We start from the raw sequence: 57,671 nt of genomic DNA, 5'->3' as shown, positions 1-57,671 counted from the left end.
GAATCCGATATAGCCTAGCGAACCACAGTACGGTCCCCGGGCCGTTGGTTCGAGTTCCGAGATAATCTCCATCGCTCGAATTTTCGGTGCGCCGGTAATGGAACCACCAGGGAAGATGGCCTGCAGGATGTCGCGGACGTCGATCTCTTCCCGTAATCGTCCCACGATGATCGAAACCAGGTGCTGCACGGTTTGATAGGTTTCGAGCCCACACAAGCTGGTGACTTCAACGCTGTCGTCTTCGCAGATCCGCGCTAGATCGTTTCGTAATAGGTCGACGATCATCACGTTCTCAGCGCGGTCCTTCTCACTGCGGACTAATTCGTCTCCCCAGTACATATCGAGCGCCGGTCGGCCACTGCGGCGACGCGTTCCTTTAATCGGGCGCGATTCGATCTGACGATCCCGAACCTGGATAAATCGTTCCGGCGAGGCCGACACAATCTGTCCCATGCCAAAGTCGTAGAAGCCAGCGAATGGTGCCGGGTTCTTCTCGCGAAGTTTCAAATACAAGTCGGCCGATGATGAGCGAGCCTGCATGATCAATCGTTGCGAAAGGTTAACCTGAAAGATATCGCCTGCGTGGATGTAGTCGACCGACCTCTGAACCGCCTCCAGGTAATCATCCTTCGGAAAGTTGCTCATCACGCCTGGAAACTCCGGGCAGGCAAAGCATGGGGCAAGCTCTTCGGCTGGAATCACGCGACCAGGGCTGGGAGGGCAGACGTCCTTCTCACATCCGATCATCGTCAGGAAATGCTCGGCCCGCTGCTTGGCTCGTACCAACCGTCGGGTGTCATCCCGTTCCGGATAGCCCGTCGATACCAGCCAGCCTTCGCGACGCGCGTGATCCCAACTGAATACCACGTCGTAGATACCGAACGAAAGAAGCGGTAAGTGGAACTCGTTGAAGTTTGTCTCTGGGACGACCTCGAAGTGGCGATTCAAGTCATACGAGAAATAGCCTGCCGCGCCACCTTGAAACGGCGGCAATCCTTCCATGGTTAGCAACTTGAAGTCGTGCTGAAGACGAGCCAGCTTGTTCAGCGCCTCGTCGACTTGAAGCGGCCCGGCCTGAATCACTTCGCTCGGATCGGCCATCAAGAAGGAATAACGACCGAGCGTGTCATCTGCTCGCGCACTATCGAGCCAGAACCGATGCTCCTGACCGGCAAGCCTTTCAAAAACCACTTCCGGCGTCAAGGTTTCCTCTATCCGAACGACGTACGGCGCGTTGGACTTCACGTTACTCATCGTCCGCCTCCTTGTCAGGGGCACGGCGCGAACGATCTTTATGCAGATTAATCCGGTGCGACTGTTCGGCGTGAGTTAGATACCCCCAATCGAGCGCCTCGTCCTGTCGATACTGTTTTCCCAGGTGCAGCGCGGTCATTGCTTTGCACAGTTCGAAGCCGAGATAGAACGCATGCGACGGGCTCAGATTGGTCGGCTTGGTCGCTTCCAACTTTTCGAACAATGAGAATGGATCGACATCTTCCAAATGCAATCCACTGCTCACCAAGTGCAGCATCTGCCTAGCGACAAACAGGCGGTAATTTTGATCTTTCAACTCTTGCGGCAGGCGTTCAAGCTCCTCTTCGCTTGGCTCGCTGATACTGGGATCGCGCAGGGTCACTAAACGCGGCTCGATTCGTTTCGGGAGCGTCCGGTGCGCGAGCGCGTACCGCATCAATCGCCGAGCCAAGTCGCATTCGCGAACACTGGTTTGTGCCCAGTTGATGACCTGCGTAGTTAGAACACTCCGGATTCCCAGTTCCTGACACACTCCCAGCAGCATCACGTTGATCCCAGCAGAATCGGCGTCGGTCAACTCCGTCAGATTGCCGATGCCCATCATCATTTCCGCATCCGGGTATCGTCGCCGCGTTTCGTAATAGCGTACGATGCTTTCGGTAAAGCCGAATGAGATCGGCTCGAGAATTGGATCGAGCCGAAACGGAACGTTGTGCGCCACCAGGTAGTTAATCGTCTCGTCGAACCCTCGCAGCGATTTTGGATCGTCAGGAATCACGACCACTTCACAGCCCCATTCCGCCGCGTGCTCGCGATTGGTGGAGTTGACCGATAGCACCAACTCGGCCCCGGCCTCAACCGCTGATGCGATCTCGGCGGAGTTCAAACTATCGACGGAGACACGCAGCCCAACGTCGCGTAGCGCCTGCACGCAGTCGCCGACGCCATTCCATACGCTGCCAGGATTGCAACCGATATCAATCAGGTCGGCCCCTTCGGCCTTCAGTATCTTCGCCTCGGCGACGATCTGCGCAAGCGTGAAGCTAGGAGCATGATTGATCTCAGCGATAATTGCGACGTCGTATTCGCCGTAGTCATCCGCCAGCGTTGGTTGATTGAACCACTCAGGCAACTGCCTTAAATCTTTCGGACCGCGTTCCACGGGTACTTGCGCAACCGTTTCAATCTCCTTCAAATCACCCCGACAGTAACCCGTGACCATTACCTTGGACGTCCCAGGTGGCACTTCGATCCGTTTGGCAATCCACTCGGTCGTCATCAGCGCGGCGACCGTGATGTTGAGTACCTGCACGGTGTAGTCGAAGTTGGCCAAGTCGGATAACTTCAGCAAGATGCTGCGTAGCGAGGCCTCGGCCAGCTTTCCGGTGACAAAATGAATTTGCGGGCGTGCCATCGCTTCCTCAAGCTTCCTTGTCGGTACGCGCCGAGTGCCCGCCGTGGTTAAAGCCACCGTTCACGGCGATCGTCTGACCGTTCACGAATCGCGCAGCCGGAGAAACCAAAAAGCCGATCGTCGCGGCCACATCTTCGGGCGTTCCCCACGTGCCCACTAAAGATTCACGCGTCGCGCGCGACTGCCAATAGTCCGACGTTCCTTCGCCCCAGGCGGTTTGAATCCAACCCGGCGCGACACAGTTCACGCGAACTTCCGGCGCGAGCGAACGTGCCAGGCTTTTCGAGAACGCCATGATCGCTCCCTTCGACATCGCAAACATCTCGCCACTGTCACCTTCCATACCGTGGGCTGCTTGATCCCAACCGATGTTCACGATCGAGCTACCTGGCACACTGCGCATCCGCGCGCCGAGATTTCGCGAGATGCGGATCGTCGAGACGACATCCACCCGGTAAACTAATTCAAGCTTCTCTTCAAACGAGAGCTTTGCGGCGTCGCCCGTTAGCACATCGACCCCAGCGTTGTTCACCAAAATGTCCAGCCGATTGGCCCAATTCCAGGCCTCGTCGCAGAATCGATCTTGCTGGCTTGGGTCTGTGAAATCTTCCTGAACTAGTTTCACGTCGATCTGGGAATCCAACTCTTGTGCCAAGTTTGCCGTTTCCCGCAAACCGTGATCATTGCTGCGGGTATGCAGCACCAAAGAAGCACCCTGGCGGGCGAGATCTAAGGCAATTGCCCGGCCAATTCCGCTAGCGGCGCCGGTGACAACGGCGATTTTGCCGCGTAAAGCTGCTTCGTTTGTGGGGTGTGCGCGGCTGGTTTCCATGTTCATCCTGACAAGCAATACACCGAGTGGCTGCCTGCATTGTATATTGTCGATATGCAAAGCGGGATGCCGTGCTCGTTGGTTGGCACGGAACTTCATGGCAAGCATCCGAGAGAAGCAGCGAACTTCGCCCCCAACAACCACCCCAGGCAACCATGGCGGACCACATCTTCAGGCAACTCAAGACCACGGCATTCGTGTTTCGTGGTTACAACGTCACCAATTTGGGACGTTGCGGAGATCTATTGAATCATCCCAGATTCGGCAGCTACTTGCTGCGTCGACTGGAGCAATGTGGCGAGATCGCTTCCGACGTAATGCACCGGCCGATCGACCTGGTCCGACGCGTCAGCCGCCGCGAAGAGACCGACCTGGAAAGTTACTCCGACGCCATCGCGCTGATCGTCGCCGCTGAAATGGCTCAAGTCGATATCCTCCGTCAAGAGTACGGCGTGATCCTGACCAACGCTCAGTATCTGATGGGTTACAGCTTGGGCGAACTCACGGCCCTGGTCGCTGCCGACTGCTTAACGTTGGAAGACGCGCTCACCATTCCGCTGGCCTTGTCGGAAGACATCGCCAAGCTGGCGCCGACCTGCACGCTGGCAGTCGTCTTCTCGCGAAAGGCAACCCTGGGCGCCGCGCTGGTCAATCGTGTTTGCCAAGAGATCTGCGCCGAAGGCAACGGGCTGATTGGCATCTCGTCGATCCTTTCACCCAACTCGGTGATCGTGATCGGAGAAGGGGAGACCACATCACGTTTGCACACACGCTTATCGGAACTGACTTCCGACCGTGTGTACGTGAAGAAGAATCCACATAAATGGCCACCGATGCACACACCGATCGTCTGGCGCGAAAACATCAACTCCCGGGCTGCGCTGCTGATGAGCGCCATGAAGAGTGGCTTTAACGTCCCGATGCCACCCGTCCTGTCCTTGGTGACTGGCGCATGCAGCTACACCGATTGGAATGTCCGTGACCTGATCTGCCAATGGGTCGACAAACCACAAAACCTGTGGGGAGCCGTCTATCATACGCTGCGTACTGGTACCGAAACCATCGTCCACCTCGGCCCCGAACCGAACATCGTCCCCGCCACCTACAGCCGCCTGGCCGAAAACGTCGAAACCCAAATCCAAGCCAGCCTCAGCACCAGAACGCTATCGACACTGGTCTACCGCCCTTGGCTGGAAGCCCTGATCGGAGAGCGCGCCTACTTGCTGCGAGCACCATCGATTAAGCAACTGACGCTGGAAGATTGGCTGCTGGACGAAGCGACTTAGTAGCTTTGCGTAGATCATTTGCAGATACGGCTGGAATATCAGTTCGCCTATTTCCGTCTACGATACACTAAAAAGTCTGCTTACCTGACGCACTTGAAAGTCGAATCATTTACGAGTGGTCTGAAGGGAACGTTTGGTTCCACTCGGTCAGCAAAGAAGCTAATCGCCATGCTGACCGATGCCGCCTTTAAAGTCTTCGCCTACACCCTGCGGCGTCAGACGGAAGGAAATAACATTCACGAGTGTTTAAAAGAGCAGGTTGAATTCGTAGACCGAAGTGGAGGATGTAAAGTGAATGCTCGCGGAAGGATAGTCCCGAATCTCAGCGGGCATATTGAGATGGGGCTGTTTTTTCATTTGTTTGCAGAAAGCATGGATGAGATATCAATGGCCAAGGAAATGGGCGAACTTGGCTTCTTGGATAACATGTTGCTTGTGCCTCCTGTGTCGCGTAGTGAGTGCATTCAAACTGAACTACAACGTATTGTCGTTGACTCGGTGTCCCTGAACACTTGTCCGTTTCATCCGGAGAGAATTGATGTCAAACGAATTGTCGAAGCAACGGTTGACGTACAGGTTGGTACGAATTCAGTAGATAGCTGGTCTAAGGATAGTATCGCTGCATGTGGCATTTGGGGAAATCGGGGAGATGGATACTTGTACGTGAGCCCGCATGTCCAGGATGTTTTGAGCAGGGAAGGGTTATGCGGCACTCGTTTCGCCCCTTGCGAATTCCTGACGCAGGACGAATTGCCGTTCTTCATGAAGCATTCTAGAGTGCTGTGCTTCGATGGGCGATCTATCGAACGAGCTTATGCTGTGTTGCCGAACGCCGAAAATCACTGTTCAAGATGTGGTTTTTCTCCAATCCTTTGCCCAAACTGCCCTGAAGTGTTTTATGTTTGCCCCGTTTGTCAGAGACGCCTTATTGTGTCGCCTCGGGATAAAGCAGAACTAATCCTCAATCTGGGCGGACTTAACGTGGTGGATTTGACGCTTTGGGATGGAAGCGATTTCCTTGGTGGGAATTTCCCTATCGTTACCGGCCGTGTCCTAGATTTATTGATATCTTTGCATATTGCACCCTTCGGAGCGATCGCGCTTGGGTGTTATACCGCCCAGATAAAAGAATCTATGTATGCGTCTCTGAGAAGTACCCACTATAAGGATTGGCTGTTGGGGCCCCCGACAATCGAACCTTATTGAAGTCTGCCCCAGCAATCGAATAGGGGCGACCAACGGAAGCCCCGGATTCGTGGAAAATCGGCCCATTACCATGTTGGATTACGGGCGCAGACATCAATAAATCACTTTCCCAGCCAAACTCCCTCGCGTTAGTCACGGTTGTGTGATAGGACGCCTCGGACATTCTCGTGTCCGTTAAAACTTGCTTATCGTTTATTCGAGTGCAAGTCCCACATATCTTCTGGTAACGAAAGGCACATTTTAATTCCGTCGCGAACAGAATACGAAATGTATGTGGGAGTTTTCGCCAAATTGATGGCACATTTGCCATTGACGTTTCTAATCGCTCGCTGGCCGCAACTATCTTCATAACATCGATAAGTTGGACGGGTGCCATCACACACTTTGGGTTAGGTCGAACGCATTGTGCGGCAATGCGATTGCGCCGAAATATGCTCAAGCTCACGACCTACCAAATCAAAGCCGCAACATTCGCCATCATCGAACGAACGCGGACGGCCGACCACAGACCCAAGGTAACAAGCCATACCAAGACTGGCGTTGCCCGTAGATCGATGGTTCGTAGTAACATTCTTGACGCGTATTGCAGGTGTCGCCAGCGATAGAAGCGATAGAGCCGTGAAAGATACCAGTTTGCTTCCTTACGCCGCCTGATTTGGCCATCCGCTCGTCCCGCGACGACGCACGATGCGAGCATGATTTGGGCATCTTCAAGCTCAAGCATCCGCTGAAGGGCAAATCGAAATCTGCCTAAGACTCCGACCTTGGAATTCTCCTTGGCCTCGACGTTCAACATTTTCAGGAACATCCCGTAGTGCCGTGCTTCGTCCCGGGCGAGTGTCGCGTAGACGGAGCTCACTTCGCGATCATCCGACGAATCGGCGAGCACGCGGTAAAGCGTGCTGGCAAGTGCTTCGACCACGCACCGAGACACCAATTCTGCCGTGACCGAACCGCGGACTGACTCACCGGTCGGCTCGTGGTACGATACGAGCGATTCGTATTTTGACATTCTCGCATCGAAGTCGAAATCGTGATCGCCCCCTTCGCAGACAGCACGCAACGTCTCGCCATGTTGGCACTCTTCAAAGTTCCAGCGCTCGATCGCTGCCGTCCATGGTTCCGTCCGCTGCCGAAAGATTGCCAGCAGATATTCCGCGTAGTCGTCACATCGCGACTCCAGCAGACAAATGGTCTTCGTGATGTGCAGTAGCGGCTCAGGTAGCTTCACGCTCGCCAAGTCAAAGTCGTCAGGCTTCCAGTGATTCGACGACGATTTAATGAAAGTGGCAGTCACAGAATTCCTTCAAGGTTCCATCCAACAAGCGACACGGCAACCGGGCAGGAATGAGCATCACGGACTTCAACTTCCGCGCAATCCACCGCTCCGATGATCGCATAACGATGACCTGTTCTGGTCAGGCCCGCTGAGTATCGCACAGACTTCCCTCGTATGCGAACATTTTGGATCGTTTTCGAATACATGCTTCACCCGGGATGTTACCTTTGTACAACGAACGAATCCGTTCCTTCTTAAATACTTCACACCATTGACGGAGTCGCTGGCAATGAGTTCTGTACTTCCAACGATATACGCCGACTTTAACAATGCGGACAAGCCAGGGCGTGTACGACTCAATACAACGGGCACTCAGCAAGACCTAACTCGCTTACAATTGACGCTGACTGAAGGACTGCAAATTCGACTTTCAGACGACGAGCTATCGACGATCGGCCACGTTCAATACGATTCGGTCGAGGGCTGGGTAGCGGTCATCGACTGGTCGCGACTCTGACCAGAGAAACTGGAGCGATTTCAACATGGATCATTCACCTCTTTCCTCTGAAGCACTGCAGAAGATTGGACGGAATGTTGTTGTCCTGCAAAAAATGGAAGGCCTGCTCAAGGAACTTCTGGTCGTCATGGATATAGCTGGCGGAGTCGACGAACTGTCCGACCTGTTGAATGAGCGGCGTGAATCGATTTCGAAACGATCGTTGGGCCTGGTTGCGGGAGACTTGTTCGACAAGATCTTCTCGGAACCCATCGAGCCAATCTGTAATGCGGAGCCGAGCAGTTCATGGCTCTCTTTTCAATATCGAGAAGGTAGAAGTGAAGTGTTCATCGAGTCCATCAAGAAGTCTTTCCAGGAATTTATCGCAGGCAGAAACGAGCTAATTCATCAACGCCTGTTAGCGTTTGATGCAGCCTCGGACGATTCCTGTTGGGAATTGATTTCCTATTTGGATGCCCAGTACGAAAACGTTACTCCGCTGAGGGACTTTCTCATAGGCAGGCTTAGGTCAGCGTCCGAGATGCTCACCGCGATGCCTCACATTATCAAGCAAGTGATCGCCAAAGATGATCCGTCTGAGTAAAGTGCTATAGCGTTCGCCGAAGTTCTATTTCAGTGGCAAAACGAACTCTCCAGTGCCTACCGTATGCAAAAACACCTTTCCTCACTGCTGGCCGCCTTGCTGCTCATCCTTGGCATCACCACATCGCTCCCGGCTAGGGACGGAACACTCACGGTTCGCGTGCTGATTGATCCCAAGCTGTTACCACCAGATCATCGGCCAGAACAAAGCGTCGCAGACGGCAAACTGGCACCATACCCGATGGCGATTGTCTATCTCGCCCCTCAGGCCAAGCGAGGTCAGGCACAAGCTCCGCGACTATTGGAATGGTACGCCTCGCTTAGCAAACCGGACCAACGCCAAGAGCAAGTGGTGCAGATCAAGGATGGCCAGTTCGAGCCCCAGCTTTTGACGCTACGTACTGGCGACCTCCTTGTGCAGGGGGACTTCGTGAGCCCCTTGCATTTCGAGTTTCTCACGAACTCGCCCATCAGTAACATCGGCATGCCGGGCGACCGCTACCCAATTCATCGTGACGAACCGACCGCGATCAAGTTTGTTGCCACGCGGTGGCCTACCTGCCTCGGTTACCTGATGATCACAGATCACCCTTACGCCGCCGTCACGGATCCGCAAGGGGAAGTCGTGTTTCAGGAATTCCCGACCGAACGTAAAATCCCCCTGCGAGTCGCCTGTCCGCTGTTAGCGAATGATTCCTTCACGTTCACATCGCGCGATGGAAAGATCGAACGCAACGGTCGATTCGCAATCACGATTCCTAAGTCGGGCCACGCGACCTACGAGATTCATGTCGTGAAGGAGTCGCCCAGCGAGATTTCGGGACCCGAGTAATTGTTTGAGACGTCCCAATAATAGTTCACTTGTGGCCCGTGTTATCTGTACCGATAGCAAACAGGCGAGAAGATCTCTTCCATTTCTCAAGCTCTTCGATGGCTTTCACTTGAGAGAGCCAGGTCGCTATTTTCTGGGCGCCGCATATTCGTCCCAGTGTTTCTCGATCGTGTTCACGTCGGCTGCTTGGGAAGTTATCAGGTAGCGGTACCGTGAAACATATTTCTCGTCAGGCACAATCTTGAAAGGTCTTTCGACCATAGGGGCAAAACAGAAGTAGGGTTTATTCGGATGGATGCGTACGTGTTGTGGCGCACGAAAATTTTTCGGACTACCAAAGATGGCGGCTGAGACGGTCTGACCATCAATCGTGCCCGAGAGCGCGACCCAGTTAGCTCGGGTGTGATTGCCTTCCCAGCGGTCTTTGCCTTGGCTCGTTAAGAAGCGCAAATCTCCCGGGTTGATGCTGCGGTCGTTGTTCTCCTTCAGCCACTCACGGTTACCGCGGATTGCCATGCCGCCGTAGTGGTATTCGTCCACGATCAGCGGCTTGTCGGAGGCACATTCCTGAACGCTGACGATGTCGAACAGAAAATGGTCGGCCGGCGTTTGATGAACAGTGACGGTCCACACCTCGTAGATCGCATCAACCCACTGCTCACCCTCTTTCACCATGAACGCGTGCTTAACACGAAAAGAGACACGCTGCTCTTCTCGGCTCAAGTTCACCACTTCGCGGAATTCGATTCTGCCGAGTTTCTTTGCCTGATTCCAGAAGTCGACGTTCTTTCCGTCAAAAGTACCCTTCACCCAGGCAAAAAACACGGCATGTTGATGGGCATGATCCGCCGGGTAATCGCCGGTCAGTTCCTGTCCCGTCGGCGTGTAAACAGGATGAATGTAACCACTGCGCCGATAGTCCTGTGGCAATCCCTCCGGAACAGTTCGCGATTTCTTAACATATTCAAGAACCGGTTTTCCACGCAGGGTGATACGAATCGTATCCTCCGTCTCAGTAAGATTTAGCTCAGCACCAAGGGCCGAATGGGTGGTGATACAGAGCAAATAACACAGAACGAGCAGCGCTATTGGGAATTGCTTCATAAAACTTCTGAATTGCTGGATAAGAACAAGTGATGGGGGGAATTGTTTCTCGGAATGCACGTCCGCTATGACCAGAAGAACTCCTTGAGAAGAGACACTGGCATAGGTCACCTCAAGATATCCGGAAGAGTTCTCAAAACGTTGACTCTTAAGATGGCTCCACTCTAACGGATAACGTGCATCCAGACAAAACTTTAACAGTCTGTTGATTTTCTGCTTCGTCAACAATTACGTAGCCGATTTGAGAGATTCAACAGGCTGCTAAGCCACAATGACCAATCCGCTTCTAACGCGGTGGAACTGGCCCAACTGTCGGCAATAAGCCTTGCCGGCGCGCAATCAATAAGACAATCACCGCGATACCCCCACAGAACGCCGACACCAAGACTGCCAGCATACCGCCATAGATCGCTGCCGCGATTCCCGTTGCGAACCAAGCCCGATTCGGGCCCGGACTTTGTGCCGTGATCAGCACGCAGTAGATTGCCGTGATCGCGGTCGCTAAGACAACCGTTAGCAAGAAACTTAGAAAGATCGAGCCGACACTCTCCACTTCCAACTGACCGGAACGGGAAATGCGGATGCTTACGGCCAAACATAGCACGAACGTTCCGACCGCGACGCCTGTCAGGATGTTAGCACTCAACATCGCAATCGCCACGCCCAATCCGATCGATGCCAATATAAACAGAAGCTTTTGCAGGGCAAGGTTCATGGTAATAGTGTCCACCTGCACGAATCGTATCGCTGACACTCTCTCATGCAAACAGGAAATCATTGACCAATTCTTCGCCTGAACGGTCGCCCCGTGATAACCTAGACGTTGGCATTCCGCGCATTAGATTGAATTCTGCGCCAGCAATCAAATAGGGGCGACCAACGGAAGCCCCGGATTCGCGGCAAATCGGCCAATTACCATGTTGGACTACGGGCGCAGACATCAATAGGCGATCTCGCCGCAATTATACTGAAACCAAACCCCACACCGCGCACTCCGTTTCCCTCAACCTGGCACAACGAAGATGAAACCAACTCTCTCTTGGCTTTCTCAGGCCTTTGTTCTCGGAACGTTTTTCACCATGCTTTGCTTTTCTTCGTCGGCAGTCGCTCAGGACGAGGCAGTCGAAGTCAAGAAAGAACAACTACCGGTCATTCCAGATGAGCCTCGTGCGATCGATCCGGCGACGCTCGTGCCAGAACCGTTGGCCGTGAAGAAGACGGCCGAGCTGCAAGGTGCCACTCTCAGCGAGGTATCGAAGTGGCTCGAAGAGCAGTGCGGGGTTGAAGTCTTGATCGACAAGGGGGCCGTTGCTTCCATCGGTGTTCTACCAACCGATCCGGTTGGTGAGAATCTAACCAATACACCGGTTTACTTGTTTCTCGATCGGATGCGGCGGGTTGGTCTCTCGTGGTATTACGTCAACAAGGTTGTCCATTTCACGTCGATCGAAGAATTCGAAGGTCGCCTGACGATGGTCCCCTATAACGTCGGCGATCTACTTGATTCCGGTTATGAGATGGACCACGTAGTCGAAGCGATCACAACGACCATCGATCCCGATTCATGGGAAGAGCTTGGCGGAGCTGGCGTACTCGATACGATCGGCGACGTCCTGTTTGTCCGCCAGAACGACGACATCCACCGCAAGATCCGCGGGCTACTTCAGGCGCTTCGCCAACATGGACGTCGCACATTCATCTACGATCCGCCTGTCCATCAGCAGATCCGCGAACAACTTCGCCAGCCGATCTCAATCGACTTTTCAGAAATCGCCCTCTCGGAGGCCGTACAGCTAATTGCTGCGGAATCGAAGATCGACATCCGCCTGAACGCCACCGTCTTGCGTGCCCTCGGAATTCGCGAGCGGACGCCGGTGACCCTCTCGCTGAGTGATACGCCCGCCGCTACCGTGCTCGATGCGCTGCTGAAAGACCTGCAATTGACGTGGACCTTGCGCGATGGCGTTTTGGCGATCACTTCCGAAGAAGAAGCAGCCACCCACATGATTACTGCGGTGTTCGACGTACGCGACCTCAGCAGCGACGAAAACGAATCAGACGCGCTGATCGATGCGATTCAATCGCAGACGTTCGATGAGTGGGAAATCAGTGGAGGCGCCGGAAGCATGTCGCCCGCCAAGCCAGGGACACTGGTCATTCGGCATCGCGAGAAGATGCTCAACGACGTCCTAAATCTGCTCGAAGCGTACCGAACCGCCCTGAAGGGTTCTAAGCCGCGGGTCATGAAGGGGCAAGATCCCAACGAAGTCATCACGGTTTACTACCGAATGCAGCAAGACGTTGCTCGGGGGATGATGAGCTTGCTTCCCAAGTTGGTTCGTGCCGAGACTTGGAAGACAAACGAACGACCTGACGCACCGGGAACGATTTTGTTCGCTCCATCCGATGCCGAGCCAACGGTCGCCAAGAACGCTTCCGGCGAAAACGTAGAAGGAAGCGAAGTGCTGATTCCACACGCTATTCTGATCATCACTCAGACACGTGGCTGCCAGGACGAGATTTCGGCAATCATCCGCCGTATTGAACGGGGTGATTCGCATGGAAAACAGGGAATGGGCGACATAGGCGGTGGCGGAAGCTTTGGAGGCGGGTTCTTCTAAGCTACCGGTAGATTTCCTGCTTCAGAGAGGACATAAATGTCAGGACGATTTCCGCCTTGGCAACAGCCTGCCAGAGCAGACCCCAGATTCACCCCTCCGGCCATGCGGTAAACCAAACAGCAAGCCAGTAACGAACATTCGATCCTCACGCCTTTGTCTTGCACTTCGCCAAGGCTTACTCCTTACGCATGAGTTGAATTGGGTAGCGAGGAGATTGTGCCATCGCCTTTGCAAGCTGAAACCTAGGCGTTGGATTTGAATTGATGACAATGTTAATCGCCGCATAATTCCAATTAGATTCAATAAGCTCATCGAATTCCGCTTCTCCAAAGTGAAAGCTTTCACCGTAGAGACCAGAACCATCCACCTCCACGCTCGTAATTTCTGAAAGAAAGAACTTCGGCTCGCCAGTAACCTGAAGTGTTTCTAGTTTGTAATCAATAACTACTGGCACTTGTAATGTAATGACGTACCTGTCTCCGAAGTGCACTTCACTGTTCCATATAGTTGGAAGATTATTGTCAATGCCAAAGTGTGTTATGAAGTGATCAATGTCTGGATATTGCTTCTCCATTTCCACAGCCCATGGAATCTTCTTACTTCCGTCCCAATGGATTCGCTCATAGGACGCGAATCTAGGATCTTTTTTCATTCTTGGAAATTCATCGACAGTATATACTGTGTCCGATCTGGCTTCATCCTTTGTGTGCGGCGAATACTGTGACCTGTCGTTGTGATAAGACATCTCACATCCTGAAACAAATCCGCAGGCAAAGATAATGCCAAGTAATATAATGGAATGCATACATTATCCCTTCTACCGTACAAACCATGGCCAAGTCGCGTGAGCATCCCATAGGTCGGATAAGCTGCCTTGCCCTTCATTGACACCTGCGCCAGTAACCCAAGCCTTTTTTCTTCGACTGAGGCAGTCCGTTTCTCCTAGAATAGCATGTTGGCAAGGCTGTTGGCAAAGGAGTGGTTCATGCGACCTCATGGATTGGCGGCGGAGCTCGAAGCTCGGCGGATGAAAACGTTGGATTTGATTCGTCGGGGGTGGCGGGTAAAGAGTCGGTTTAAGGTGTCAATTTTCTTTGAAGGTCAGGGAAGTCAGGTCATGGATGGTGGCGGAAACTTTGGAGGCGGGTTCTTCTAAGCTATCGGTAGATCACGATGAAGCAACTTACGATTTCTCTGCTCACGCTTGTTATGCTGACCATGCTGGGCTCGGTTGCGGTGGCCCAGCATTCGGCAGGCGTGCCGACGCAGTGGAAGCCTGGCATTCAACGACCGGCGAAGGATTGGGACTTCGACGGCAAACGCATCCTAGGACACATCGACCACGATATCTGCCTTTGGGATGCCGCAACCGGCGAGCTAGTCCAGCGCATGAAAGGGCATCGCGAGCGGATTGAGAAGGTCCAGTTCAGTCCGGATGGCCAATTGGCCGTAAGCAGTTCCTGGATCAGCGACGGTCCGATGGTTCCGTATCACTCGAACGATACGCGCACCATCGTGTGGGACTTGCGAACTGGCACGAGTCGCTGGTCGTGGCCCGATCAGGTTGCCGGTGAGTTCAGTCCAGTTGGGAAGCGTCTGGTTACGTTTTCTCGACGTCCTAACCAAACAACCAGTTTCGATGCCTCCATCTGGAATATTGAATCCGGGCGTTTGGCCGTACGACTGAAACTGGCCGAAGGGAGCTCGCCCTATTGGGATTCGCTGCACTTTTCTCCGGACGGTAAGAGTCTCTTTCACGTCACGTCAAGCGGAGCAACGCTTTTCGATGCCAGTACCGGAAAGCGACAAGCTCGCGTCAAGCTGAATCACGGGCTTCAACATCTCACGTCAAGCGGCCGCATGGCCTGCTTTGAGCTCGGCCGGGATTCTGGGCAAATCACGGTCGTCGAAGTCGCGACTGGCAAAACACAAAGCCGCCTACCCCACGGCCAACAGGGTGTGTGGTACGGCGCGTGGCATCACAATGGAAGCAAGCTCGCTGCGTTCCCGATCGGTGGTCCGATTCACATTTGGGACGTCGCGACAGGCCGCTTCGTAACCGGCAGCCCCGTGGGACAATACCCTTACACGGCCGCCATCATTAGCCCTGACAATCGGTGGCTGGCGGTTACCTGGGGTGGCGCCAACGTCGAGAACGTGGACATCCCTGCGAAGTTCGGGTTGTACGATGCCAACTCAGGCCAAGAGATCCTCGTGGCCGACCGCCCCATCGATAGCCAGATGATCGGCTTCTCACCCGATAGCGAAACGGTTCTACTCGTGGGCTCTGAAGCAACAACCTATCGAGCCTTCGATGGCCGACGACTTCTTACGGTCGCTTTGACACGAACATCGAAGCGCGGAGGACACTAGTGTGAACTCAATCGCTTCTGAGTTGACATCCATCTGCCAGGTACTGCTCGACCTCTTACCGGCAGGCCCGAACCAGGTGGTCTGTGCCATGTCTGGCGTCAATGGTATTCCTGAGGAATACCCCGATGTACTCCAAAACGTTCTTGCGCACGTTAAACGAACATGTCCCGATATGGACGATCGTATCGTCGAACAATTTCTTCGCGTTAACGATCATAGTACGTCACTCGATGGAATTCTTGGCGCGATCGCAGGTATACGGCTATTGGACACAGAAGCGTTTCGTTCCATCGCCCACAGCGACAACTTTTGCGATGATAACAAGTCGCCAACGGGGTCGAACGGACTACTTGAATTGTCTTACCCTGCGATGAATATCAACCGTAACTGGTCACTGATTTACGTGATTCATTCGCACGGAATGCTAGCCAGCTCTGGCGAGTTCTATGCTTTTCACCGCGTTGATCGAAAGTGGGAACTAGCGAGCAAGTTCATCTGGTGGGAGACGTAATATCAATGACACCCTGACCCGATCATGCCCACAGACGGCCTCACGAAACCACATCCAACTCTTTAAACGCGTTCAGTCGATCTTTCCACGGGCTAGGAAAAGACGCGTACCCTTCCACCGTAAACTGGTCGCTTCCATAGTATTCAAACTGTCCCTCAAATTCTTCCGCGCTCATGGGATGTGCGAAGTAAAACCCTTGAGCCGACTGGCAGCCTAGCTCTTGGAGCACCGAGATCTGTTGCGGTATCTCGACGCCTTCGGCAACCATCTTCACGTTCAAGTTCCGCACGAGGATCGCCAACGAGTGGACAATCGCGGCCCGGTCAAACGAATTCACGATACGCGACACGAGCGACATATCGAGCTTGATTGTATCGATCGGGAAGCTTTCAATCGCCGAGAACGTCGAGGTACCGGTTCCAAAGTCATCGATTGCGATCTTGACGCCCAGATTCTTTAGTTCATGCATCCGCTCGATCACGATCGGCATATTCTGGTCGCCGATGTCTTCGGTGATTTCCAATTGAATGCGTTCAGCTGGGACGTCCGAAGCTTCAATGATCGTGCGAAACTTCTCGACCATGTGAAAGTCGGAAAACTGCTTCCGCGAGACGTTCACGCTGATCACCTCGGGCGCTGTGAGTGGATGCTTCTTGATCCACACCGACATCTGGTGCAAGCTCTCTTGCAGCACCCAGGTTCCCAACTCGAAGATCAGTTCCGAGTCCTCTGCGATCGGCACAAACTCGGCCGGGCTGATGGGGCCGAGTCTCGGATGATTCCATCTTAGAAGTGCCTCCGCACCTTCCAGTCGTCCTGTACTCAACGAGAAAATCGGATGGTAATGGATGTGCAATTGCTTGCTGCGGGTTGCATCGCGAAGATCCCCTCCCAGCTTGGCTCGTCGCGTCAGTCGCTCGCGCATGGTGGGCTCGAAGAACTTGATCCTCCCTCGTCCTTCCAGCTTCGCTTGGTACATCGCCGCGTCAGCGTCGGCCAGTAGTCGCTCGCTTCCATCCGCCAGATCGCTGCGCAGTGCCACGCCAATGCTGGCCGTAGTAGACACATTCGCACCCAGCAGGAAATAGGGCGCATTGAGCGATTCTCGCAGTTGATTAACGATTCCGCGGACTTTCTCAATCTCTTCGATGTCGCGAATGACCGCCACAAACTCGTCGCCTGCCAGTCGAACGACCGCGCGGGTCGACTCGTACGCCGGTAGTCCGCCGGCAATTCGCAGCACGTTGGTGGAACGCCGGCCGACCTCGCGCAGCAGTTCATCCCCCACATGATGCCCATGCAGATCATTCACTTGTTTGAAACGATCGACATCGAAGAACACCAGAATCACTTGTTGGCGGCTTAAAGCGATTCGTTCCAGATACTCCAAGAGCCACGCTCGATTAGGCAGCCCCGTCAAAAAATCGCTCAGTGCCGCATTCCGAAGATTGATCTTATCCACCTCAATGGTTTGGTGGGCCACCATCAGTTCCGCAAGCATTTCCCCTCGATCGCGCGCCAAGGCCACTGTTTCTCGGTAGCGACGCACGAAGAAGACCAGGGCGACGATGGCGCACACGTTGATGGCGATAATCAGCTCATCAACCTCCCAGCTTTCATGCTGGGCATTGAACTGCATGACGTATTCGAAGACATCAAGCTGACTGCACACGACGAGTAACACCGTGGCAATCACACCCAGGATCGCTGCGTCAATCCACATCATCCGGTGAATCTTCGTTAGTGGCCCCGCCTGATTGACACGGTCGGGATCGTTCGGATCGCCGGTGGATAGACTACGCATCAGATCCTCCTCGCCACGGCGAACAACGGAACGCGCCTGACTGCCGAGAAGCAGGCCAGAGAAACTGGAAGGTCAGCATTGCCAGGCAAGTCACCAGGGCAATGGGCAGTTTGTTGGATTTCATGGGGCCAAACAGAATGGTCAGCGGAGCGAGATAAAAGTCGATTCAACTCTGCGATAACAACCGCTTCGTAGCCGCCGCAATCCGCGCAGTGGTAGCGCACTCTGCGGTTAGCCGACGCAAACTCGCCAAGCACATCCGCTATGACCGGTCTGAAATACACGACGAATCGACTGGATATTGAATCGGCCGTTGCGAGGCCCTAACACCCTATATGTCGCGAGGTTTGGACGCTCTCTGCGACTCGGCTCGCCGCTTTCCTCTTCCCCAGCGGATCATCAGAATGCCCACGGCGCCCATCAACACCGCGGCCAACCCGCCGGCAATCGCGGGCCATATTCCTTCTTCCAGGCCAGTTCCCACCCCGACGATCAATAGAAAGGGTGAAGCCACAGTCAGAATCCAACCATTCCAAGTCGAGGTCGTCGCTGCGTTCTTCCGCTGCTTCTTTTCGAGACGGGCCATCATCTCCTTCGTCTTCTGCGGATCGCGACCAGGACGCATCAAGTAGAAGTTGAGATAGCCCAACGTAATCAACGGAAACACGGCGTAAAATATCCCCCCGTAAAAGTCCGAGGGATTGCCGGTAAAATAGGACAGAATTGCACAAGCCAGGAAGAGCAGCAACGAAGCACTTCCTAGGATCCATGCCGATATTCGCCTAGCCACGGACAGGGATGCCGCAAATTGTTCGTCCTCAGTTGGGGTCGTCATACGATTAGCATACCGGCTCTGCCGTACTCTTGCCGAATACATTCCACCGATTAAACCACAGATCGATCGCAGCGACTCGCCTCGTGAAATTCCTCGACAAGCTCCACATCTGGGAAACCAATTACGGCCGCGACGCCGGTTGGCTGATGTCCTACCGAGGCGAAGCCGTTGCGTTGCTGACCGATCCGCAGTGGGAGGATATGTTCTGGATAAGCTACCGACTCACTTATCTCCCGAATAAGACGGTCAACACGCAACAATTCTATCGCGATGACTTCTGGAATCATGAAGCCTGTCACGATGGCACTTGGCAGAATGCTTACTTCAACCTGGCCCCAACCCATCCACTCGCTGGTCGTCCGCCACAACGGCCCGGCGATCGCATCTCGATGCGTGGGCTCTATCTCAACATCCCCGCCCCTGGCTTCTTAGCTCGGCAAATTCTGAGATACCGGACCCACCGGGGACTCACCTGGCGTCCTCCCCCACGGCCCGATGTTCGATGGGAGCATGAGTCATCATAAGAAGCTAGATTTAACGTCTCAGAAAGCTTTCCCCCTTGGCAACAGCCCGCCAGCGGACCCCAGATTCGCCCCTCCGACCACGCGGTAAGCCAAACAACAAGCCCGTAACACACGTTGAGTCCTGATACTTTTTCCTCATTTTGGATACTTATCGGAAGTCTTAGGTAGGATAAAAATGGGAGATGCTCTAAAGAGATTGCTTAATCTCCTTGACGAGATTGGAAACGAACATGAAGAATTGTTTGATTCAGATGTTCGGCAGAATATGAGAAACGCCATCATGGAAGGATTTGTTCGTCACCGATTGCAATACGAGATTCCGCAAGATTTCGGAATGTTCTCTGAGGATGGCAATACGGCCGTTCGTAATGCCATTTCCGAATATGTTGCGACTGCGAACAAGAAAGCTGACGAATTGGAAATCAGAGCATTTCATGATCGACTGAATGTCATGCAGGACGACTCCGTATGCAGCGTCAATGGGAATGACTATGAGGAGTACCTCGGGCATTCAAGGGGTGAGTTCTTTGATGAAGTTGGCAACGTAATTCGCACGCAATGAACTACCGAGTCGGTTTAAGGTGTCAGGACTCTTTGTTTGTTAAGGAAGTCAGGGAATGGGTGGTGGCGGACGCTTTGGAGGCGGGCTCTTCTAAACCAAATCTTCTGCTTACGAGAGGACATAAACGTCAGGAAGATTTCCGCCTTGGCAACAGCCCGCCAGCGGACCGCAGATTCACTTCTCCGACCAAGCGGTAAAACAAACAGCAAGCCGGTGACAAACATTGGATGCTGACACCTCTTTCGCCCTCAGGGAATTCGCTTCATCTGGTACAGAAAAGGGTAGCGGTTCAGTCAAAATCATTGATCTGGTTGGTACTTAAAATGCAGACAGGATTTCTCAACAATACCAACTTGTCTCAATCGATCGGATACGAGTTTTTCAATCTCAGTGATCTCAGTCGCTTTGAATTGAAATTCCCTATGGTCTTCGACACCTATTTTCCCGATCAGCTTTCCAATAAACATTACGTATTCTTCGTCTGGCGAATCAAAATTTCCCCAATAATATTCAAGGCCAACTTCTTTTGCTGCCAAAATCTTCGGATGCGTCCTTGACTCCAGAGCGGTTATATCGTCTTCAGTAACCTCAAACCGAATCCCATAAAACACAATAGTTGTGGCAGCCATTAACGTTCTTACTATCTACAGACTTTTAGTTACAACATCAAACCCGAGCTTCCGAAGCTTTTCAAGCAATTCTGCAGAGAGCCCGATTTTGCCGGTGACATCGCTCCGGGTAAACTCCCAAACGCCCCACTGGTTTAAGGTGTCAAGCCGGCTCAACCGGCCAAGCTGCAACCGTTCCAACCGGCACAGCCTGTGAAGATCGTGATGCAGAAGCCGAAGGCAGATCGTAGGCGTAACTATTTGTACTGATCGCCTCAAGAATGGCACTCTATGCACTCAAGAACATCCCCAACAGCAAGTTCACATTCCGCATTTCGAGACTCAAGCCCGACAGGAAGCCGCTGCCTCCCAGAAGGCCCTGCCAAATCGTGGGGATGCGTTCCAATTGACGTAATCCTCCAAATATCCGACGACCCAACTCGAACGTAGTCGTCGCAACCTGAGACGAGATTTCCCTCCTCAAAATCCACAATTGCCATGACGCTTGCTCGTTTCGGGATCTTCGTCATTTCGACAATCTTTATCCTAGTAGCCATGTCCGTATCTTTCGGTTAGTTCCTGAAGCTTGTTGACCCACGCTGCTCGGTTTCTCGTGATCAAATCAACTTCTGCTTGAGTCCACCCCTTCCGGCGTGCGATGCGCAACAGCATGTCTTGAGCCTCGATCTCAAGCCTCACTCCAACAAATACGCCTTTTACGGAATCCAACTCCGGGAACCCAATGCGCCTGTATTGACCATGGTGGATCAACTCTTCGATAACTTGAAGACGAGTTGCATTTGGACCAATGACAAGTGTTCCGGGGCCACCGGCTCTTGGGAGATAAGCAGCCTGAGCACCAAGGTACTTGAGCACTCTCGCAGCTTCGTCACCCGTCACCAGCGATCCACCATTCTCCAAGTGGTTGGCGAGGATCTTTTCCAGCTTCTGCCCGTCAAATAACTCGCAGTCGGTTTAAGGTGTCAGGACTCTTTGTTTGAAGTCAGGGAATGGGTGGTGGCGGACGCTTTGGAGGCGGGCTCTTCTAAACCACCGGTAAATATTCTGCATCGGAGAGGACATAAACGTCAGGACGCTTTCCCCCTTGGCAACAGCCCGCCAGCGGACCCCCGATTCCCCCCTCCGACCACGTGGTAAACCAAACAGCAAGCACGTAACAAACATTGAGTCCGGCGCACCTTTTCCTTGCACTGCTCGACTGGCCAAGCACCAACCTTTCAAAACGGCACAGCCTGCGAAGATCGTGAAGCAGAAGTCAAATTCAGATCGTTGACTCAATTGCCTCTGCAATTTTGGCAAACCCAGAATCTCGACATTCTTGCACCAAGCCTGTAGTTACTTCCGATTCGGACAATTTTGCACCTTTCGCGATTAGTAAATCGACGGCCTCCCCTTGCCCTGAAAGTGCTGCCACGCCCAGAGGAGATGCTGACGTGTTCTGTGTCACAAGGTTTGGGTTGGCACCTTTGCTCAACAGCAATTCGATTGCCTCAAGATGCCCCTTGGCGGCAAGCTGATGCAAACAAGTGCTGCCATCGAAAACATCTTGAAACTCTGGGTTTGCTCCCGCATCAAGCAGCCGGGAAATCTCCTTAACATCCCCTCCGCCTGCAATTCTAAGCAACTCCGTGCTGATGACCGCTGTCGATCTCATGATGAACTCCTTAGTACAAGTCGTCGAGCGTTCGGGACAGGATTTCTTCAAAGCTCAAGCGTCCACCCTGACTCTGATAGGCACGAAAGAGGTCGTCTGAGTAGGGTTGCAACACATCCATGCCATCGTCGGGTTTACGGCGTCAGGACTCTTTGTTTGTATCCCGAGTCGCCTTCTTCGGCCTACCGCGTGGCCGAAGCGTCGAATCTAGGTTCAGGCGACAGGCGGTTGATTGGGTCCAGTCGGGGTCGCCGAAGGGGGAGCCTCGGCGGATGGCGAGACGGATCGCATCGACTTCTTTCTCGGCCATCGCCTGATTGACGCGGTCTTTCCAGCGGGCAGGCCGTTTGATGGGCCACGAGGTGAGAAGCTTGGGCGACCGTCGCGGCCCAGCCAACCAACTGGCGAGCGACCCCCATTTCCAATCTTCGGCAGCGGCCACCAGGCCTGCCTGCAGGGCGTTGCGTTCCACATAGCGGCAAACAGCCAGAAAGTGGCCGTCGTCCTGCACGGGAAAACTCTTGAACCGGCCTTGATAGATGTGCCCTTCGCCGGAAGTCTGCTGGTGAGCGTGTCGCCGCATGGTGTGTGTCAGGGTGATCCACCGCAGGAAATCACTCAAGCCCCCATCTGCCGTCGGGCGGAGCACCAGATGCCAATGATTGGGCATCAACTGATATGCCAATATTTGGCACGGATACCGCAACAGCCCCTCGGCTAAAATGCGTTCAAACGCATCGAAGTCGTCAGGCTTATCGAAGATCGCTCCCCGAGCGTTGCCCCGATTCAAGGCATGATAAATGCCACCTGCCTCATCTGCTCGCTTTGGTCTACCCATTTGGGTAACATATCACAGGTCAAGCGGAGAAACAAAGAGTCCTGACACCTTTTCGTGGTCCAAGCTGCAAACGTTCAAGGCGAACTAGACCGCACGAGTGAGTGGAGTGTCTCGATCCGCTCGGCATCGGCTTGCGTCTCGATCGCAAGCTGTTGAAATTGTAAAAACTCATCCGAAGTAATCGGCACATCGTATTCAAACAGTTGGTCACACAGCATCTCAACTGCCAGCTTGCATTCGGAGAAGTCAGCGTACTCAACCGCATCTGAGATGACCTGCGGATCAATCCGGTCAACAAATTGATTGCCAATGTGCTTGATTCTATCTGCGAGTTGCATGGTCACACCTCAGGGAATTGGAATGCCTTTGGATGGAGTTAAAGTGTCAGGACTCTTTGTGTGACTTCCGAGTCGTTTTCTTCGGCATACCGGGTAGCCGGCGGTTGTGAAGGAAGCCACATCCTAACACGGTATCGGATCATCTTCTCCCACATAACACAAAGTCGCGTAAGTCGCACGTCCGCACGCTACGTAACATTCATGGCAAAGTCCTTCCTTCCCGTTCGCGGGGCGGCTGCATGGACTACTCGGACATTCGTTGTATCGCGAAATACCACGGTCTTTAGCCGGTAAATCATCGAGGCGTCGTCGCTCACTCGGACGGTTTGGCAACGGGAGGTGATTCGTCTATGGTGTTGGTGATTTCCTCAACCGTCGATTCTTCCTTCGGCTTACTTTCCTCCGCGACAGGAATACAAGCGATCACTACCGCCAACAGAATGATCACAACGAACGCACCAACCGAGAGCACGCCAAACAAGACCCACGGAATGGCGTGCGTATTCGCGCCTGAGCGGAGAACAAAGAGTCCTGATACCGTTTCTAGGGCCGGCGTTACCTGGGGCTCAAGCGTCATCTAATCTTGTCCAGTATCAGCTACCTGTTCTTGGCTCGGATGCGAACCAAACTGCAGGGGAAAAAATCCGAAACTGACCATCTATCAAGTGCACGAGGCGGTCTCGACCTTGGTGCAGAGTTGGTGGCTTAACGGCCGGGCCTCGGCAGCCTTGCTGGACCACGTCGCGGCCACGATCCAATACTGCCAACAACGCAACGCCCAGGCTCGGCGAAGCCACGCCAAGCGAACCCGCAGGAAACTGCGAGAAAAAGGCGTTAAACTAACGGAAATCGAACGTTGCCGCTGGGGGCCTACCTAGCGCTGTAGTACTAGTATCCCTAATTCCTGGAGTAAAGATCATGCAGACTTGTATAAGCTTGGTAGCTGGTGCATGTTTCGTTGCAATCTTAATTGCTGGATGCGCAGAATCGGACCGTGCACTTAGGATTCGGCCGAATACAGAAGATGATTTGGTCGTGGTCATAAAAGACGGCTCTTCCTATTCGTTTCCAGAACAACTTGACTACGAAGACTCTCTTTGGATTCGAGATGATAACTCTGTTCGCGGAATGGATTCCAGTGTCGCCATGATGTATTTTTGTAGGGACAGGCCAGAGCGACTCGATTACGCAATCGGCGCCCCGGGAGACCTTTTGAAACGGCGGTTTCAACTTCGCATTCAAAAGTCGACGTTTCATTGGGTTCCTTCGGGAATGACCACGAGCGTTCTCCAAGACGGATCGCATATCGAAACACCCTACGTCGCGGGATTTGCTCGGGGAGTCGTCAGATTTTACTATCCAAATGGAAACCTAAAATACGAAGGCAACGAGATTTCAGGCAGCCGAGAAGGGAAATTCAAGGGATATTACGAGACGGGCGAGATATGGTGGGCGGCGTCATTTTCCGATGACGAATATGTCGAGGGGTCAGCAGTCGTTTGGGACAAAGATGGAAATGTGTTAAGTATCGAACCGCTTGAGGTTCTTTTCTAGTGACACCAAGCCCCAGAGATGTTCCCGCGAACGGGTCGTATGCCGAGTCCTCTGTGTTGACTGGCGATAGTACCCATTTAGAACCTGTCTGAAAAGCCACTATTTCGGCTGGGTGGCACTGCTGAGGCCTCCACCTTGTTCAACCGCTTGGGGCGTGCCACTGCTGCCCTCGGCAGTGTCTTTAATTTAGGAAGAAGGTACGAGTGCAACTGGATTGGCATTGGCATATCGTTGCTTAAGCTGTTGCAAACCCGCCAACGATCGAATTCTCTGACCAATTCTTCGCGCATTCCAACGCTTCACGAGAAAGTGAAGAAAAATAGCCCTCCTCGTCCCATGAGTTCTCGATCGCACTGGTCCATCCGGCGACTTCGTCATCCGTCGGCAGTAGCTGCGTCTCCGGGCGAATTGTGTCTGGAATCGCTAACATCACACCGCCATCCCCGATCACTACCAATCACCGGAATCCCATTCATCATCGCCTCAGCAGCCACGCGACCAAAAGACTCCTGCCAGACCGACGGCATCAACATAGTATGCGTGACACGCAGGTACTCACGCGGATCGGGTGTGTTTCGCATCCGGTGAAGGTTGGCCTGAGATAGATTCGCCCCAGTCCGAGCCAGCCAGTCTACCGAGGCCCGTCCTTCGACAACCAGCAAAGGAATATCCGGCCTCCGCTTGCCCAGGACTTCGGCAATCTTGGCAAACACAAAAACGCCTTTGTGAAGGGATTTAAGGAGAAGGGATTTAAGGTGTCAAGACTCTTTGTTTATATTCCGAGTCGTTTTCTTCGGCCTACCACGTACTCTGCGTGTTGAATCCACGTTCAGGCGGCGGGCGGTTGTGAAGGAAGCCACATCCTGACACGGGATCATCTTCTCCCCTATAACACAAAGTCGCGTAAGTCGCACGTCCGCACGCTACGTAACATTCATGCCAAAGTCCTTCCTTCCCGTTCGCGGCTGCGTGGACTACTCGGACATTCGTTGTATCGTGAAATGCCACGGTCTTTAGCCGGTAAATCATCGAGGCGTCGTCGCTCACTCGGACGGTTTGGCAACGGGAGGTGATTCGTCTATGGTGTTGGTGATTTCATCAACCGTGGATCTTCCTTCGGCTTACTTTCCTCCGCGACAGGAATCCAAGAGATCACCACCGCCAACAAAATGATCACAACGAGCGCACTAACCGAGAGCACGCCAAACAAGACCCACGGATTGGCGTGCGTGTTCGCACCTGAGCGTAGAACAAAGAGTCCTGATACCGTTTAAAGGGCAAATCAAATGGCGACAGCACGACCAGAAGCCTATGGCAGTATTGTCTGCCACCTGGGCCAAGAAAAGGTGATGGAACGGATCATACGGGGGCAGGTGCGGGTTCCTGATGGGGAACGATCCTTACTGAGTCCCTTTCCGCCCGTGTTGGTTCCGATTTGGGCTACGGGTGCCCGAACCATTGTGGGCTTGTGGAAGCACTGGTTTTCCGATCGGCAGCCTACCTTCGCGGAGTTTTACGGAACAACAGTTTATGGTAGGCGAAACATGGCCTTCGAGCGTGGACGGACACTCAAGCAAGTCATCTACGGCCATCTGTTCGAGTGCATCACGAACAGGGACGGCGTTGATGACGAGATAAAAGCCTTCGCGAACGCTTGTGGGATCAGCGACGTTGATGAAATTGATCGAATATCTATCGACGGCGGGGATGTCACAACGCTGCGATCGCACGCTGAATTTGTTGGCAAGCTACCCCTTTCGTTCTTTGATTGTGACAGCCAGACTGATTACACCGGCGATTTCCCCACCAACGCTTTAGCTTCCAGCACTGCTGCATTACAACACTGCTGCGTGCATGAAATCCACTCTGGCTTCCAGAATCTGGAACCGGATTACACTTTGAGCGAGGCAGTCGCACAGAACTCGAACTCTCCCGAGTGGTTCCGTACAACATCTCAGAGCGAACTCTTTGAGCGATTGCTCGATGCTAACAACTTAGAGGGGGCGTGGATGTCCCTGAACTCACCGACGTGGACTGTAGCCGACGCTCGTCAAGCAATCACTGACCTTGCTGCAAGAGCAAATGACACTGCATTTTCGGCATTGGCAACTACTTGGGTGAATCTGCCATTTGCAGATGACGAGATGTGTTAATTCGAGGTGTCAGAATTCTTTATTTGTATTCCGAGTCGTTTTCTTCGGCATACCGCGCATCCGGCGAGGTGAATCCACATTCAGGCGGCGGGCGGTTGTGAAAGAAGTCGCGTTCTGGAAGGGATTTAAGGTGTCAGGACTCTTTGTTTGTATTCCGAGTCGCCTTCTTCGGCATACCGCGTAGCCGGCGGTTGAATCCACGTTCAGGCGGCGGGCGATTGTGAAGGAATTCGTCCTGACACCGTTTCTACGTCCCATCATTTCTGGCACCCAGGCTCTATCTTTCCCCACAGGCTAATGCTCGGATACAGCCTTTTTCGCCTTCCATTCCTTTAACCACAATTCCTCGCCGATAGCATTTGCAAAATCCCCATTCTTCTTTGCTTCTATCTTCGCCTGCTCAACTCGTGAGAAGCATCGTGATAGCGTCTCAGAATCTAGTTCAGCGAATTCAACAAGGTGGTGTGCGGCCCAAAGAGCAGCAGGTTCCCTGTCTAAGAGCGACGTAAACGCCATGATCGCAGCATGTCCTAAACTTGCAACTTCACCAGCAATTACGCGCATTCGATCAGTAGAGTTGTTGAGCTCTCTTAGAGAATCCTTGTCCGTGAAATCAACGGTTGCGGCTCTCTCTGCTCTCAACAAGTACTCGTCTATTAGGTCTTGAATCATGGCTTCGATCTTCTATTGCAAATGAGTCGGTAAAAATCGAGTTCCACGAAACTGTTTGAGCTAATTTGAGGCGTCAGAATTCTTTATTTGTATTCCGAGTCACCTTCTTCGGCATACCACGTACCCGGCGTGTTGAATCCACGGTCTTTCGCCGGTAAATCATCGAGGCGTTGTCGCTCACTCGGACGGTTTGGCAACCGGAGGCCGTTCGTCTATGGTGTTGGTGATTTCCTCAACCGTCGATCCTTTCTTCGGCTTACTTTCCTCCGCGACAGGAATCCAAGAGATCACCACCGCTAACAGAATGATCACAACGAGCGCACCAACCGAGAGCACGCCAAACAAGACCCACGGAATGGCGTGCGTGTTCGCACCTGGGGCCGAAGGGTGAAGTGTCGGAGCGGTGCCGACCATCGGCGCGGTCGAGCTTTCTTTGCGGAGTTTAGGAAGCTCGCTCTTATCGACCCGCACCGGAATCTCGATGTGGGCGTCCTTGCAGTAGGGGCAGCGTTTCCGCTTGCCAGAATGGCGGTTCTCGACCTTGAATCGCCGATAACATTTTGGACATTGAACCCGAATCGGCATACCGTATACCACGCTTAATTGACTTGCCGCGACGCTCTGTTCTGCCTCTTCCGCAATTCCTCACGGCAGGCGGCAACTCCCCAGCGAGGTCACCTTCAAGTATGCGACACCGCCGCGCCAAGGGTCAAGTTGTTTGTCGGTTGATGAGATCTAGATTGCCGCAATGACGCACATACTCAAGTCGGCAGCCTTCAGCGCGACTTCTCCACCGGATCATTCGGTCCATGCCCGACTACGGTAATAGGAATGTCCTCGATCGAAACCTGGCCGCTGTGCTTGTCGGTGACGATCAACCGTAGGGCGAACTGACCGCTACGGTTTAAGCGGAACGCTTGCTTGAGCGATAAACTTTTGACAGGTTCGGTGTATCGGGATACGGCCACTTTTCGGGATAGATTGACCTCGTAATCCGACAATCGATTCCCTCGAAGATCGACTCCAACCAGCTTCGCTTCGATGCTATGAGTCGAGTTCTTCCGTTCCGATCCGCACACGGTCGCGCTTAAGTGGTATGGTCGTCCCACCTGGAGGAGACTGCCCGCAGGCACGTTGGAATTCTCCCCTAAATAAAAACAATGTCCCGTTGTGTGCAGGTCTTGATCCGGGTTCACCACCAACTGCTGCGACACAAATCCAGTTGCTCCACTAACTCGGTCGGTGAACTGCAACGCCCAAGTTACTGGTCCAGCCATCGTTTTCGGTAAGTTGGTTGTCTGAAAGAGAGACATTTCCAGCACATCTTTACCGTGCAAATGAGAATGAGACAGCGTTGGTTGTTCCAAATCGTAAATCACTGCGCCCGCTTCATCAGTAAGTGTCGCTCGAAAATCAACTTCTCCTTCTCCCTTGGCATTGGTCGTTAGACCCGCGATACGGACTTGGGAGTGGATGGTATCGTTGGCATAGTAAATATTGTTCGGACGCGGCGTCCCAAATTCCCCACGCGTCAGACACATATCAATCGAAAGTAAACCTCGCGGGGGCGAGGGGACCGGTTTCTCGGTATCGTCGAAAACACTTATCACAGGGCAAGGAATGTCGCGGGTTGTCTTTTCGCCGCTGTTGAGATCCTCGACTGTAACTCGCAAGATTTGCTCTCCGGCACGATTAGGAGTAAACGGGATCTCGATGCGACCAATGGGATATTCCCCTTCCTTGGCCGCGAGCGCCATGTCGACCTCTTGCGTCTTCGCCTCGGCATGATAAGGATTTCCATGTTTGTCGCAAGCCAACGTCGATACTCGCAGACGAACCTTATTGTCCTTCACCATCATGTTCAGAAGTTGCAGTATCAAAAGATGGTCACGGCCTGCTTGTAGAAACATCCCTGGCGCGAAGGTGGGATCACTTGCCAAAGCGAATTGATATTGGATGATTGACAAATCCTTGACCGGCTTGGTCCACAGCTTCCGCGACGTAGTCACCCGTTTACCCGTCTCGGTATGTTCCAATTCGACTGAGAGTTCGTACGCCTCTTCCGAAAAGTTGTTACCTTCCAGCTTCAAGTTGATATAAACCGCTTCGACTCCTGGACCCAACAACTCCCAGTACAAGTTGTCGATGAAAGTCGATTCGTTGAGCAACTTGCCGCTTGGATCGTGATAACGCATGGTCACGGAGACGGTTGCGTGACCCTTATCTTCCGGTCGGGCTCGCAAACCGGTGATCCACACAAACGCGTGCGGATCTTCTTCGGTTTGAAACTCCGCACTTTCGCGGATCGGTCCGCCTGGTCCGTGCGTAAAGATAATCTGCGCCTCGAGCTTCTCTTCCCCATCCTCCGCCAACAATACCGCCGGGCAGCAAAGCAGATACGGCAAGATCATCACCACCAAACCGGTGTTTCGTAATCCCTTACCCATGAGCCAAGTTTCCCTTCAACTTGCGAATGCCGCGTTCAACGTACCACGGGTAATCGACGCAGTGCGTGACTGATTCCTGCTTCTGGTTTCTGACTGATCACCACTACCGGCAAGTCTTCCGTCGTGGTGTTGCCGCTGTGCAGATCGCGAATCGTTATGCGCAGCACATAGCGGCCAGGGCGATTGAAGATGATCGCTTGATTCCAATTGATATGGATGTCGGTATCGCTGTAGCGTGATTGGTAGACCGAGCCGGACGAAGTCAGCTCGAAGTTCGACAAGCGGTTGCCCTGCTCGTCGCAACCGAATACGGTCGACTGCAGTTCGTAGCTTGAATTCTTCCGTGTTAGCCCGACCACTTCGCCCAGCAGTTGGTAAGGACGACACGCCTGTAAAATGCAACCGGCCGGCAATTCACCTTCGCCACTCAATACGAAACGATGCCCTGTCAGATGCAGGTCGCTGTCGGGATTCATCTCCACCTCTTGCGTGATCGAACCTTCCGCTCCGGTTCGTTGATCGACGACATCCAGCGTCCAGAACATCTTGCCTGACTTCTCTCTGGGGTACTTCGTGTGTTGATGCAACGATACTTCCCACGTATCACCACCGAGAAAATGCTGAAACTGATACGGCCCAATCTCGCCTTCATACAGAACGGTGCCTTGCTCGTCGGTTGCCTTGGCGCGGATCAGCACACTTCGAACGCCGTCGTCCCCTTGCGCGAGTCCCGTGATCCGCATTTGCGCGTAGATTGTTTCGTTGAAATAGTAATGGTTATTTTGGCGGGCAGCACCGTTCTCGCCTTGGGTGAGCAGCATCTCTACTCCCAATTTGCTAGGCGGCGGAGAAGTGGCATTCGCCGCTTCCGGCGGAAACACGCTGACCACCGAAACGGGAATATAGCGAACCGCTTCTTTGCCGGAATTCAGATCTTTCACCACCGCATGCAGCAGATAGTTGCCCGCACGATTGGCTCGCACGGCGATATCAAAATCGACGGACACAATATCCCCTTCATTCACCTTGTCGAGGCGTGCACTAATCTCCTTGTTGAACGCCGTATCGCTTAACGGTCGGCCGGACAAATCGCAGCCGGTGATCGTTACCTGGAACTTACCCGCCAGATCGATCAGGTCGAACTTCTGCGCCGCGAGCCTTAGCACATAGTCTTTTCCTGCCTGCAAGACGAGGCCTGGGGCGCGAGTGCGATCCTCTTCGTAACCAATCCGATGGTTCACAATCGAGAACTCTTCGACTGGCTTCCACCAAATTTCCTTCTGCTGCAGCATCCGTTGGCCGGTCTGCTGGAAGGTCGCGTCCAGCTTCACGATGTACGGAGCGTCAAATCGCGGTTTGCCCGTGATATATAGATTGACGTTGAGCCCCGCTGCTCCTGTTCCGAGTAATTCATAATAGGGGGAGTAGTCGGTCGGCAACTGCAAGATGGTATCGCCGTTGGGATCAAGCATTTCCACGTGACTGCGAATCACCGCGATCCCGTCATCCTCAGACCGCGGCGTGAGGCCAGTCATCCACATCATGATCGAAGGGTTTTCGCCTTGCACGAAGACATTCGACTCGCGCCGAGCGCCTCCTGGCCCATCGGTAAAGAAGGCCTCCATCTGCGGTCCTTCGACCACCGGCGGCGTCTGCGCCCAACCAGACGAACCGGTCAGCATGCCCACCGCGATCGCATACGCCCAAATTGGGGCACGTTTGAATTCCATTTCACTTCCCCCGAAGCAACGAAGCCGGCCACTGCTAGCACAAACACCCGATTGGGTGCGCGAACTATACCTCTCGCGGCGTGGATCACCAAGCTCAATCCTGCCGCTTCACAGGCAGGTTCCCACAAGTCAGGCTGTATCCTGCTTGATCGACCAATCAAGATGACTCAGCATACCAGGGTCCAGATCGAATGAAGGTGATTCGATTGCCGTAACCGACCCGGAAACTCAGATCGCCCAACCCAATCTGTTGCCCGTCAAGCGAATCCTTTCCTCTTGGGATCCCAGGCGGATTTCAGAAAAGTGGCTTACCCCGGAAACCATGTGAACACGATGGACACTGGGGTGAATGATGCGGAAGGAAATCGATTCGAACGTGGTTCATCTGTGCAAGCTATTTATCTTCGAGATCTCTATGGTTTCCTGCCGCAATCGCGCGTCCCGGAAGGGGACTTGCAGTTTTTGCTCGCGAACGCGCCGCCAGGCTGCTACCATCTTTAGCAACGGGGCGTAATCTACTCAATCGATCGAGGAGCGAATGATGTCTCTACTCATGCGCAGCGCGACCTTGCTTTCTACGGGTTTGCTTACCCTCTTCCTGATCTCGACGGTTCAGGCCGAGCTTCCTAAATCGCTCCAGTATCCCAAGTCTCACAACTTCGGGAGCGAATCGGTAACCGAGAAACCCTTCTTCACCACGAAGACCACCGAGGAAATGGGCACGGTGATCCTTCTGACGCCTGACTCCTTCGATAAGGTGTTGGTGTACTACGAGAAGCAGTTCGGAGGCAAGCTCGGCAGCGATAGCGACCAGACCGCCGGGCTGACATCGGCCAAGCTCGTCAAAGGGTTCATTTCCAACGACGATTCCAAGCAAGGAACCGTCGACAACGGTAAATCGCCACCACGCGACGTTCGCCTGATTACGCTGACTAAGGTCGACGAAGAACATGTGGTCACGCTGGTTCTCAGCCGCGCCAAATCTGATCCGAAGACGCACATCATGCTGACTTGGGTCAAGCGGTAGCCGCCAATACCCAACAAGGATAACCATCCTATGTATATCCTCTTTTGGCTCGGCGGGGCGGCGCTGGTTCTGGTGGCCACGATCAACGACCTCACCCGACACAAAACCAACACAGTCAGCATCTTCCCTTGGTGGGCCTGGTTCAGCGTCACCAAAGAAGGTTCGCCAATCCTTTACTGGACCTGCATCACGGCCCAATTCCTCCTGGTCGCAGCGTGCGTCGTGTTTGCCTTCTGGACACCGAGTGGTGATTAAGCGATTGCCATTCAAGAAACACCCGACATGCCCGATCGTTCGAGCAGCCAGCCAGACAACCCATTTGAATCTCCCAGTTCCTCAGGGAAACAAGCGAGCGCTGCAGGCTCACGGCAGCCAGACAACGAATCTGGACGCACGATCATTTACAGACTTACGCCCTCATTGGTTAATAGGAACAAATCGCTCTAATGCGAATTTGCGGCTTACATTTAGGAAGCCAAGGCCGTAAACATGGCCGTCCAGTTGAAACGGAATACCGGACCAGATTGGAAGAAAGTTGTTCTCAAACGCCCATTCGGTGTCTAAGTCGGATTTGGCAGAATAGATTGGTGATTTCTCAGCAATCTCGGCCTTACCGTCACGGTAGGCCAGTTTGAACTTGCACCAGGAAATGGCAGTTCTGCACTCTCCACGCACAACAATGGAATCATCTTCCCCCAAGTCGAGAAAAGTCTCTTCGAATCGACCGAATTCGGCGAGTCCGTCAGGAAGCGGTGACTTCCACGGGATAATGCTGCCGGTCGGGTCGAGGACAGCCAGTCGGCCTTCGAGTCTACCTACTTTCAAGAACGCCAGGAAATTGCCATCGGCTAAAGGAAGCACCTTATGCACATCTGAAAAATGCTGGACATCTTGCAGCTTCCACCGCCTTCCACTTGTTCGACCACGCACGTCATCATCCAGGGGCGTGCGATGTCTTCCTTAGCGTCATCGCGTAACTGAAAAACCCTGACAATAAATGCGTCGTCGCGAACGCATGATTCCTCTGAGGCGAAAGTATAGTGTAAGCTGGCTTCGTCTGGATAACTCATTGAGTGTGATTCAACGATCTGCTCTGGTCCCAGTTTTCCCGTGATCGCCGAGAATTGGAGAATATGCAGTTCGCATAGTCGCGTCGAATCGATAAAGTGCACGACGAACACGTTCAAGGTATCGTCTTCCAGTGAACTGCCCAGCACGCTGCTGATGTTCTTCCCCTCTAATTTTCCCACGTGGACGCCAGTTCTGATCCGCCAGAGTTCTTGACACGTGTCGGCATCTACCTTCGCCAGGACGAGTTCACCATTTAGTCCGAGAAAGTGCTTGCCGGAATCATCGATCATAAAAAAATAACACTGCTTGCTTTTCTTTTCTCGCAGTACGGAGACGATATTCAGTTCTTTTTCGACTGGGAGCCAGCGTTGTTCAAGTTCAAAGGCAATTGCCTGATTTTCCAAGCAGGGAAATTTTCGGATGCCAAAACCTGAGCAAATGACAATCGCACCTTCAGAGTCTTTGAAAGTGATACGTTCGCCGGATTCGAAATCACAGGCGGAGGCTCTGTCTACATTCCAAGAGACGATTAAGAGCAGTGTCAGACTCATGACCTTAATAGATCGCGACAATGCACCTGGCGTGCACTTGAATTCAATTACCTTGAATAAGCAAGTGTTTGTAATTGATGTTCTCAGACAACATGTCATAAACGCTCTCCTTTTGACTCTGTTGGGTCATCGTTCATCTTACCATGAAGAGAGTATTCATCCTTGGTAACATTGCATTTCTTCTTCCATGATCCATAAATCCCCTGTTGGTCATTTCCGATGACTGTGCGTTGTCCTTGAGCCTGCTCCAGGGATGACGTATCTCTTTGTTTTGATGCACAGTTGCATGGGCTGGGTCAAGATTCAACGAAGCCAAACCAGCGACCGAAATCACTTCAAGATGGCTAATCGACGCACTCCCCAGACGCACTCCACCGAATGGTCTGCTGACCGCGGACTGAAATCGCCGGGCGTGTCCCAGCCAACGAATCTTTTAATTACCGTAGGCTAGGTCAAGCCTCAACGATAATCAATCGCCAACCCGTAACCAGTGCTCGCGCTGCTTTCGCGGAACGCAACAAGAACGAAAAAAGGGGCATGCCCTGAAGGACATGCCCCTTTTGATTTTACATTGGTCTCGACTTCTTAAATCCGTTGCATGCTGACGCGACCGGCTCGGACGTATTGCTTGTTGATGCCCAAGATTTTGAACTTCGGCTTGTAGCGATCCGCGGCCGAGTAACTGCCAAACTGCTTCGAGTGCGTTGGTTCGCCGATGCCGTTGTACTTCCAGATCTTCCAGTGCTGGCGGCGATAGTTATTGGCGATGCGATCGGCATCGGCTCGCGAGGTAGCAATGCTTGACCAAACAACGCCTCCGCTCAGCGGATGATACAGCGTGACGCGATAGCGGGTCGCTGGTCGCTCGCCTTGGCCTGGGTTCGGTGGGCACCAACCAGGGATGTCGATTTGAATCGGGCCCAACTTCAAGTCTTTGGCACTGACTTGGCTGGTGATGGCGGCGAAAGCAACAGCAACAAGCAGCAGGGAAGTAATGCGTTTCATGGGTCTGTCTCCAACGATTGGGTGGGAAATGTTTTGGCCGTTGGTTGGCCGGTGAGTGTCTCGCTATCAATCCCAGCGAGTGCCAGCATCCCTAGCGGCCAAACATCTTGAAACTTTTCTGAAAGACCCGTTTTGCCCGCGAATTCGGCGATTTCTCCCATCCTGATTTCGTCGAAAATAAAACTGGACAAGTGTACACATTTTCGCCCACAATGTCCCCGCCAACCAAGATTCCATCGATCACATCCGCGGGAGCTTCGCCATGAACATCACCCCCAACTTCGTCCACACACCGTGCGAATCGAACACTTCTATCGCGCGATCCAGCTTCCCGATCGATGCCTTACCACAGCCGCTGCACGACTACGTAATCGCCGCGTCGGCGGCCGCGCAGACATCGCTCGATCTGGCGGCGGTGACTTGTTTGGGGGTTTGCAGCGCGGCGCTCGCCGGGCATGTACGCATTGCCGACGGGGCAGGGGACGAGCAACCAGCCAGCCTGTTCGTCGCAACCGTAACCGCTGGATTGCGCCGCGAAGCCGACCTCTTTCAATGCGCTCGCCAGCCCCTGCAAACGCTCGAGGCCGAGCAGATCGAAGCGGCACGCATCCCCCGCATCCAGGCCCAATCGCTTTTGCGACAAGCCAAGATCCGCCTGCGCCAACGCGAGAAGCAAGCTGCCGGCGATCACCAACAGTTTCGTCAGGCCGCCCTCGACTTCGCCACGCAAGTCGTGGAGAACCTCGTCCCGGCGCTGCCTCGTCTGCTGATCGACGACACCACCACCGCGAAGTTGAATACCATTTTGGCCGAGCAAGACGGCCGCGTCGCGCGCTTCTCGACAGAAACCGCCGCCAGCGATCTCTTCTCTGGCAGTCGTTCACAACGAAGCCTCGCCCAGCAAGCGCTCTACTGGAAAGGGTATCGAGGGGAAGAGGTCACCATCGATCAACGGGGCGGGGAACGAACGACCCTCCGCCGCACCGCAATCAGCTGCGTTTGCTCGTTCGCCAAATCAACCGTGGCCGGTCTGCGGCACGGCCGCGCGCGGCGGAGCAGGGGAGTGCTCGATGCGTTCCTGTTCGCGTTGCCCGAACCGGCGTTTGGGAAAATGCCTTCGTCACCTACCGCGATCCCAGACGAAGTTCGCCAACAATATGAAACACGCATTCGTTCGCTCGCCGCTCAGCAAACCGACTTCACCCTTCGCTTGAGCGACGAAGCCAGGCAACGCTACCAGGCCTGGCAAACTGAAATCGCCATGCTCATTCGCTCAGGCAACCTCCCCGAATCGCTTACCGCCTGGGCCGATCATCTGCCTGGCAACACCCTCCGGCTCGCCGCCATCCTGCACACGATCAGCAATCGCAACGTAGCCGAAATTTCCGCCACCACGCTTCAGTCGGCGATTGCCATCGCTCAGTATTTCCTTCCGCATGCGCTCGCGATGTTCGATTTATTGCAGCAGCCCTACGAGACACCTCACCGCGATCACCCAACTTCGCCGCCTGAAACTTCCTCATCGCGTCCCTCGGCTTCCCAAATTGGCGCCGAACACCCAGGCACACGCCACATCGTGTCCCTTACCCCGATCTCGCCATCCAATGCGACGTCCAAAAAACGAGGAACGCCTTGCCATAACAAGCCCGCTCCGGCGATCGATCGCCATGAAGACTCCGACTTAAGTGACTCTCAGCCTCGCGAACCACGACCTCGCGGAAAGCACCCACCAACCACACGTGGCAGCGGCCCCCGCACTTACCGCGGCAGCCCCGCCGCCAAGCGGCGCGCAAAACGTTGACTGGAGGTCGATCAGATAAGAAATTTCAGCACCAGCAGTGTAGATCGAGACTTGAAATATCGCTGTGTCCTTCCAACGGCAGATCTCTACCGCGCCAATGGAAATCTGGAGAAAACACGACCTTTAACCTCTCCAGAGGGATACCGGGAAAACTCTCTACCTTAATAAGCGGATTACCACAGCCTTTCTCCCTTTACGAAAATAGGTCGGTTGTCTATGATTAGGGCAACCAACACCATTTCTCCGCTGTTTCCTGCCGCCCGAAGTAACTTGTTGCCTCGGGCGACAGGAAGAGCGTTTCCCCCCTGCATTGTTTCCACTTCGGAGGATCGTACGCATGAAGCGTCGTACATTCCTCGCGGGCGGACTCTCGTTGCCACTGGTGTTGAACGGGCTTCTCTCGCGATCGGTACATTCTGAGGACGCTGCTGGCCAAACCGAGACGGTTTCGGCCCTGGGATCAGCTAACGTTGACTTCGTTCGCGATATGCAACGCCGCTGCTACCGTTATTTCCAGGAAGCAGTCGATCCAGAAACTCAGTTCGTCGCCGACCGTTCCGCCGCCGATGGAAGTGGACATAGCAAACACGCCAGTAGCGCCGCATGCGGTTTCGGCCTGGCAGCCCATGCCGTCGCCGCGAGGAACCACTGGGCCCCTAAGGAAGCAATTCAAACCAACGTCCGTACGATGCTGCGTTCGCTGCTGGAAGTCGCCGGGCATGAGAAGGGATTCGTCTATCACTTCTTCGACATCAAGACGGGTGCCCGCGCACTTCAATCGGAAGCATCGACGATCGATACGGCCCTGATGCTGGCCGGAGCGATGACCGCTTCGATGGCGTTTAAAGAAGACTCCGAGATCACCGCGCTGGCGGACCAACTTTATCGCCGCGTCGATTGGCGGTGGATGTTGGGTAAGGATGGTTGCCTGCACATGGGCTACCTCCCCGAAACCGGTGTGATTCCGCATCAATGGAATCAGTTCAGCGAACACTTGATTTTGACCTTGCTGGCCATCGGTGCGCCAGACAACCCGATTCCGCCGTCGTCGTGGAAGATGTGGAAGCGACAGCCAGAGCTCAACTACCAAGGCTTCCGCTACCTCACTTATCCGCCGCTGTTCGTCCATCAATATCCGATGGCGTTCTTCAACTTCCGCAATTACCTCTCGCCACAGGGACGTAACTACTGGGAGAACTCGGTGGTCGCCCACAAGGCACAGCTCGCTTTCCAGATCGATCTGGCCCAGAAGTACCCACAGCAGTTCGGCCACTACGGGCCTGACTTGTGGGGCATCACCAGCAGCGATAGTGCCAACGGTTATCGCGACTGGGGTGGACCGTATAAGCCCAACCGTGTCGAGCCAGACCGAGGTATCGATGGAACGGTCGTGCCCAGCGCGGCCGCCGGTGGCTTGGCCGCCGTGCCGGAAGAAGCTCTCCGGACGCTTCAGTATCAGAAGGCACACTTCGGTGACGACGTTTATGGCCGATATGGATTTACTAACGCGTTTAATCCCAGCACTGGCTGGGTCGACCACGACGTAATCGGCATCGACACGGGGATCTCGCTATTGATGGCTGAGAACCTGATGTCGGGCGGCGTCTGGGATTTATTCATGCAACACCCCGCCGCTACACGGTCGCTACAACTCGCTGGCTTCAAGCCCGCGGGCCCCTCACTTCTGACGAGCAACTGATGAACCCCCATCGATTCCGTGGAGCCCGTTGCATCACGCACTGAGTGTGATGCAACGGGTCTTTTCTTCTAGCTTCGTCGATTGGTAGGTGATGGGTTATCAGTTCAACAGTTTTGAGCGTCGATGTCGGCGATAAATTGCTCGACTGCTTCCTTCCAATTCTGATGTTCGGTATCGACCAAAGTGAGCGTTTCCTTCAAATAGCGGAAGCCAGCGAATTGGGCAGCACTTTTTAACTCGTCGTCGGATAACTCCGATTCGATGACGGCAATGAAGAGATTGACGAGCAGCCCTTGAGAAGTCCGGGAGATCATTTCCATCGCCGGATGATCGTGCCATCCCTTACCAAACCAGATCTCTTCGTTACTCACCAAGAGTAACGTGTGATCACCGTTGGTACTCCACAACGGGTAGGCGGCGTCAAACTTCTCAGGCACATGACAGGTCCAAGCCATTTCCGCATCTTCGACTCGGTATCGAAAACATCTAGGCTAGTCGGTGGCCTCGATGAAATCGAGAAACTTGAGCTCCAAGCCATACCGAACGCCAATATCGCGGGAATAGGGTTGAACCTTAGGATGATTCAAATCTTCCATGAAACAAGAACTCCACGTAAGGGAAGCGCATGTGATACCTCTGCTACTCAGTCACCGCGGTAGAGAGCGGATCCAAATTCTCCATCCCTGCCGAAGGTTCGCGGAGGCTGATCGTAACCAACGTCCCATCGGCTGGCTTTGTCGAAACGCCTGCTTTCACGGGGTTGGCCTGGTTCACCGCTTGGAAGTGGAACAGCTTGACGAACGCTCCGACGACCAGCGCGACTTCCAACTGACCGAGATGCTTACCCGGACATACGCGGGCGCCATGGCCGAAGCCGAAATGGAGGAACTCTTTCGAGCGTGATTTGTCTTCGACCAGTTTCTCCCATCGCTCCGGCGCGTATTGGTCGGCCGGGAAGCCAGTGACCGCTTCGCCCCAATGATCGGCATGACGGTTGGCGTGCCACACGTCGAGCAAGATGTGCGTTCCTTGTGGGATCTCCATCACGCGGCCATCGGAAGTTTCCACCTTGGTGGCCGCGGTTGCCTTGCGCGGCAGAAAATAGAGCGACGGAGTCAACCGCAGCGTTTCCTCCAAAGCAGCGTTCAAACTACCGGCCGATGCGAGGTTCTCTGGCGAAAACTTCGACATCGGTCCCACCTCGGCAAAGATCCTCGCTTGCCAGGCTTCGTTACGAGCCAGATGCGAGATGGCCCACGTCGCGTACGAGGTCGTGGCCTCCAGTGCACCTGCCAGGAAGACCTTGATGTTGCTGCGAATCGCTTCGTCCGATGCCTCGGTGCGGAACTTGCTCCACAATCCTTTGCCGGTCGCACGTGCTGCCACGACGCGATCGGTCAGATCTTCAAACGCCTGGAAATCACGATCGGCCTGGGCGTAGCGACGACTGAAGCGGGCCAGGAATCCGCGTGACAAGTTCATTCGATTCGTCACCGTGTCTTGCACTATGTGATCAATCACCCGCTGGAGGGCAGGGGTATAGTGATCACGCAGTTCGCGGTACTCGATGTTTGCTCCAAAGAAGCAGGTGACCAGCATCTCGAGCATCAGCGTTTTGATCTCTGGCTCGATCTCAAGCTGCAGCTGCTGCTGGCCAGTTTCGGCCAGGTGTTGTCGCAAGAGGAGTAGCCGCTCGCGAACCGTCTTGCGCAGCGTGTCGGAGAAGTCTTCAAAGATCTCGACTTGGAACAAGGCGGTCTTGCCGAACGGAGCGGCCGATGCCTTTCGCTGCCGCCGCCACATCACGCCGTTGCCGAATAGCAGTGTGTCTTCACCGGTCGCCCGCGCGATGCCGGTCGACGGCAGCGTGTCACGCTCGAACTGTCCTTCGCGATCACCGGTCGTCGTCAAGATTGCACGGATGACGCCGGGATCGCGCGTGACGAGAACGGGATCTAGGCCGAGGCATTGAAAGTAGCGATTGTGCCGCCCTGGGCCAGTCTCTTGATCGGCATCCCAGAAATAGGTTTCCAGAATCTCGATCGGCCTTTGGAAATTCCAAGGATGCGGAAACGGCAGGGTTGGACGACCGTTTGCCGCGAACATCGGGACTCGGGTTGGCAGGCAGTCGCCGCCGAAAGGATTGCTGGCCATGGGATTGTTGTTGCTCACGCGGCTGCAAGGAAGGAATGTCAGGCGAACCTGGGCGGGTTTATTGTACTTCGTCCAGCACCACGAGGGGCGCTTATTATTATCGCGGAAACGGCGTAGGTTCGGGTTAGAATATCGTCAACGTTCTCCACCATGCTTCACTCCTACGCCTTGCCAACGCCGCTGCCATGTCCTTTGTCGATCACTTGATGCGTTTCGCGCTTGCCCCGGCAGGGCGTCACTTCCTGCAGGCGATTCGCCATCCCGAAGAAGCAAAAGCAGCCCAGTGGAAAGCGATCTGGAGCGAGGTCGGCGGCAGCGCTTTCTGGCGAAACGAAGGAGGCTCGTCTCGGCTAGAGGACTTCCCGATCCGCGAGTACGAGGCTTTCCGTCCCAGTATCGAACAAGGCTTCGAGGAAGGAACGAGCCAGCTCTCGACCTTGCCAGTCCTGTACTACGCCACAACCGGGGCAACCACGTCGAAGCGACCCAAGCGGTTTCCGATCACATGCTCGTACGGCACACAGATGAAGGCGGTCGGGTCAGCCTATGCTTGGAGTGTCTTGCAGCGGGCGAGCGATCTGAGCTGGGCGGGTAGTCTCACGCTGACCAGTTCGGCGCCGCAAACCTGCTCGCCGCATGGGGTGCCGATTGGTTACGCCAGTTGGTACGCATTGCACTTACAAGGTTTCGTCGGGCGATATATCTCACCGATTCCGCAGGCAGTCCTCGCCGACGATGCCATTTATCAAGAGTGGGGACCGCTGTATGCTTTGTCGCGCGATCTGGGACAAATCGCTGCCGTGAATGCCGCCAAGCTTCGGGCTTTTGCAGAACAGATCGAGTCGCATCGGGAAAAGTGGCTCGAGTATTTAGATGGCAAGCCGCTGCCCGCTGGCCTGCCACCGTTGAAGATTAAGTCAGCGCGGCGGCGACTGCTTTGCCACGTATTGGACAATGCCCATTGGCTGTTCGAAGAGGTCTGGCCAGCGCTGCGGAACATCTCGTGCTGGCGGGCTGGTGTCAGTGCGTTGCAACTTCCAACCGTGCAAAAGTGGGTGGGCAATGTCCCTCTTCGCGATGCGCCACTGGCTTGTACTGAGGCTTGGCTAACCGTGCCGATGTGGGACAATCGGATCGGTGGTCCGCTGCATACCGGTGCGAACATTGTCGAGATGTTGCCGCTCGGCAGCGAGGATGTCGCCGATATCGTTCAGCCTTGGGATCTTACCGAAGGCCAGGACTATGAATTGCTGCTGACGACCAGCATGGGGTTGGTACGTTATCGCGTGCATGATGTGGTCCGCTGTACTGGGTTCGTCGAGCGCAGCCCGGTCCTCGAGTTCCGCCACAAGACAGCATTTACCTTGCGGCTGGGGCAAGTCAGCATTGCGGAGAGTGACTTGACCGAAGTGCTGGCCGAGCTTGGCTACGAGCCCGCACGCACCTGGTGCGTGGTCAGCAGCCGGACCGGCGATGCCTTGCGGGTACTGGTCAAAGACGCAGCCGACGGGCGCTCAGCTGAAACCGCCCAGGCCGAAGCCGCGCATCTGCGTCAATTGCTGAAACCACTTGATGAGCGACTGCGCGACCTGTTACCGGTTTACGATCACGACCGGAACGTCGGCTGGATGAAGCCGCCAGAGCTGCAGCTTCTCGCCGCCAACCATGATATCTGGGACCAGCCAACCCACGCCCAGGCCAAGCCCAAACTGCTGCTGCCGAGCTTCGTCGACTGAATTCCGCTCGCATCCTTCGGATAGCGATGGACGACTGCGACCCGTCCAAGGTGTGAATCGTGAAGGTTTTCAGAAAGCCGTCAGACCGGTTTGCTTCTCCGATGGGCCCATTGCATAATCACCGATAGCTCGCCAGTTCTTTCTGGGGGCCAGGGCAAGACATACATTCTGACACCAATGATGCATTCCAATCGGGGGAAATGTTCATGTCGCGAAAGAAGCACAAACCGTGGTATCTGTTCGTTTCACTTGCCGTCCTACTGACATCGACGGAGCTGTTTGCGCAGGAAGTGACCGGAACGCTGGGTTCGGCCAGCGCCACAACGACCATCCCTGGCAAGCAACTTCCCGCACCCGCTCCGCCTTTTGGCGGCGTTATCAAAGAGAACGCGATGCAGTCCAAGCCGTGGTGGGCACCGCGTATTGTGCCGCCGAAGGAAGCACCGAACATCTTGCTGATCATGACCGATGACGCTGGCTTTGGCGTGCCCAGCACCTTTGGTGGCGTGATTCCGACGCCCACCATGGATCGGCTGGCGAAGAACGGCCTGCGGTTTAATCGCGTTTTCTCGACCGCACTTTGCTCACCAACCAGGGCGGCGCTGATCACCGGACGAAATCACCATTCGGTTGGCTTCGGAGTGATTGCCGAACAGGCAACCGGTTTTCCGGGATACGATAGCGTGATTCCCAAAAGCAAGGCGACCATTGGACGCATCTTGCGGGACAACGGCTATGCCACCAGTTGGTTCGGAAAAAACCACAACACGCCGACCTACGAAGCCAGCCAGGCAGGCCCTTTCACCCAATGGCCAACGGGACTGGGGTTCGACTATTTCTACGGCTTTGTCGGTGGCGATGCGAATCAGTGGGGGCCGAACCTATTCCGCAATACCACGCAGATCTATCCGTTCGAGCAGCACCAAGGAACGCTGAAAATGGATCGATCCGATCCCAAGGCGGAAACCTGGCCGGTCACGGGGGAAGAAAGCGATTGGAACATGATCACGGCCATGGCCGACGACGCGATCGACTGGATGACACGCATCCATCAAAGTGATCCTTCTCAGCCGATCTTCATGCATTATACGCCTGGCTGTTCGCATGCTCCGCATCATCCGACGAAAGAGTGGGTCGAGAAGATCGAAGCGATGCACCTGTTTGACGACGGCTACGAAAAGCTCCGCGAACGCATCTTCGAGAATCAAAAGCGGCTGGGCGTAATTCCACCAGGCTTGAAGCTGACGCCGTGGCCGAAAGACTTGCTCACTCCGTGGGACGAATTGCCGCCAGAGGCTCAGAAACTGTTCATTCGTCAAGCGAACGTGTTCGCGGCCTACGTGGCTTACAACGATTACGAAATGGGCCGCGTGATCCAAGCTTTCGATGACCTTGGCAAGCTCGACAACACGATCATCATCTATCAGAACGGCGATAATGGTACCAGCGCTGAAGGTGGCCCCGTGGGAACATTCAGCGAAGTCTGCTTTTTCAACGGGGTCGGTACCACCATTGAACAACAGATGAAGTATTACGACGCTTGGGGTACCGAGTTCACGTATAACCACATGTCGGCTGGTTGGTCATGGGCATTCGATACGCCGTTCGACTGGTTCAAGCAGAATGCATCGCGGTTGGGTGGCACGAGTCAAAACATGGTGATCTCGTGGCCTCAGGGAATTCAAGACAAGGGAGGTCTTCGCGAACAATTCGTGCATGTGATCGACTATGTACCGACTATCCTCGAAGTGACCGGCATTGCCGCGCCTGAATATGTCGATGGGATCAAGCAAGATCCGATCGAAGGAACCAGCTTTGCCTACGCCTTCGACAAGGCAAACGCAGATGCTCCTTCGCAACATACGACCCAGTACTTCGAGATGATGGGACAGTATGCGATGTATCACGAAGGATGGTTCTTGAGCACCAAGGTGAATCGGGCCCCGTGGCAAGCGTTTTCGGCCGCGAATCCCGATCCGCTCAACAACCAGGTATTTCAATTGTATAACCTGAACAAGGACTGGAATCAGACCGAAGACATCGCCGCCAATCACCCCGAAAAGGTCAAAGAGCTTCGGGCCAAGTTCCTGGAAGAAGCGAAGAAATACCAGGTTTTGCCGCTGAACGCCTCCGTTGGCGCTCGTGTTGCAGCTGAACGTCCCAGTCTAACGGCCGGTCGCGATACGTTGGTCTATACCAGAGCGATGACTGGACTTCCTCAAGGGGACGCCCCCTTCTTGCTCGACACTTCGTACACGATTTCCGCCGACATCACCGTACCCAAACAGGGTGCAGAAGGGATGATCGTCACCTCCGGCGGTCGCTTTGCGGGATACGGATTCTATCTGCTGAAAGGGAAGCCAGTGTTTCTTTGGAACTTACTGGACCTTCAACGCTTAAAATGGGAAGGACCAGACGCACTGGCCCCAGGTCGGCACATCCTGGAATTCGACTTTCAATACGACGGCAGTGGTGTCGGTACGATGGCCTTCAACAGTTTCGCAGGCATCGGCCAGGGTGGCGTTGGAACGCTCACAGTTGACGGAAAGGTTGTCGCCACACAGCGAATGGAGAAGACCATTCCCATTATCTTGCAATGGGAAGAGAGCTTCGATATCGGCTCCGATACCATCACCGGCGTCAACGATGACGACTATCACCCGCCGTTCCCATTGACCGCTCAGTTTAACAAGCTGACCATCAAGATCGATCGGCCGCAGCTCTCACAGGAAGAAATCGAGAAGCTTACCGAAGGCTTAAAGAAGCTAGAAGCTGGCCGCGAGTAACAGTTTGCGACTCGCCAAGTTATTAAAGCCAGCCGCTCGCTTTTGGGAGCGGCTGGTCTTGGAATGTCATCGAGCACAGCCTAGCGGCAACCACGGCGACTGCTGCTACTCCGCTTCGATCTTACGAAATGTCGACGTCTTCTTATCGTGAGCAACGGCCGCTTCCATCGAATCGAATACCTTGAGCTGGGTCACACGGTCGAGACGCCACCAGTTGTCGTACGTTTCGCCGCCAGCGGCGCTGGTCATCGGAATGACGATGAAGTCTTGATTGCCAATCGATTCAAAACGGACATTCTTTTTCACACCAAAGTAGATGCCATCCATCTCGACGATCACCGCTTTCCCATCAAGCGGACTAACCTTTCGCGGGATAGCTCCCGGGTCGGCGGACAGCGTCGTGAGCACACCCAGGATCATCAGTGTACCAAACGCGGGTATCAGATAGCGACTCATGTTCGACTCCGCATGGATGTATACGAGAAACAGCGCCGGATCGCCTCAGCTTAGCTCGGTTACGGACGGCATGATAGCCATTCTTCAGGAGCGTTTAGCTCGCAATCGGCGTAAAACGCTCGATCCCCATGATCGGTGAAGAATGTTCGAGCACGATCTTCCATTCTCCGTCCATTCGCTTGAGCACGGTGGTGGTGCGAATGTGGATTTGCCAGCGCGAGTTATCCTGCTTGATTCGCGCCTTGAACTTGTGCTCAAAGCTGACGATGGCCGTGTCACCGAGGATCCGCGTGGATGGCTCGATAGCCGCGGAATCGTAGAACTGAACGGCTGCCATATCATCGACATACGCCTTCTTCAAAGCGACAAACCCACGATGCCGCACGCCAGCCGAGACGACCACTTCCAACTCGTCCGATCGATCGTAAAAAGCAGATAGTAGCTCGGCGTCGTTCTTATTGAACGTCGCCGCCCACTGCTGAATGATTTGCTGCGGCTTAGGATCCGCCTCTTGGGCAGCGAGGGCCAAGGGAATCCCAGACAACGCCGCCACGATAGTTAGCGTGAAGAACAGATTGCGATTGGGCATCGATTCGTCTCCTAGAACGCCGCAAGTGTAATGGCTCAAGGCTTTTCCCGTGATAGTGGCATAACCATCTGACGAAAGCCCGCTTTTGCAGAGAAATCGGTCGGCCTGTCGCCCTGTAACGCTTTGAGAGCGAGTTAAAGGGTTCGCATTGCGATATCAGACTCGAGAAAGGTGTCACGTACCATCAGCTTACTGGTTAGTTCGTCTCGTCGCACCAATACAGATCAAATTTCTCACCTGCCTCCAAATCGCACTGAGGCGGCAGAGGCGGACCGAGGACGTGAAACGGGGGGCGGCCTTCTCCCACGTGATACATCATCTTCGGCAAAGCGGAATAGCGGCTGCAACATTCAAGCTTAATGTACGTTTGCTGACCATCTTCGCGAGCAACCGCCACGTTGATCCACTCCGGCACGAAGCCATTGCGCCAAAGACAGTTCGTCACCTCTTCCGGCGAGTGGGTCGTGATTGGATCTTGGTCGTAATCCCCCGGGAAGGTTTTCTCGTCCTCGACACGCGGATTGCCGTCGTACGAACAGCCATAATAGATCGTATAGACGATCGCATCCGGCAGCACGTTCGTAACCATGGTGCGGGTGAAATCGCGTGCGAGCGTGGTCGCTTCGATCAGATGCTTCTGAAACGTCGCTCGCGATAGGTCGATGTTCGCGTAGTTCGTGTCGTCGCTCAACAGAGCCTCGATCTTGGCATCGATATCATCATCTTTCTGATCGGTCATACTGAGGTTCGTCCCAGAAAACGCCTACCATCCCAACCAAGAACATTCGGTTTACTGATCCGCCGTTGGTCGAGATCAGGTGGATCGGTATCGAAGCATTGTAGTCGACACGGCATGAGCATGTCAGGCTCTGCGATTAGTGCGTCCAAGAAGTTTTGCAGCAACTCTTGTGGCTGGACAACTCGATCGCATTGCCCCCACACGCGACAGCCAGCCGAGGTGCCGTGAAGGTTGAAGAACGCCAACGGCTTCATAGCTTTCGAGAAGGCAATGAAGTTGAGATAAAACCCGCCTCCGTCGTGATACTGCTTATCCTGGGCCTCGAACCCGAGGCGTTCGTAGGTCAAATGCATGAGCCTGGCCAGCAGCCAGGAAGCTAACGGTGCGCTGCCCAGCGCAGGCACCTTGCCGGTCGCGATCAACGCCGAATCGATCGGCATCTGAGCGATGGTCACGCCGTCAGGGAAGGTCGACGCCATCCGATGTTGATCCACAACGAAGCCAATTGCATTGTGCCAAAACACACCGTCCACGAGGGAATGGCTCCTCCTTAAACGACGCTATTCCGGTTTCGGCTCGTTCGCTTGATCGGAGGCCGACTTACGTTTGCGTAACAGATCGATCAAGCCCAAGATCCCGCCTGCAAAACCGAGCATTCGCATTCCTCCTTCCAACATGCGAACTTCACGGCCCTCCAGTTCACCGAACTGCCAACTCATGAAATAGAGAACCACGGCGATCAAAAAGATCGTTCCTCGCGGGCTAATGCGGGAAACGAACCAAAGAACGACAAGGCCGATTAGGACGCAGCCGATCATGAAGGCCAGCAAGATCGTCCCATAACTATCAGAACTCGCAATCCCGGGTTGTGCCGCTGAACTCCAATTGCTCTCCCCATGCAAGCCATCCAGGATAGGGCGTAGCAATGGTTTCAACTCGTCCTTTCGTTCGGCAGGGATCAACAATTTCACCTGAATCGCCTCATCCTTCAAAGGGATCTGGACGTTGTACGTAATCCCTTCAAGGCCGTTACCCGTCTCATGAACGGCGACCCCCTGGACGTCGAACCCTTGCCAAGTGGTATCGAACATCTCGCCGACGAATCCGTCTGGCAGGTGCTCGCGTGTGACCCGCTGTCGGCCGATAAAGCCACCCATTTTCTCGATGAGAAGGAGAACAGGAATCTCGCCTTCCTTGATTTCACCATATTGAAACGCGTGGACAATGTTCGGCATCGCGCCAATTAAATCGGGACGCGGAGCAAATCCGTCTGGAAGATCAAGCGTGAAGTGGAGTTTCTCGTCCTTAACCGTTTCTGCCTTCGTTTGCGCATGGAAGAGCATGACCCCGAGGCTTCCCAGCGCAAGAGCTGTGAAAAAGATGCTTCGCCTGGCTTGTTGTGAGTCAAGGAGTGTCATGCCAATACCGACAACGGGAATGTGTCTCTGGAAAAAAGCGATTGTACCCAACGAACCAAAATCGACAATTGTCGGACCAGTTCCATTATTGCCACTTTGGTTCTTCACAGCGTAGCAAAGTCGCCAACGCGTTGATAAAGTGATAAAGCCCCTCCAGTTGATCGACGATCGTCGTCTGCCATCCTTCCTACCCTATCTAGATCGGCACCCATGCGACTATTCATCTTTCTGATCTTGATCGTTTTCTGTCCGTGGCCAGCCTACGCGGATGACTGGCAGCCTCTATTCAATGGCCAGGACTTGACCGGTTGGCGAGCCAACGTCGATCCCAAGGCATTCACCGTTCAAGATGGAATCTTGCGGGTGAACGCCTCCAGTCAAACGCGAGCTCATCTGTTTTACGTTGGCCAGGATGACGATGACCTGGAACCGTTCATGAACTTCGAGTTGGAAGCGATTGCCCGAGCCGAACCGAACTCGAACGGCGGGATCTTTGTGCATACCGACATGTCAACTCGCGATGCGAAGTTGCACCTGGCCAAAGGTTACGAAGTGCAGCTGAATAGTTCCTTGAAAGAAAAGCGGAAGACGGGCAGCTTGTACGCAATTGTCGATCTCGACCAATCGCCGGTCGATGAAACGAAGTGGTTCCGGGTGCGGGTCGTCGTGCAAGACAAGCGAATCACAGTGCATCTCGATGGCAACAAAGTAATCGACTACACCGAACCAGAAAACGTCGAGAGGCCAGCATCTCGCAGCGGACGACGATTCTCGCCCGACGGCGGAGCCATCGCCCTGCAAGCCCACGACCCAGACAGCGTCTGGTATTTCAAAGAGATCCGCGTGAAGCGGTTACCGTAAATGCTTCACATTTCAATCGTGCTTCGTGATAAATGTTCTTATTGAAGTCTGCGCCAGCAATCTAATAGGGGCGACCAACGGAAGCCCCGGATTCGTGGCAAATCGGTCCATTACCATGTTGGATTACGGGCTCAGACATCAATAGTTAACCGAAACGCGCAAATGAGTTATTTCTGCCCGTTTTTTCCTTTAATACCTTCCAAGCCTTCGGCATACTGAACTCGCCCGAGCACATTTTAGGTCGGGCCTCCGCAAAAACTCGATCGGGGGAGCGAGTCGTTGTCGAAGTTGTTTACGCCATTGCGTTCCGTAGTGGGAGAAGCCTTGTCGTTCTCGCTGGAGCTGGATTCTCTTTCTGTCTCGGCGGAGCTTGCCAACTTGGAGGTACACCTCCAACCGCAGAACGACTTTCATGCGGCGAGTCAGGCAGATCAGTTGCTGACTTATCGACCACAAGTGACGTTCGAAACATCCGATGGTCGCGCGACCTGGTTGCCTGATCCGCAGCAGCTGCCTCTGATCGCGAATCATTCTTTGGCATCGCCATTCCCCAATGACGCTCCGTTTTACGGCATATTTGCCCGTTCGCAAGATCTACTAGACGATGACGCTCCCACAGATCGGATGAGCGCGACCTTCGCAATTAATCTAACCGCAGACGCGCCGCTGGTGGGAGGCATCGCGTATTGTGGCTATCCCGAACTTGAGTATTCGATCGATCAATTCGGTCAGTCCTCGGCTAACTATGGCCTGCCACGAGAGTTCCGTCTATCTGTCGCCGCTCATGCGGAAGGTGATCGCAGCGAACGAAACTTCATTGATTCCGATTTGCATTACACGCAGCAAGAGATGAACCACGCCAGCGGATTTCATTTCATGCACATCGAGCCAACCAAAGCGAAGCAGCTATCGCTCAAAGTCTCCGACATTCCGCGCTTGGTTCGCCACATCATCCATCGCACCGATGGCTCCCTCGAAGTCCGCGAATCGCGCGGAATGGTCATCCCGTATCTATATGTTTTCGCCTGGCAAGAGCAAACGCATTACCAGCATCATGTCCCAGGAGGAACGATCGCCGTGGTGACCGATACGCCACGCGAGCCAGATGGGTTGCAAGCAGAACCGGTTCGCGGTCAATGGAGGCGATTCGGTGGGGTGAACGATACTTACCAAACCTTTTCAGGGGCAGCACCGTTCCGGCCAGCAAGTCGGTATCGCGCCAAGCCGACCGATCTACCCGACGTGGGCGAGTCGTTTGTCAGTATGCCAGTTCCGACTCACCAAAGCATTTCCTTGGTTTGTCAACAGTCTGACGAGTTCCTGCGAACACTTTCCGGGATCGAGCTATGGCTGCCGATCCCTTCCAAAGACAATCCGAACCTCGAAGCCTGGGCCAAAGCCGTGCAGCTGCCGATCGGTGAGGTAACTCCCGTTCAAAAGGTAGGGCTGCGAATCTTCGAACTCGATTTTCCGAGCGGGGTCTCTTCGCTTCGTTGCCGAAACAAGGAGCTGCGCAAGTATAAATATTTGTTGGCTGATCGTGTCGTGACAAACAACCAAGACGTTTCTTGGAAAGGGTTGCAGGATCACCTCGCCGCGAATAGTCCGCCTGGTGTGAGTGCGATTTCGTTCAGCCGCCCTTCGAATCTAAAGACTTTCGAGATTGAACTAACTAACTTGGGAGAAGAAGCGGGGCAGTTTGTGGTGATGCTGGCCGAATGGATTCAATCCGCGCATGTCAGTTTGCACCCGATGTCAGGCCGACGCCTCAGAGCGAGCACGCTTCATTTTCGTTTGATCGGCGAGAATCTCGCGGAAGACTATTCGAAACTGGGGGATAGCGACTTCAACTTCTCGGTCGAGCATGCCACCGGCAATGGTCCTGTTCGCAAGCTACTCTCGGTTCGCAGCCTGGCTGATCTTATGCAATCAGGGCATGCCAGGATCTTGGGTAACTCGCGTCGAAGAGCGGTCGAATTTGAAAAGAGTAATGTTTACTCCTCCGATCCGACAAACCCCTATGCCGGTCGCTTTCCTGAAGAAACGGGCGATAACTTCGACGTTCGACAATCCGACTTGACCAGCCATGGCTGGACACAGGTTGAAAGCGGCGATGGTGTTCATAAGCCTGATGGCAAACAGATTGGCGATAGTTACACCACGCAAGAAGCACGCGCTCATACCGATCACCTTTACCCACAAACGTTCCTGAAGCCAGGCACCCAAGTAAAGACGCCTGGTATCGTTCCGACTGAGGATTTGACCACCCCGTGGGAGGCGGCAGCCAACTATTTGAATCTAGGACACGGCCTATTCACCGATACGATTGGCACGGTCGGCAATTGGTTTTTGGCCGATGCCGATTCGTCCCTACTCATTCCTGGTCCGGTCCGTGATCCTGCCACCGGATCGCCTGAGAACCCACTCTCCTATGAGTTCAATTATTGGCGTGGCGTCGCGGAAGTGCCGGTTGTCACCGGCATGAAGTCCGTCGCGATGTCCCCGTTCTCGCCTGTTCCCATCGCCCAAGACTCGGTCAAAGGGTTATTGCTAGGGATCGAAGAACTCTATTCGCAGATCCGCGGGATCGTGCAGCCCGATCCGTTGGCTGCCTGGGGAGCGATCACCAATTTGATAGCGGCTTACCAGACCCTCTCACCCATGTTCCCCGGCTTTCTTCCGGCCAGCCTTCCTGCCCTAGCCGCCTTTAATGCAGGGAACGGGTTTAATGTCGGGGGAAGCGTGCTATTCCTTTCGTCGAGTTCAAGCTTACTGACACCGGCGCTGACGTATCAGCATTCATTCGGCAGCCAAGGTGCCATCTCGAAGTCGTCCTCGAAAACCTGTTTCATGCGATCGGAAACCGTTCGGCACTCCGACGATCACACGCAAGCTCGCTCGGTCTCCGCAGCTGGCGAAAACAAGCGAGTTGTCGAGAGGCGCGAGGTTCCTGGAACCGATCAGCAGCGAATGCGGGGCGCCGAAATCATGTGGAACGGCGAAGCGGTCGACATCGTGTTGGGGCAGATCCCACTCGACGTGTCGTTCCCCGCCTTGGCCGAGCGAGGAAACGGGGCACACGACGAATCTCTGCGGGTGCGATTTGGTAATGGAATCGGGCCCGATATTCGCGTTGATTTCTGGTTCGAAGTGCAGGAGACGGAAATATCTGATGATTTCTGATCATGTAACGCTGGGGAGTTCCTCCTCGTACCTGTTGAATCAGAACGGGCAACCGAATCTAGCGGCGGACATTGGTTTAGCCAATCGGACACCTCGTCTACTACCGGATCAAATCTGGGACATCGCCGGAATCGAATTGTTGCTTGAAAGGACCGATCTTGCGCCGCTGCTGACGATGGCCGATGATCAGCCAACGCCGCTCATCGAAATCCGGGTGCAAAAAGAGATGTTTCCTTCCCTGTTTGCCAATCCGTTTGAAACTCGTACCCATTCCTTAGCCGGAAGCGAGGACTTTCGACGCGGCAAATTTCAGAACTGTTTCGATACCAACGTAAACGGGGTTCCGACCATCGTGTCACGCGGCAGCGACCGTTGTGTCTGGACGTCGGCCATTTATCAGGCGCCGCTTGATCTTTCGTTTGCAGCCGCTTCATGGGAATTGGCATCCTCCCGTCTGATCGATGCGGCACAATTCGAGTACAACATCAAGCTCAACATCTGGCACAACGCGCAAACCGATCGTCCACCAGATGCCACCTTGATGCTGGCGAACCACACCGACGCTGACGACGCCCGTAGCGTGCCGATCGCCTCGCAAGATGCCACCGGTGTGCGGGCGTTTCAGCTGGTTTTCGCGGCGGAGGTCCGCGCGGAAGCGGCATTTTCTGAGACACATCAAATCGATACGCCCGCAGCGAAAGCTTCGATCGGAACGCCGCTGCTGCGGGGCATTCGGTTGGTGCAGAACGTCGAGAACCATCTTTGCTACCACTCGCTGGCCGAGATGATTCAGGCCGCTTCGTTTTATCAGATGCTGCCCTTAGCAGGCGGCTTTCAACAACTGATGCTCATGCTTGACACATCGGCCGTTCTGGTAGGAAGACCTTCCGCGGATGACGCAAGCTCCGACGATTACGAGTTCTTCGAGGTGACGGTGCATGACCCACGTTTCCAACGCGTTCAAGCCCGGTTGGTGGTAAACGAACGGTTGATCCTTCGTGACGCCCGGGAGGCTTGATCGTGCCACCGGATGGGGATGTTTCGACCGGCGTCCTGCGGATGCATGACGATATTTCGGAATCGGTCTTCTCGACCGCCAAGTTCAATTCCGACATCGGACCGGGCGAGGCCAATCGGAAGCTCATCGTCCAAACTGTTCCCTTCGGCGATCAATTCTACACAAAGGTCGTGATGCTTAGCGTCGACGACACCGATCAGTCCTGTGTGGTGGGACGCGGCGCGTTCCTATCGGACTCTTACGAGGAAGCGGCACGCGTTCATTGGCGACTTCTTAACGGAATCAACGCTTACAATGATGCCGAGTTCGTCTATGTCCCGCAGGGAACTCGAGTCGTCAAGGTTCCCATTCCAGAACAGACAGGGACGGGAAGTCCCACCAAGTCGACCGCCCCCGAACGTGAACACCCTGCGACCGAGACGCCCGAGCCAACCCCTGATCCCACGCCACCACCTCCAATTCCCCAAGACAAAGCCACCCACAACAAGCCGCACCAAGAGAAACCTCAGCCGACGGAGGATGGCGTCGCGAGGCGGATCGAACGCGGCTTGCAAGAAGGACTGAAGTCGCGCACGGAAGGGGCAACCAGTCTCAAGCGAGACTTGGAAGATTATGTTGGTTCCGGGGGGGAACATGTTCTTCTTGCGGCGCTCGGAGCTTCGGTCCTTGATGCTTCGGTGCTAGCAATGAACGTGGCCGCGGGCATTCCGTTAGGCTTTCTCGATGTCCGCAACGTTGGCGAAGGGCTGGCCAAAGGAACCTGGGAGGGCGCTCGCGAGGATGCTGAGCGCGTGCTGACCGTCCTTCCCCAAGGCAAAGTGCTGAGCCTGATCGACGATGCGATCACCACCACGCGTGTCGTCGAAAGCTTGCGGCAGGGTGATCTGGCAACCGCCGGCATGCAAGCCGGGGCGGGTGCGTTAGGGCGCGTAAAAGGGGGAAAGTCGACCGCGGGAGATCTATCAGGCCAATCGGCCGCCGTAAGAACGGCCCCAACGACTTCCGCCCCAACTGCGCCAACGGGCATGACGCAGCGTTCATCGCCTCCTGCGTCGACAACGTCCGCTAGTCTCGCCCCTACTTCAGGCTCGGCAATGAGTGGTGGGGGATCGAACGGAAAACCACCGGCGAGTGGTGGTGGAGGAGGAGGAAGTGGCCAAGGTGGAGGTAGCAAACCTCCATCAGGCAGGCAGCCTCAAGGCGAGCCAGTGATCTTCAGCTTGAATGAGCACCGCGACGAGTTGATCGACTTCTGGCTGAAAAAAGCCGCCGAACAGCCTAATACGCCCAAGGGGCACCGCCGCGCGTTACGATTTCGCCGCTATGTCGAAAACATCCGCGAAGGGCGTCGCCCCGGCGCTGGCTTCGTCCGCGGAGAGCAGTCGGAAGTCGAAGTGAGCTATTTCTATGGTGGCGTCGGAGGCCAAGCTGAAGTTGCTTATAAGGGTGGCCATCGACGTGAAAACCGAGTAAAGGACAGCACCGTGCCCGATGTTCGAACCACAACTGCCTACATCGAAGTGAAGAACTACGATTTGCGAACGGACAAAGGATTAAATCGATTGCTATCGAAATCGAAGAAGTCCTCTCTCTATCAACAAATCAAGGCGCGAAAGATCGATACCGATGCAAACATCAAACAACAATCGATCGTTCTGGACACCCGCGGTCAAAACCTTTCCGCCGAGCGAATAACCGAGGTCGCCCACCGAGTCAGCGAAACAACCGGGGTGCCGCTTAGTCATATTCAGATCCTTACCTGGTGAAAACCCATCGTGCAACAAATGACTCGATCGAATGGCTCACAAACGTCTAGTCGAAACCTTTTCAAATATCACACTGAGTATCTTTCGCCCCGTCTTTATTTCGGCGCTGAGCGATGGCAATCTTCCTCGCTATCAGCATTGCGTCTAGAAGAAACCGGACGTTGCTATGGGGCAGTTCACAAACGTCGATCTGAAAGCGAATGACTGACTCGAATACGATCGGCAGCAACTTCAATTTGCTCATCTTCTTGCAGGATGGCGTCGATCAATTTCGGGTCCCATGGGGGTTGGATTCTGTAGAAGAGCATTGCGGTTTCGATTGCGGTCGGCTCGACCGTCTCTTCGGCGTCGGTGTTTACTACGGAATTCGTGGATAGCGTCAGATCGGTCGCCATCATGTCGCTCAGGACGTGCCAATGCGTGAAGGGGTTTGCATCGGTCGGTCCGACTGAACTGGTGGTGATTGGTTCTCCCTCGATCAGTCCGCTGCTGAAGGAACTGGCTACCGACGTCGGTTTACGTTGACCAAACTTCGATACGAAAAGCGCGAAATCTGCTAAGCCGATCTTGCCGTCACGGTTGTAATCGAAGCGATACGTATTGGGGTCAGTCGCATTGACGGTCCTACCAAAATTACTGACAAATTGGGCGAAGTCGGCCAGACCGACCTGCCCGTCGTCGTTGGCATCGTACACCATCGGCTCGAACTGGCCTGGCACATGCCGATCGTAGAGGATCGCCTCGTCAGATGAGCGATTCTCTGCTGAAATCACACTGACACCGTGGTTGGCGGTCGGTTGCGGGTAGGCGTCTTCTCCCTGCATGCTAATCCAGGAGGCTGTCTCGTCATTAAGCAGAAACCGCACGTCTGCCAGCAGTACCTGATCGCCGGGTTCGTAGTTAGACAGGTCGAGATTGGCCAACGAGAGTTTATAGAAACGAACGCCATCGACCGTTTCTAAATTGATGTGAACGCTCTCGCCTAAATGGGATTGAACCTGCAAATCAGCGAATGCGGGATTATCAACGCGCAGCCTAATCGATAGATTGAAGGGACCACTTGGCCTGTCATCGCCCAGGGTCATCCACACTTGTCCGGTCGCATCGTCCCACTCATGCAGGACAGGAATTGTGGGATGTGATTCCGCTCGCACGGTGCCTGCGGCGATCGAGGGTTCGGAAGCGAATGCGAACTGTACCCAGGTGGATGAAGAAAGATCGTTCGCGACCTGCATCTCCGTTCCGAACGGGGCCGCGGAGGAGTTGAAGTAGAGTTTGCCACCGAATGGCAACAGCTGTTGTAGATCGAGACCATTTTTCGTGGCAACAACCGGCGCTAATTCGGGTTGGCCTGTGGTGCCGGTGTTGTACTGCCAGACCTCGTATTGACCAGCCGGGCTTAATACCGAAAAGTAAATCATCCCTTCGTCGAACGCCAGCGGGTTATCGTTGGGTAGTAAATCGAGGATACCACGCCAGTATCCGTCGAGTTCTACGACCTGGGAGAGATTGCCTGACCCAGCGTTGGCATGCGGATCGTATCGCCACAATTGGAAGCTGGCGTTGGGTCCGTGGGCCGCGACTTTGTAGTACAGCACGTCGCCAACCACGGTCATTTGATCCGGTGTTGGGTCGAACGTTTCGGAAGAAGGTGTATCGGTAATCCGCCGCGCGCTCCCTTCGCCATCGTTGGCCTCGGGATCGTACCCCCAGATTTCCCAGCCATGTTCGGTGTCGTAACCGCGGAAGTAGACACGCCCGGCCAAACTCACGAGCGAAGTCGGCAAGACTTGCCCGCCAGCGTAAGCAGTAACCCGCGCGATTAATCCCAGGCCGCCGTTAGCCAAGGGATTGTACTGATACAGTCCGGCCAGTCCTGTGGAATCGATCCCATCGAAATACAGCTTGCCTCCGGCAGCGGCAAAGTAAGCCGGATGCTGCTGTACGTCGGCGGGCAAGACGCCTGCGAACTCGATGCTGCCTGACCCCGACGGCGCCATCAAGTCGACAAAGACCAACTCGACATGGTCCTGGACGATCCGCGAGAAATAGAGTTTTCCTTCGTCGATGATCCAGCGGTCGGAAATGGAATCTGAGAGATTGGCCAAAATTGTGACAACGCCAGTCGTCTTGTCGAATTGAAATAGCTGTAATCCGTCGGCAGTAGTGGCGCGGAAGATTAGCCGGTTACCGAAGACAGTCAGGTTGGTTGGGCTCGACGAACTAGCTCCTACGAAGAGATCGCTTACCAACTCCGGTC

General features: G+C 54.4%; 53 protein-coding genes and 1 pseudogene (2 of these 54 running past the window's edge). 23 read left to right on the top strand and 31 right to left on the bottom strand.

Features of this window, described 5'->3' with window-relative positions; all coding sequences use genetic code 11:
- The 3 genes in view from pabB to C5Y83_RS07665 are tightly spaced (at most 7 nt apart) and all read right to left on the bottom strand, a layout consistent with a single transcriptional unit that may run on beyond the window.
- Positions 1-1,254 carry the 5' portion of an aminodeoxychorismate synthase component I gene (pabB, locus tag C5Y83_RS07675; protein WP_105329065.1) on the bottom strand. It extends 168 nt beyond the left edge of the window, so 1,254 of the gene's 1,422 nt are visible here — the first part of the coding sequence; it begins with the start codon at positions 1,252-1,254; its stop codon lies off the left edge, out of view.
- Positions 1,247-2,668: a DUF6513 domain-containing protein gene (locus tag C5Y83_RS07670; protein ID WP_105329064.1), complete on the bottom strand. Its 1,422-nt coding sequence runs from the start codon at positions 2,666-2,668 to the stop codon at positions 1,247-1,249. Before C5Y83_RS07670 ends, pabB begins: the two co-directional genes overlap by 8 nt.
- A 7-nt stretch (positions 2,669-2,675) precedes the next feature.
- A complete protein-coding gene (locus C5Y83_RS07665; protein WP_105329063.1) occupies positions 2,676-3,500 on the bottom strand; it encodes an SDR family NAD(P)-dependent oxidoreductase in 825 nt (274 codons plus the stop codon).
- Between the two features lie 155 nt (positions 3,501-3,655).
- Here C5Y83_RS07665 and C5Y83_RS07660 point away from each other — a divergent pair, with 155 nt between their 5' ends.
- Together C5Y83_RS07660 and C5Y83_RS07655 are read left to right on the top strand one after the other, a co-directional pair.
- Entirely contained in the window at positions 3,656-4,786 is a 1,131-nt protein-coding gene (locus C5Y83_RS07660; protein WP_105329062.1) for a hypothetical protein, read from the top strand.
- 168 nt (positions 4,787-4,954) lie between these two features.
- A complete protein-coding gene (locus tag C5Y83_RS07655) occupies positions 4,955-5,992 on the top strand; it encodes a hypothetical protein (RefSeq protein ID WP_146117701.1) in 1,038 nt (345 codons plus the stop codon).
- Positions 5,993-6,440: 448 nt separating this feature from the next.
- On the opposite strand, the gene C5Y83_RS07650 is transcribed toward C5Y83_RS07655, so the two are convergent.
- Positions 6,441-7,289, bottom strand: a complete 849-nt coding sequence (locus C5Y83_RS07650) for a ferritin-like domain-containing protein (protein ID WP_105329060.1) — start codon at positions 7,287-7,289, stop codon at positions 6,441-6,443.
- 271 nt (positions 7,290-7,560) lie between these two features.
- On the opposite strand from C5Y83_RS07650, the gene C5Y83_RS07645 reads away from it, so the two are divergent.
- The 3 genes from C5Y83_RS07645 (at position 7,561) to C5Y83_RS07635 (ending at position 9,202) form a co-directional block, all read left to right on the top strand.
- Positions 7,561-7,788: a hypothetical protein gene (locus tag C5Y83_RS07645; RefSeq protein WP_105329059.1), complete on the top strand. Its 228-nt coding sequence runs from the start codon at positions 7,561-7,563 to the stop codon at positions 7,786-7,788.
- A 25-nt stretch (positions 7,789-7,813) separates the two neighbouring features.
- Positions 7,814-8,371 (top strand): hypothetical protein, encoded by a 558-nt coding sequence (locus C5Y83_RS07640; protein ID WP_105329058.1) that lies wholly within the window; start codon positions 7,814-7,816, stop codon positions 8,369-8,371.
- Positions 8,372-8,434: 63 nt separating this feature from the next.
- Positions 8,435-9,202 (top strand): hypothetical protein, encoded by a 768-nt coding sequence (locus C5Y83_RS07635; protein ID WP_105329057.1) that lies wholly within the window; start codon positions 8,435-8,437, stop codon positions 9,200-9,202.
- A 126-nt stretch (positions 9,203-9,328) separates the two neighbouring features.
- Here C5Y83_RS07635 and C5Y83_RS07630 read toward each other — a convergent pair whose 3' ends face one another.
- Both C5Y83_RS07630 and C5Y83_RS07625 read right to left on the bottom strand, forming a co-directional pair.
- Positions 9,329-10,531 (bottom strand): PmoA family protein, encoded by a 1,203-nt coding sequence (locus tag C5Y83_RS07630; protein ID WP_233207136.1) that lies wholly within the window; start codon positions 10,529-10,531, stop codon positions 9,329-9,331.
- Positions 10,532-10,592: 61 nt separating this feature from the next.
- Positions 10,593-11,021, bottom strand: a complete 429-nt coding sequence (locus C5Y83_RS07625; RefSeq protein WP_105329055.1) for a hypothetical protein — start codon at positions 11,019-11,021, stop codon at positions 10,593-10,595.
- 307 nt (positions 11,022-11,328) lie between these two features.
- Here C5Y83_RS07625 and C5Y83_RS07620 point away from each other — a divergent pair, with 307 nt between their 5' ends.
- Positions 11,329-12,927 (top strand): hypothetical protein, encoded by a 1,599-nt coding sequence (locus C5Y83_RS07620; RefSeq protein ID WP_105329054.1) that lies wholly within the window; start codon positions 11,329-11,331, stop codon positions 12,925-12,927.
- A 175-nt stretch (positions 12,928-13,102) separates the two neighbouring features.
- On the opposite strand, the gene C5Y83_RS07615 is transcribed toward C5Y83_RS07620, so the two are convergent.
- Positions 13,103-13,732 carry a hypothetical protein gene (locus tag C5Y83_RS07615; RefSeq protein ID WP_146117700.1) on the bottom strand — a complete coding sequence of 210 codons (630 nt, stop codon included), beginning with the start codon at positions 13,730-13,732 and terminating at the stop codon, positions 13,103-13,105.
- A 180-nt stretch (positions 13,733-13,912) separates the two neighbouring features.
- Here C5Y83_RS07615 and C5Y83_RS29355 point away from each other — a divergent pair, with 180 nt between their 5' ends.
- From C5Y83_RS29355 to C5Y83_RS07600, 3 genes are read left to right on the top strand one after another with little or no spacing between them, the layout of a single operon-like run.
- Positions 13,913-14,083 carry a hypothetical protein gene (locus tag C5Y83_RS29355; RefSeq protein WP_158262275.1) on the top strand — a complete coding sequence of 57 codons (171 nt, stop codon included), beginning with the start codon at positions 13,913-13,915 and terminating at the stop codon, positions 14,081-14,083.
- A gap of 17 nt (positions 14,084-14,100) precedes the next feature.
- Complete coding sequence (locus C5Y83_RS07605; RefSeq protein ID WP_105329051.1) at positions 14,101-15,300, top strand: WD40 repeat domain-containing protein; 1,200 nt, start codon at positions 14,101-14,103, stop codon at positions 15,298-15,300.
- Between the two features lies 1 nt (position 15,301).
- A complete protein-coding gene (locus C5Y83_RS07600; protein WP_146117699.1) occupies positions 15,302-15,811 on the top strand; it encodes a hypothetical protein in 510 nt (169 codons plus the stop codon).
- Positions 15,812-15,851: 40 nt separating this feature from the next.
- Here the strand turns inward: C5Y83_RS07600 and C5Y83_RS07595 are convergent, their stop codons facing one another.
- Positions 15,852-17,615: a putative bifunctional diguanylate cyclase/phosphodiesterase gene (locus C5Y83_RS07595; RefSeq protein ID WP_105329049.1), complete on the bottom strand. Its 1,764-nt coding sequence runs from the start codon at positions 17,613-17,615 to the stop codon at positions 15,852-15,854.
- A gap of 331 nt (positions 17,616-17,946) precedes the next feature.
- Positions 17,947-18,282 carry a hypothetical protein gene (locus C5Y83_RS07590; RefSeq protein WP_146117698.1) on the bottom strand — a complete coding sequence of 112 codons (336 nt, stop codon included), beginning with the start codon at positions 18,280-18,282 and terminating at the stop codon, positions 17,947-17,949.
- A 251-nt stretch (positions 18,283-18,533) separates the two neighbouring features.
- On the opposite strand from C5Y83_RS07590, the gene C5Y83_RS07585 reads away from it, so the two are divergent.
- Both C5Y83_RS07585 and C5Y83_RS07580 read left to right on the top strand, forming a co-directional pair.
- The gene (locus C5Y83_RS07585; protein ID WP_105329047.1) at positions 18,534-18,974 is read left to right on the top strand and encodes a hypothetical protein; all 441 of its coding nucleotides are present in this window, start codon (positions 18,534-18,536) and stop codon (positions 18,972-18,974) included.
- A gap of 280 nt (positions 18,975-19,254) precedes the next feature.
- Positions 19,255-19,536, top strand: a complete 282-nt coding sequence (locus C5Y83_RS07580) for a hypothetical protein (RefSeq protein WP_146117697.1) — start codon at positions 19,255-19,257, stop codon at positions 19,534-19,536.
- A gap of 299 nt (positions 19,537-19,835) precedes the next feature.
- Here C5Y83_RS07580 and C5Y83_RS07575 read toward each other — a convergent pair whose 3' ends face one another.
- The 5 genes from C5Y83_RS07575 to C5Y83_RS07545 form a co-directional block, all read right to left on the bottom strand.
- The gene (locus C5Y83_RS07575) at positions 19,836-20,165 is read right to left on the bottom strand and encodes a hypothetical protein (protein WP_105329045.1); all 330 of its coding nucleotides are present in this window, start codon (positions 20,163-20,165) and stop codon (positions 19,836-19,838) included.
- Positions 20,166-21,426: 1,261 nt separating this feature from the next.
- A complete protein-coding gene (locus tag C5Y83_RS07560; protein ID WP_146117696.1) occupies positions 21,427-21,870 on the bottom strand; it encodes an ankyrin repeat domain-containing protein in 444 nt (147 codons plus the stop codon).
- Between the two features lie 91 nt (positions 21,871-21,961).
- On the bottom strand, positions 21,962-22,657 hold the full coding sequence (locus tag C5Y83_RS07555) for a transposase (RefSeq protein WP_105329041.1): 696 nt from the start codon (positions 22,655-22,657) through the stop codon (positions 21,962-21,964).
- 74 nt (positions 22,658-22,731) lie between these two features.
- Positions 22,732-22,995: a MafI family immunity protein gene (locus tag C5Y83_RS07550; RefSeq protein WP_105329040.1), complete on the bottom strand. Its 264-nt coding sequence runs from the start codon at positions 22,993-22,995 to the stop codon at positions 22,732-22,734.
- Positions 22,996-23,308: 313 nt separating this feature from the next.
- Entirely contained in the window at positions 23,309-23,572 is a 264-nt protein-coding gene (locus tag C5Y83_RS07545; protein WP_105329039.1) for a hypothetical protein, read from the bottom strand.
- A gap of 695 nt (positions 23,573-24,267) precedes the next feature.
- Between C5Y83_RS07545 and C5Y83_RS29350 the strand changes: the two genes are divergently transcribed.
- Positions 24,268-24,549 (top strand): toxin-antitoxin system YwqK family antitoxin, encoded by a 282-nt coding sequence (locus C5Y83_RS29350; RefSeq protein ID WP_158262274.1) that lies wholly within the window; start codon positions 24,268-24,270, stop codon positions 24,547-24,549.
- A gap of 374 nt (positions 24,550-24,923) precedes the next feature.
- On the opposite strand, the pseudogene C5Y83_RS07525 reads toward C5Y83_RS29350, so the two are convergent.
- Positions 24,924-25,265, bottom strand: a pseudogene (locus C5Y83_RS07525) (glycosyltransferase); the annotation flags it as partial.
- 828 nt (positions 25,266-26,093) lie between these two features.
- Between C5Y83_RS07525 and C5Y83_RS07520 the strand changes: the two are divergent.
- On the top strand, positions 26,094-26,702 hold the full coding sequence (locus C5Y83_RS07520) for a hypothetical protein (protein ID WP_146117694.1): 609 nt from the start codon (positions 26,094-26,096) through the stop codon (positions 26,700-26,702).
- Between the two features lie 294 nt (positions 26,703-26,996).
- On the opposite strand, the gene C5Y83_RS07515 is transcribed toward C5Y83_RS07520, so the two are convergent.
- From C5Y83_RS07515 to C5Y83_RS07500, 4 genes are all read right to left on the bottom strand, one after another.
- Positions 26,997-27,374, bottom strand: a complete 378-nt coding sequence (locus C5Y83_RS07515) for a hypothetical protein (protein WP_105329034.1) — start codon at positions 27,372-27,374, stop codon at positions 26,997-26,999.
- 177 nt (positions 27,375-27,551) lie between these two features.
- A complete protein-coding gene (locus C5Y83_RS07510; protein ID WP_105329033.1) occupies positions 27,552-27,959 on the bottom strand; it encodes a hypothetical protein in 408 nt (135 codons plus the stop codon).
- Positions 27,960-28,150: 191 nt separating this feature from the next.
- Positions 28,151-29,821 carry a hypothetical protein gene (locus C5Y83_RS07505; RefSeq protein ID WP_105329032.1) on the bottom strand — a complete coding sequence of 557 codons (1,671 nt, stop codon included), beginning with the start codon at positions 29,819-29,821 and terminating at the stop codon, positions 28,151-28,153.
- Positions 29,822-29,856: 35 nt separating this feature from the next.
- Positions 29,857-31,551 (bottom strand): hypothetical protein, encoded by a 1,695-nt coding sequence (locus tag C5Y83_RS07500; protein ID WP_105329031.1) that lies wholly within the window; start codon positions 31,549-31,551, stop codon positions 29,857-29,859.
- Positions 31,552-32,089: 538 nt separating this feature from the next.
- On the opposite strand from C5Y83_RS07500, the gene C5Y83_RS07495 reads away from it, so the two are divergent.
- Together C5Y83_RS07495 and C5Y83_RS07490 are read left to right on the top strand one after the other, a co-directional pair.
- Positions 32,090-32,578 (top strand): hypothetical protein, encoded by a 489-nt coding sequence (locus C5Y83_RS07495; RefSeq protein ID WP_146117693.1) that lies wholly within the window; start codon positions 32,090-32,092, stop codon positions 32,576-32,578.
- Positions 32,579-32,608: 30 nt separating this feature from the next.
- Complete coding sequence (locus tag C5Y83_RS07490; protein WP_105329029.1) at positions 32,609-32,833, top strand: hypothetical protein; 225 nt, start codon at positions 32,609-32,611, stop codon at positions 32,831-32,833.
- A 162-nt stretch (positions 32,834-32,995) separates the two neighbouring features.
- On the opposite strand, the gene C5Y83_RS07485 is transcribed toward C5Y83_RS07490, so the two are convergent.
- The 4 genes from C5Y83_RS07485 to C5Y83_RS29345 form a co-directional block, all read right to left on the bottom strand.
- Positions 32,996-33,439: a hypothetical protein gene (locus tag C5Y83_RS07485; protein ID WP_146117692.1), complete on the bottom strand. Its 444-nt coding sequence runs from the start codon at positions 33,437-33,439 to the stop codon at positions 32,996-32,998.
- Complete coding sequence (locus tag C5Y83_RS07480) at positions 33,427-33,939, bottom strand: hypothetical protein (RefSeq protein ID WP_146117691.1); 513 nt, start codon at positions 33,937-33,939, stop codon at positions 33,427-33,429. The genes C5Y83_RS07485 and C5Y83_RS07480 overlap by 13 nt, the downstream gene beginning before the upstream one ends.
- An 846-nt stretch (positions 33,940-34,785) precedes the next feature.
- Entirely contained in the window at positions 34,786-35,205 is a 420-nt protein-coding gene (locus C5Y83_RS07475) for a hypothetical protein (RefSeq protein WP_105329026.1), read from the bottom strand.
- Positions 35,202-35,366 (bottom strand): hypothetical protein, encoded by a 165-nt coding sequence (locus tag C5Y83_RS29345; RefSeq protein WP_158262273.1) that lies wholly within the window; start codon positions 35,364-35,366, stop codon positions 35,202-35,204. The genes C5Y83_RS07475 and C5Y83_RS29345 overlap by 4 nt, the downstream gene beginning before the upstream one ends.
- A gap of 101 nt (positions 35,367-35,467) precedes the next feature.
- On the opposite strand from C5Y83_RS29345, the gene C5Y83_RS07470 reads away from it, so the two are divergent.
- Both C5Y83_RS07470 and C5Y83_RS07465 read left to right on the top strand, forming a co-directional pair.
- The gene (locus tag C5Y83_RS07470) at positions 35,468-37,006 is read left to right on the top strand and encodes a DUF3987 domain-containing protein (protein ID WP_105329025.1); all 1,539 of its coding nucleotides are present in this window, start codon (positions 35,468-35,470) and stop codon (positions 37,004-37,006) included.
- Positions 37,007-37,343: 337 nt separating this feature from the next.
- Positions 37,344-38,705, top strand: a complete 1,362-nt coding sequence (locus tag C5Y83_RS07465) for a glucoamylase family protein (RefSeq protein WP_105329024.1) — start codon at positions 37,344-37,346, stop codon at positions 38,703-38,705.
- A gap of 104 nt (positions 38,706-38,809) precedes the next feature.
- Here C5Y83_RS07465 and C5Y83_RS07460 read toward each other — a convergent pair whose 3' ends face one another.
- Together C5Y83_RS07460 and C5Y83_RS07455 are read right to left on the bottom strand one after the other, a co-directional pair.
- Positions 38,810-39,160 (bottom strand): hypothetical protein, encoded by a 351-nt coding sequence (locus C5Y83_RS07460; RefSeq protein WP_105329023.1) that lies wholly within the window; start codon positions 39,158-39,160, stop codon positions 38,810-38,812.
- A 184-nt stretch (positions 39,161-39,344) separates the two neighbouring features.
- Positions 39,345-40,859: a cytochrome P450 gene (locus tag C5Y83_RS07455; RefSeq protein ID WP_105329022.1), complete on the bottom strand. Its 1,515-nt coding sequence runs from the start codon at positions 40,857-40,859 to the stop codon at positions 39,345-39,347.
- 185 nt (positions 40,860-41,044) lie between these two features.
- On the opposite strand from C5Y83_RS07455, the gene C5Y83_RS07450 reads away from it, so the two are divergent.
- Positions 41,045-42,595 carry a GH3 auxin-responsive promoter family protein gene (locus C5Y83_RS07450; protein WP_105329021.1) on the top strand — a complete coding sequence of 517 codons (1,551 nt, stop codon included), beginning with the start codon at positions 41,045-41,047 and terminating at the stop codon, positions 42,593-42,595.
- Positions 42,596-42,801: 206 nt separating this feature from the next.
- Positions 42,802-45,381, top strand: coding sequence for an arylsulfatase (locus C5Y83_RS07445; protein ID WP_105329020.1), 2,580 nt, complete (start codon positions 42,802-42,804; stop codon positions 45,379-45,381).
- Positions 45,382-45,486: 105 nt separating this feature from the next.
- Here the strand turns inward: C5Y83_RS07445 and C5Y83_RS07440 are convergent, their stop codons facing one another.
- From C5Y83_RS07440 to C5Y83_RS07420, 5 genes are all read right to left on the bottom strand, one after another.
- Positions 45,487-45,837 (bottom strand): hypothetical protein, encoded by a 351-nt coding sequence (locus tag C5Y83_RS07440; RefSeq protein ID WP_105329019.1) that lies wholly within the window; start codon positions 45,835-45,837, stop codon positions 45,487-45,489.
- A 94-nt stretch (positions 45,838-45,931) separates the two neighbouring features.
- On the bottom strand, positions 45,932-46,426 hold the full coding sequence (locus C5Y83_RS07435; protein ID WP_105329018.1) for a YybH family protein: 495 nt from the start codon (positions 46,424-46,426) through the stop codon (positions 45,932-45,934).
- Between the two features lie 196 nt (positions 46,427-46,622).
- On the bottom strand, positions 46,623-47,165 hold the full coding sequence (locus C5Y83_RS07430; protein ID WP_105329017.1) for a hypothetical protein: 543 nt from the start codon (positions 47,163-47,165) through the stop codon (positions 46,623-46,625).
- Positions 47,162-47,644 carry a hypothetical protein gene (locus C5Y83_RS07425; protein WP_146117690.1) on the bottom strand — a complete coding sequence of 161 codons (483 nt, stop codon included), beginning with the start codon at positions 47,642-47,644 and terminating at the stop codon, positions 47,162-47,164. The genes C5Y83_RS07430 and C5Y83_RS07425 overlap by 4 nt, the downstream gene beginning before the upstream one ends.
- A gap of 81 nt (positions 47,645-47,725) precedes the next feature.
- The gene (locus tag C5Y83_RS07420; RefSeq protein ID WP_105329015.1) at positions 47,726-48,508 is read right to left on the bottom strand and encodes a hypothetical protein; all 783 of its coding nucleotides are present in this window, start codon (positions 48,506-48,508) and stop codon (positions 47,726-47,728) included.
- A 285-nt stretch (positions 48,509-48,793) separates the two neighbouring features.
- On the opposite strand from C5Y83_RS07420, the gene C5Y83_RS07415 reads away from it, so the two are divergent.
- The 4 genes from C5Y83_RS07415 (at position 48,794) to C5Y83_RS07400 (ending at position 55,411) form a co-directional block, all read left to right on the top strand.
- Positions 48,794-49,444, top strand: coding sequence for a DUF1080 domain-containing protein (locus C5Y83_RS07415; protein WP_105329014.1), 651 nt, complete (start codon positions 48,794-48,796; stop codon positions 49,442-49,444).
- A gap of 279 nt (positions 49,445-49,723) precedes the next feature.
- On the top strand, positions 49,724-52,627 hold the full coding sequence (locus C5Y83_RS07410; RefSeq protein ID WP_105329013.1) for a hypothetical protein: 2,904 nt from the start codon (positions 49,724-49,726) through the stop codon (positions 52,625-52,627).
- Positions 52,617-53,645 carry a hypothetical protein gene (locus C5Y83_RS07405; RefSeq protein WP_105329012.1) on the top strand — a complete coding sequence of 343 codons (1,029 nt, stop codon included), beginning with the start codon at positions 52,617-52,619 and terminating at the stop codon, positions 53,643-53,645. The genes C5Y83_RS07410 and C5Y83_RS07405 overlap by 11 nt, the downstream gene beginning before the upstream one ends.
- A 2-nt stretch (positions 53,646-53,647) precedes the next feature.
- On the top strand, positions 53,648-55,411 hold the full coding sequence (locus C5Y83_RS07400; protein ID WP_105329011.1) for a hypothetical protein: 1,764 nt from the start codon (positions 53,648-53,650) through the stop codon (positions 55,409-55,411).
- A 176-nt stretch (positions 55,412-55,587) separates the two neighbouring features.
- On the opposite strand, the gene C5Y83_RS07395 is transcribed toward C5Y83_RS07400, so the two are convergent.
- Positions 55,588-57,671, bottom strand: partial view of a hypothetical protein gene (locus tag C5Y83_RS07395; protein ID WP_146117689.1) — the 3' portion only. Its footprint extends 1,480 nt past the window's final position; the window shows 2,084 of its 3,564 coding nt (coding positions 1,481-3,564); its start codon lies beyond the right edge, outside the window; the stop codon is at positions 55,588-55,590.

It is taken from the genome of Blastopirellula marina (assembly GCF_002967765.1).
GTDB lineage: Bacteria > Planctomycetota > Planctomycetia > Pirellulales > Pirellulaceae > Bremerella > Bremerella marina_A.
This window is presented reverse-complemented; position numbering and strand designations above follow the sequence as displayed.

Bases quoted from the DNA above. Each gene is read 5' to 3' on its own strand.
- C5Y83_RS07670 (WP_105329064.1), bottom strand. From the start codon at position 2,668: ATGGCACGCCCGCAAATTCATTTTGTCACCGGAAAGCTGGCCGAGGCC.
- C5Y83_RS07665 (WP_105329063.1), bottom strand. From the start codon at position 3,500: ATGGAAACCAGCCGCGCACACCCCACAAACGAAGCAGCTTTACGCGGC.
- C5Y83_RS07660 (WP_105329062.1), top strand. From the start codon at position 3,656: ATGGCGGACCACATCTTCAGGCAACTCAAGACCACGGCATTCGTGTTT.
- C5Y83_RS07655 (WP_146117701.1), top strand. From the start codon at position 4,955: ATGCTGACCGATGCCGCCTTTAAAGTCTTCGCCTACACCCTGCGGCGT.
- C5Y83_RS07645 (WP_105329059.1), top strand. From the start codon at position 7,561: ATGAGTTCTGTACTTCCAACGATATACGCCGACTTTAACAATGCGGAC.
- C5Y83_RS07640 (WP_105329058.1), top strand. From the start codon at position 7,814: ATGGATCATTCACCTCTTTCCTCTGAAGCACTGCAGAAGATTGGACGG.
- C5Y83_RS07635 (WP_105329057.1), top strand. From the start codon at position 8,435: ATGCAAAAACACCTTTCCTCACTGCTGGCCGCCTTGCTGCTCATCCTT.
- C5Y83_RS07625 (WP_105329055.1), bottom strand. From the start codon at position 11,021: ATGAACCTTGCCCTGCAAAAGCTTCTGTTTATATTGGCATCGATCGGA.
- C5Y83_RS07620 (WP_105329054.1), top strand. From the start codon at position 11,329: ATGAAACCAACTCTCTCTTGGCTTTCTCAGGCCTTTGTTCTCGGAACG.
- C5Y83_RS07615 (WP_146117700.1), bottom strand. From the start codon at position 13,732: ATGCATTCCATTATATTACTTGGCATTATCTTTGCCTGCGGATTTGTT.
- C5Y83_RS29355 (WP_158262275.1), top strand. From the start codon at position 13,913: ATGCGACCTCATGGATTGGCGGCGGAGCTCGAAGCTCGGCGGATGAAA.
- C5Y83_RS07605 (WP_105329051.1), top strand. From the start codon at position 14,101: ATGAAGCAACTTACGATTTCTCTGCTCACGCTTGTTATGCTGACCATG.
- C5Y83_RS07595 (WP_105329049.1), bottom strand. From the start codon at position 17,615: ATGCGTAGTCTATCCACCGGCGATCCGAACGATCCCGACCGTGTCAAT.
- C5Y83_RS07580 (WP_146117697.1), top strand. From the start codon at position 19,255: ATGGAAGGATTTGTTCGTCACCGATTGCAATACGAGATTCCGCAAGAT.
- C5Y83_RS07575 (WP_105329045.1), bottom strand. From the start codon at position 20,165: ATGGCTGCCACAACTATTGTGTTTTATGGGATTCGGTTTGAGGTTACT.
- C5Y83_RS07555 (WP_105329041.1), bottom strand. From the start codon at position 22,657: ATGGGTAGACCAAAGCGAGCAGATGAGGCAGGTGGCATTTATCATGCC.
- C5Y83_RS07550 (WP_105329040.1), bottom strand. From the start codon at position 22,995: ATGCAACTCGCAGATAGAATCAAGCACATTGGCAATCAATTTGTTGAC.
- C5Y83_RS07545 (WP_105329039.1), bottom strand. From the start codon at position 23,572: ATGACGCTTGAGCCCCAGGTAACGCCGGCCCTAGAAACGGTATCAGGA.
- C5Y83_RS29350 (WP_158262274.1), top strand. From the start codon at position 24,268: ATGACCACGAGCGTTCTCCAAGACGGATCGCATATCGAAACACCCTAC.
- C5Y83_RS07520 (WP_146117694.1), top strand. From the start codon at position 26,094: ATGGCCTTCGAGCGTGGACGGACACTCAAGCAAGTCATCTACGGCCAT.
- C5Y83_RS07515 (WP_105329034.1), bottom strand. From the start codon at position 27,374: ATGATTCAAGACCTAATAGACGAGTACTTGTTGAGAGCAGAGAGAGCC.
- C5Y83_RS07510 (WP_105329033.1), bottom strand. From the start codon at position 27,959: ATGCCGATTCGGGTTCAATGTCCAAAATGTTATCGGCGATTCAAGGTC.
- C5Y83_RS07505 (WP_105329032.1), bottom strand. From the start codon at position 29,821: ATGGGTAAGGGATTACGAAACACCGGTTTGGTGGTGATGATCTTGCCG.
- C5Y83_RS07500 (WP_105329031.1), bottom strand. From the start codon at position 31,551: ATGGAATTCAAACGTGCCCCAATTTGGGCGTATGCGATCGCGGTGGGC.
- C5Y83_RS07495 (WP_146117693.1), top strand. From the start codon at position 32,090: ATGATGTCTCTACTCATGCGCAGCGCGACCTTGCTTTCTACGGGTTTG.
- C5Y83_RS07490 (WP_105329029.1), top strand. From the start codon at position 32,609: ATGTATATCCTCTTTTGGCTCGGCGGGGCGGCGCTGGTTCTGGTGGCC.
- C5Y83_RS07480 (WP_146117691.1), bottom strand. From the start codon at position 33,939: ATGATCGATGATTCCGGCAAGCACTTTCTCGGACTAAATGGTGAACTC.
- C5Y83_RS07475 (WP_105329026.1), bottom strand. From the start codon at position 35,205: ATGAAACGCATTACTTCCCTGCTGCTTGTTGCTGTTGCTTTCGCCGCC.
- C5Y83_RS29345 (WP_158262273.1), bottom strand. From the start codon at position 35,366: ATGGGAGAAATCGCCGAATTCGCGGGCAAAACGGGTCTTTCAGAAAAG.
- C5Y83_RS07470 (WP_105329025.1), top strand. From the start codon at position 35,468: ATGAACATCACCCCCAACTTCGTCCACACACCGTGCGAATCGAACACT.
- C5Y83_RS07465 (WP_105329024.1), top strand. From the start codon at position 37,344: ATGAAGCGTCGTACATTCCTCGCGGGCGGACTCTCGTTGCCACTGGTG.
- C5Y83_RS07460 (WP_105329023.1), bottom strand. From the start codon at position 39,160: ATGGCTTGGACCTGTCATGTGCCTGAGAAGTTTGACGCCGCCTACCCG.
- C5Y83_RS07455 (WP_105329022.1), bottom strand. From the start codon at position 40,859: ATGGCCAGCAATCCTTTCGGCGGCGACTGCCTGCCAACCCGAGTCCCG.
- C5Y83_RS07450 (WP_105329021.1), top strand. From the start codon at position 41,045: ATGTCCTTTGTCGATCACTTGATGCGTTTCGCGCTTGCCCCGGCAGGG.
- C5Y83_RS07445 (WP_105329020.1), top strand. From the start codon at position 42,802: ATGTCGCGAAAGAAGCACAAACCGTGGTATCTGTTCGTTTCACTTGCC.
- C5Y83_RS07440 (WP_105329019.1), bottom strand. From the start codon at position 45,837: ATGAGTCGCTATCTGATACCCGCGTTTGGTACACTGATGATCCTGGGT.
- C5Y83_RS07435 (WP_105329018.1), bottom strand. From the start codon at position 46,426: ATGCCCAATCGCAATCTGTTCTTCACGCTAACTATCGTGGCGGCGTTG.
- C5Y83_RS07430 (WP_105329017.1), bottom strand. From the start codon at position 47,165: ATGACCGATCAGAAAGATGATGATATCGATGCCAAGATCGAGGCTCTG.
- C5Y83_RS07425 (WP_146117690.1), bottom strand. From the start codon at position 47,644: ATGGCGTCGACCTTCCCTGACGGCGTGACCATCGCTCAGATGCCGATC.
- C5Y83_RS07420 (WP_105329015.1), bottom strand. From the start codon at position 48,508: ATGCTCTTCCATGCGCAAACGAAGGCAGAAACGGTTAAGGACGAGAAA.
- C5Y83_RS07415 (WP_105329014.1), top strand. From the start codon at position 48,794: ATGCGACTATTCATCTTTCTGATCTTGATCGTTTTCTGTCCGTGGCCA.
- C5Y83_RS07405 (WP_105329012.1), top strand. From the start codon at position 52,617: ATGATTTCTGATCATGTAACGCTGGGGAGTTCCTCCTCGTACCTGTTG.